The organism is Gordonia sp. AC31, assembly GCF_031844505.1.
GTDB lineage: Bacteria > Actinomycetota > Actinomycetes > Mycobacteriales > Mycobacteriaceae > Gordonia > Gordonia hongkongensis.
The window spans coordinates 56,668-114,338 of sequence record NZ_JAUZVK010000008.1 but is presented as its reverse complement, the minus strand read 5'-3'; the positions used below and the strand labels follow the sequence as shown (position 1 = coordinate 114,338).

Sequence of the window (57,671 nt, the reverse complement as noted above, 5' to 3'; positions counted from 1 at the left end):
CGCTGCCCCGAGCCAGATGCAGACGAAGACCAGCTTCGCGGCGATGATCATGTCGACCCCGCTGAAGAGGAACGCCACGGTGAACGCGCCGTAGACCTCACCGCGCGCCGCGAGGAAGACGGTCTTGTCACGCAGACCGATCGCCGCGAGCACACCCAGGACGGCCCAGATCTGCCAGCTGGGGAGGACGCCGACGGTCGTGTCCAGCTCCGGGATCGCGCCGCTACCCGGACTGAACAGCGCTATGACCAGCAAGGCGAGCAGGGCGCCATAGAGGATGACGTCGACCGGGTTACGGGAATCACCGGCAGTCAACGGGATCCGCGGCCATGGTGGCTGCCGGATCGTCTTCGGACGTAGCCAGTAGAGGATCGAACCCAGCGGCGGGAAGAACCGGTTGTTCAGCGGACCGAACCCGCATCCCAGACCGACGACCTCGAACAGCATCGTGTAGAGCACGACCTTCTGGAAGACGATCGGCTCGTTGTACCAGTCGGTGACGTCGAAGAAGCCGTCGATCCCGGGTGTGCTGATCACGACGACCCAGCCGACAAGGACGTAGAGGAGGATCTTGCCGACGTAGAACAGGTGCAGCGCCACCGGTGTCCCGAACCCGACCTCGGCCCAGTGCCGCGCCATCGGCTTGATCTTCTCCGCGCGCGTGCCCTGACTCCAGGTCGGGAAGTCGATCTCTGGCGTGGTCTGCTTCAGGAATCCCATCGACGAGAAGCTAACAAACCAAGTGCTTGCTTGGCGCCGATTCGGTGACCCTGTGGAGAAACGTGGATGACATCCGATGCGGTGCAGACGTCGGGTCCCGCCGCCGGCAGAATCGCCTAGCCTCGTCGTGTGGCAGCGTTCGATCAGTTATCGCCCGCGGAGTCGGGCCTGCTCGCGCATTTCGACGTCGCGACGATAGGCCGAGGTGCCGAATACGCACAGCAGGGGCGCGTGGCTCTCGAGGACTGGGACCCGTTGTTCATGTCGGCGACCGGGACCTGCGTCGGTTCGAGTGGCGACCTGTACTCACTCGAGATCGGGTTCGGTGACGACGCCCGCGGATACGCGGTCGACGTCGCTGAGTGCGACTGTCCGGTCGGTGCCAACTGCAAGCACGCGGTTGCTCTGGCGCTGGGGGTGATGCGTGCAGGACTCCTCGGTGCGTCGCCTCGAGGCGTGAGGCATGCGTCAGCGCCGTGGCGAACATTGCTGGGCGACCTCGTTGCCGGGGCCACCCCGAAAGAGCCGGGATCGGCTCCCATCGGACTGCTCGTCGAGCTCGACGATCCCGAGTGGATGAGCCTGAAGACGGTGACATTGCGCCTGGTGACCCCCGGTAAGAAGGGCAACTGGGTACGCACGGGGATCACGTGGAGCTCCATCGAGCCGGGACATGTGACCGAGTACTACAGGTCCACCACCGACCATCCGGCTGAGCACTTCGACCCCGTTCACCTGGCACGAGTCCGTGCCGTCCACCTCTGCGCCGGGGACAAACACCAGTACGGGACCTCCCAGGTTCACCGATTGGACCAGGCGTCCGCCGAGATCTGGACCGCTCTACGGGCGGCGGTCGACGATGGTGTCGTACTGGTGGCGCATAAGTCGACGGGCGCGAAAAAGGTCGAGTTGCTTCCACCCGCGTCGGCCGCGTTGACCGTCGATCGCGACGACGAGGGTCTCGTGGTGTCCGGCGGTGTCGACTTCCCGACCGTCGGGCCGTCTGCGGACGACGCTTTGATGCTGTTCGGCTCGGTACCTCACGGAGCGAGCCTGGTACGAGGCGGCACGATGTTCCTGGCGCCGCTCGTCGACGACGGGACGTCGAAAGCCCTCCGGGCACTGCTCGACGCCGGGACGATCGGGATTCCCGACACCGACATCGCGGAGTTCGCCGACGAGGTCCTCCCCGACCTCGCCGGTCGGATGTCGGTGACCGTGGCCGATGGCGCCGTGACCCGACCCGAGATCACCGGTCCCGACGCGGCAGTCACGCTTCGGGTCGCCGACGATGGCGGCGCGCACCTCGAGTGGGGTGTCGTCTACCGCGTGAACGGGAGCAGACGATTCTTCCCGTCCGGGCAGAGCTCTGGGTTCGGTGACGACGTGGCCGAACGTCGCCTGTGGAAGCAACTCCGTGGCCACCTCGAAGCTGCGGCTCGGGTGTGTGATCGATGGCAGATTCAGGTCGCCGGATTTCCGGGCAGCAAGTTCGCAGACGATCCGGAACTCGCCGAGATGAGTCGCGACGAGGCTCTCGCATCGGCATCGGTTGCGCTCCTGACCCGCCGCTACCGTTACTCGCCCGTCGACACTGCGCGGTTCGTCACCGAGGTCGCCCCGGAGCTGCGGGCTGACGGGATCGAGGTGGAGATCGTCGGCGAGCTCCCCGACTACCGTGCCGCCGAGGTCGTCCCCGAGATCGGTTTCGGTGCCGAACGGTCCGATGACAACGACTGGCTCGGCCTGTCGATCACCGTCGAGGTCGACGGCGTCGCAGTGCCGCTGCACCAGGTGCTGACGGCGTTGTCGAACGGAGCGACACACATGCTGTTGCCCGACGGGGCCTATTTCGTGCTCGACACCCCGGAGCTGCAACGCCTGGCCGAACTGGTGGCCGAGGCCCGCGCACTGGGTGAACTCGACCGCGGGCGGGTCCGCCGGGATACGCACAACGCCACTCTGTGGGACGAGCTGCTCGAACTCGGGACGGCCGACGACGATCTCACGAAGTGGCGCGAGCAGTTGCGTCGTCTGGCCGCCGCGACACCGCCGGCGCCTTGTCCGGTGCCGACCGGGCTGCGTGCGGACTTGCGTGACTATCAGAGGGCTGGCCTCGACTGGCTGAACTTCCTGTGGGAGAACAGAATCGGCGGAGTGCTCGCCGACGACATGGGGCTGGGCAAGACCCTCCAGTCCCTCGCGCTGATCGCGAAGGTCATCGAGGAGGAACCGCAGGCTCGCTTTCTCGTGGTCGCACCGACGAGCGTGATCTCGAACTGGGCGGTCGAAGCAGAACGGTTCGTACCAGGTCTGAGGATTGCAACGGTGACCGAGACGAGCGGACGGGCGAAGATCGCGTTCGCCGATCGTATCGCGGGAGCGCAACTGATCGTCACCTCATACGCGCTGATGCGCATCGGGATCGACGAATTCGCATCGGTCAGTTGGACGGCCGTGTTTCTCGACGAGGCACAGTTCGTCAAGAACCACGCCAGCAAAGCTCATCAGTGCGCTCGCCGTCTTGATGCCGAGGTCAAGATCGCGATCACCGGCACGCCGCTGGAGAACAACCTGATGGAGCTGTGGTCGCTGATGGCGTTGACCGTGCCGGGTCTGTTCCCGTCGGCGAAGACCTTCACGTCGTACTTCCGCAAGCCGATCGAAAGTGGCACGGAGCCCGGGCGGTTGGCGTTGCTACGACGACGGATCCGTCCGATCATGCTGCGGCGCACGAAGCATCAGGTTGCCACAGACCTGCCCGCCAAGCAGGAACAGGTACTTTCGATCAGCCTGAACGCGAAGCACGACAAGCTGTATCAGACGCGCCTCACTCGGGAGCGGCAGAGCGTGCTCGGCCTGCTCGACGACTTCGACGGCAACCGGTTCCAGATCTTCCGATCGCTCACCATGCTCCGGCAACTGAGCCTGCACGCCGGGCTCGTCGACGAGAAGCACACCGACATCGACTCCGCCAAGATCGAGTTCCTCGTCGAGCAAATTCCCGAGCTCATCGCCGAAGGGCATTCCGCCCTGATCTTCAGCCAGTTCACCGGGTTTCTGAAACTCTTGGAAAGAGAGCTCGCCGGTGCCGAAATCGATTACAGCTATCTCGACGGATCGATGACCGCAAGCCGGCGCTCCGCGGCGGTCAAACGTTTCACGAGTGGGTCGTCGAAGGTGTTCCTCATCAGCCTCAAGGCCGGCGGTTTCGGCCTCAACCTGACCGAGGCGGACTACTGCTTCGTATGTGATCCGTGGTGGAATCCGGCGGCCGAGGCCCAGGCCGTGGACCGCGCCCATCGCATCGGTCAGACTCGTCCGGTCACGGTCTATCGTCTGGTGTCGGCGAACACGATCGAAGAGAAAGTGGTTGCGCTGCAGGAACGTAAACGCGACCTCTTCAACGCCGTCGTCGATGACGGCGACATGTTCGGTGCGGCCATCGACGCCGACGACATCCGCGAGTTGCTCGGCGGCTCGCCGGCCGGGTCTGACCCGAAGTGACTCACGGGCCTCGGCGACAGATGGACTTCATCTCGACCCATGAACGTCGGTCGGAGTCCATCACCCGAGTGTGAGTCCATTGGTCCGGACCACAGTGATGAAGGACTCCGTTGCGCCTCGCTGAGCTGCGCAGGAACCGACCTCAGTCGTCGTGAACCGTGGTCTACTGGACAGATGATGTACGTCGTGATCGCCGTTTTCGTGGTGGTGATCGCGGCCGCGCTGGTGGTGCTCCTCGGAATGCTGATCGGGGCGTTCTCGGCGATGTTCACCGGCATGCGCGACGACCTCCGGCATCGAAGGTCAGCGGCGCGGTCGACGACGAAAGCGTCGTCGACCGCCGGTTCCGGTACGTCCTCGTCTGCTCCGCTGGCCGACCTCGCCGACACGATCCGACTTGCGCAGGCCAGACGCTGGGCGTCGTGCCAGGCCATCCGGCAGCAGTTGGGTGATGATGCCGGTGCGGCCGTCGACAGCGATGCCGAGGGTGCCGACTTCGTCGCCTCGGCCGCCGACATCTGGCATGGCCGGGCGACCGGAGACGTAGAAGGCGGCGGAACCGGGGTCTCGGCGCTGTCCCGTCGTCGTAGTCGCGACAGGGGCGAACTGGAGCGTTTCTCGTCTGATCCCGTCGGCCAGATCGCGTGGACGACCGCCGCGGTGGCGGACCGCATCAGTGGATTCCCCGCGTGGCAGCTCGACTTCTTCGACCGTCACGCCGTTCGCGTCGACCTCGAGGGGGAGGTCACCGCCATCTCGACCATTGCCGTCGGCCTACGCGACCAACTCGCACTCCTGGGTGCCGCGCCGGCCGGTCATCTGGCCACTGACCCGCAGGTGGTGTCCACGTTCGTCGAGAAGTCGCTCCTGCTGTCCGGCCGACTCGACGAGCTGGTGCGGCGCCTCGAGGCGTTCGCGGGGTACGAGTCGATCGTCGCGCGCATCCAACAGCGCCAGGAGAAGCAGGCGTGGCTCGACCGCGTCAGTGGAATCGACGACTTCGAGCATGCCGTCGCCACCGAATGGGACCGGGCCGAGGGTGATCGGGTGCGGCACCTGGCCGACGAGTCGGACGTGTTGGCATCGATCTATCTCGACGAGATCGCGCCCTTGGCGAAGTCGTTGACGCGGGACTGACTGAGTCCGAGTTCAGCCAGGCGCCCGCAAGATCTGGAACAGGACCTCACGGCGAACGACGAACCCCAGTTGCTCGTACAGCCGGATCGCGCCGACGTTGCGGGCGTCGGCGTGGAGGATCGGAACATCACCGCGACGTCGGATGCGGTGCGCGAGGTCGAGTACGAGCCGGGACGCGAGTCCGTGTCCGCGGTGGTCGGGATCGGTGCAGACGGCGCTGATCTCGGTGTAGCCCGGAAGTCTCAGCCGTTCACCACCCATTGCGATGAGGCGGCCGTTGCGTCGAATTCCGAGGTAGGTGCCCATCTCGATCGTGCGGGGGCGGAAGGGCCCTGGGCGAGTGCGTTCGACCAGGTCGGTTATCTCCGGCACATCTGCGGCGGTCAACGGCGCGGCCTCATCGTCAGGCCGGGTGTCGACGCCGGCGTCGATCATCTGCACACCGGGCAGGTCCATCGTCGTATCCCATTCCGCGGGCGGACGATTCGTGACCACCGGCAAGAACAGGGAACCACCCGGGCCGATGAGTTCGGCAGCGTTCGACCAATCTCCAGTGGTCGGGGAGTCGGGGAGAGCTGCCATGGGGCAGACATCGGGGTGATACCGGAGAGCCGCACCGTGGCGCTGAGCGAAGTGGGCATGTGGCCCGGTGAGGGCCGCGAGAGCCGGGTTGTCGAGTAGCGCGTGACCGGTCATCTCGTGTTCGGCTGGTCGTTCGTCGGTGATGCGGTCGGTCACGGGGCGACCATACGACAGAAGGTCAACTACTCCCGAACAGCAGGGCGCCCAGCAGTGCCGCACCGATCACGGAACTGCCGATCACCGCGCTCCCGACTCCCAGCTCGGAGCTGCCGCTCTCATCGCTGCCTGCCCCGGCTGTTCCGGAGTCGTCTGCGATTCCCCCGTGCCGGGAACACGCACCCTGTCGGTTCTTCGCGTGGCTGTACGTTCCGTCCTTGCAACGAATCCCCGTGGGTGAGTTGTCCGGCCCTGGGACGCAGTTGCCGTCCGAATTCTCGTACCACCCGGATCCGCAGCTGTAGTCGACCTCGTGGATGGCTGGGTCCGCCCCTGCCGGTGCGTCCCCGATGGCCGCGCCGGTCAGCAATGAACCAATCGTCAGCGCCAGCACGGTGGCGAGTCCAGCAAGAAGTCGACGCTCGGTCATCGTTGGCATTCGGTGATCCTTGATGACTTCAACGACTGTTTGGCAATCTCCGACGCTTCTGGCACAGATCTTCGGTTGTTGGCGGGGCGTGTGCTTTGCTTACGACTGCTGTGTCGTCGGTCGGCGTCAGTTCAACACGATCTCCACCGGCACCGCGTTCGCGAGGGTGTGCCCGACCGGTGAGCTGGCCTGGACCTTGGCGTGCAGCTCATCGAGCCTCTCGCGCGGGGCGTCGGAATCGATGGTGACTCTCGCGGTGATCGATCCGAATCCGGCATGTCCCTCCGCCAGTCCGAGGAAGACGTGCAGGTCGACGTCGCCCTTCAGATCGATTCGCAGGTCCTTCAGTTCGATGCCCGCCACTGTGGCGTTCGCGGCGTAACCGACGGCCAGGCAATTACCCAACGCACCGAGGAGCTGTTCGACCGGGTTGGGTGCCGTGTCGCCGCCGCCGAGTGCGGCGGGCTCGTCGGACGGGACCGGCGAGAAGTCGCGTATCCGTGCCGCCGACGCGAACGAACCGTTCCACTGGACATGCGCGGCCCATGTCGTCTGGGCCTTGCCGGCGTCGTCCTGAATCGCTTCGACCAGTTGGCCGACGGCGGCGATGTCCACGTCGTTGAGGCGGGTGGCGGTCTCGGTCATGGTGCTCCTTCGACGGTCCTGTTGCCGACGAAGGTAGCGAGGAGCATCGAGAACGACGACGTTCTGCATCATGGTGAGCGGAACACTTGGATGTTGCGGCGCGGAGGAGCACCCTGCGCGATCGCGTGGTCCGGTTGAACGGTCAGCGTCGTCGCCCTCGACCGCCCGAGCACCGAACGAACACCCCTCCGTTGGTGGCGCGGGTGAGCCGGACGAGCTAGATTGTTCAGCATGCTGAACAAATCCGGGGTTCCGACCGCGCTCCGATGCCGGCCGCAGTCTGAGGGGCGAGGGTGACACCCGCGGAACAGGTCACGGTCCCCCTGGCGCTGTTCGACTTCGTACCGGTCGCGTTCGGCGCGCTCGGTGCACTCCTGGTCGCGCGTCGAACCGACTGGCTACCTGCATATGTCGGCGCTGGTTTGATCTTTGCCGGAGGTTTCGCCAAAGCGTCGTGGAAGTTCCTGGCCGCCACGGACATCGCCGACATCCCGCGGCTCGCCGATTCGCTCTTCCCGCTGATGGGTTGCGGGTTTCCGCTCCTCGCCGCCGCTGCCTGGGGTCTTCGCAGACTCACGCCGGCCCTACTGCTCGCCGGTCTCTCGGTCGTCGGAGTGGCGGTCCCATCTATTGCCGGCTGGTTTCTGATCGCCGTGATCATCGGCGCGACAGCACTTTACGTGGCCCTCGCGCGCGACGCGTGGAGCGTTCGGGATGTGCGCACGGTGGCGTTGCTCGCGGTGTGCCTGGCGGGGACCTACACGCTCGGACCACTGGCCGGTCAGGAACAGACTCTCTCGCTGCAATGGATCGAGCAGTCGATCAACGCCGTCAGTCAAGCAGCCTTCGCTGTGGCCGCTTGGCGATTGATGCGCACCGAGCGGTCGGCCCTACAGACGCCGAACCCAGCCTCGTCATTGGCGTCCACCGATTCTGACGTACCCAGCCGATAAAAGCTGCCTACCAGGTGATCTCGATCTCGAGCTCGGATTCGTCTTCGCCCCGCTCGATCTCGATCTTCAGCTGCACCTTCGCCGGGATGTCGACGCGGACGGTCTTGTTGTTCTCCACGAAGGACACCTCGTTGTGACGCGCGATGGCGTCCGCGAGCTCGTGGATCCTCTTCGCCGCCTCTTCACGGGTCAGTTCGGTCTTGGTCTTGTGCTCGAACAGTTCGTCGCTCATCAGTCCATCTGAGCCGACCGGGCATATCCGGTCAAGCGGCGCGCGTGCCGGATGACACCGAGCTCGGAGACGGACACCTTCTCGTCACCCACATGTCACCAGCCATTGGAAGTGCTGCGCCACCCTGGCGCCCATGACCCGACCTCTTCGAGCAGACCGTCCCACGCCCCGACGCACGATTCTGCGGACTGCCGCCGCGGGCGCGCTCCTCGTCCCGGTCGGGTCCGCGCTGGCGGCCTGCGGGTCGTCGAATCCTGGTTCGGCAACGCCGAGTCTGGTCAGGAACCGGCCGGTCCTCACCCACGGGGTGGCCACCGGCGAGGTGACCAGCGGAGGGGCGCTGGTGTGGGCGCGGTCGGACCGGCCGGCGACCATGATCGTCGAGACCGCATCGAGCGAGTCCTTCGGTGCTGCACGGAAATTTCGCGGACCGCAGGTGACGCCCGCCGGCGACGGGACCGGCCGACTACGGGTGGCCGGCCTGGAGCCCGGCCAGACCGTGCACTATCGCGTCACCTTCGAAGGTGAGGACGGCGCGCTCTCCGAACCGGCGACCGGAATTTTCACGACAGCTCCGGTACGAGACGGCGACATCAGGTTCCAGTGGTCCGGCGACGTGGTCGGGCAGGGGTGGGGCATCAACCCCGATATGGGCGGGATGACCATCTTCGCCACCATGGCCGACCGTGATCCGCAGTTCTTCATCCACTCCGGTGACGCCATCTACGCCGACAACCCGGTCGAGGCGACTCAGGAACAGAACGACGGCAAGACCTATCGGAACATCACCAGTCCGGCGAAGGCGCAGGTGGCGCAGACCGTCGATCAGTTTCGTGGAAACTACGCGTACAACCTGACCGACGACCACTTCCGACGCTTCGTCGGATCAGTCCCGCAGCTGGTGCAGTGGGACGACCACGAGGTCGTCAACAACTGGTTCCCCGGGGAGAGTCTCGAGGGGCAGGGCCGCGAGGGATACACCGAGATGAGCGTCGACGTGTTGGCGCGCAACGGACGTCAGGCGTGGCAGGAATGGCAACCCGTCGAGATCGGTGCCACGGATCGTCTGTACCGCAAGGTGTCATACGGTCCGCTGCTCGACGTCTTCATCCTCGACATGCGCAGCCACAAGGACCCGAACCCCGATGCGTGGTCGAGGGACAACGTCGACGGCACGCTCGGTCCGGAGCAGACCCAGTGGCTCATCGACGGACTGCGGGGTTCGACGGCGACCTGGAAGATCGTCGCCAATGACCTGCCGCTGAGCATCGTCGTGGCGGACAAGAACACGACACCGCCGGACGGTCCGAAGGCAATGGAAGCGGTGGCCCAGGGTGATGCCGGCGATCCGCTTGGTCGTGAGATCGCGTTCTCTCGCTTCTTGTCTCAGACGAAGAACGTCCGGAACGTGGTGTTCCTGACCGCCGATGTCCACTACACCGCCGCGATCTCCTACGAGCCTGACCGCGCCGGCTTCAAGGATTTTGCGCCGTTCTGGGAGTTCGTCGCCGGACCGTTGCACGCCGGTGCGTTCCCGGAGAGCCCGTTGGACAGCACATTCGGTGCCGAGTACCAATTCGTCCATGCACCTACCGAGTCGAATGTGTCACCGGCGGAGGGGTTTCAACACTTCGGCGAGGTGACGATCGACGGCAGGACCAAAGTGTTGAGCGTGGATCTGGTCGACGCGTCGGGCAAGACCCTGTACCGAAAGGACCTCGAGCCGGCGTCGTGACGACCCGTTGACAGAGTGCGGGATTCGTCCCGGAATCCGGTACCTTTCCCGCACTTTGCGGAAGCGCTCACTCGCTCAGCGGCCGCAGGAACTCTCCGGTCACCTCGACAGCGGGTGCGGACGACCAGCCTCCGACGACGAGCGTCGCGAACGCGAGGTCCCCGACGATGCCGGCGAACCAGCCGTGCGGGTTCTTGTTGTCGCCGTACTCCGCCGTGCCGGTCTTTCCGCCGAGACCGGGGATGTCGCGGAGTGCGGTGGCCGTGCCGCGAGTGACCGTGTCGCGCATCATGCTTCGGAGTGCACGAGTGACGTCGCCCGGGATCTGTTGCGGTTCCACGTCTCCCGTCGTGTCCCTTCCGCGAACCAGGCCGGGGGTCACGGTCTCACCGCGCGCGAGGCTCGCCTCGGCCAGGGCGAGACCGAAGGGGCTGACGGTCACCGTACCCTGACCGATGCCGTTCTCGACCCGCAACGCTGGTGAATCGGCGCGGGGCACCGACCCGGTGACGGTCGTCAGGCCCGGAACGGTGTAGTCCGCGCCGATGCCGAACCGTCGTGCCATGGCGGTGAGCGCATCGTCGGGGAGCCTGTTCGCGAGGGCGCCCATCGTCGTGTTGCACGAGCGCGCGAAAGCTGTTGGAAGTGCCACGGTCCCGAGGTCGAAGTCGTCCTCGTTCGGGATCGTCCGACCTTCGATGGTGGTGCGGCCGGGACAGCGGACCTGTGACGTCGGTTGCACGGCTCCGGCGTCCAGTGCTGCTGCGGTCGTGATGGTCTTGAACGTCGAACCCGGAGGGTAGAGCCCGGACAGTGAGACCGATCCCGACCTGGCGGCGGCGTCGTTCTGCGCGACGGCGACGATGCCTCCGGTCGACGGTTCGATGGCCACGACCATGGCAGGGCGTCGTTCGCCGTCGACGGCGAGTTGCGCTCGGGTCTGGACATCGCGATCGAGGGTCGTGCGTACCGGTGGCGTGACACCGGGTTGCGCCGAGTCGACGAGATGAGTGGGTGTGCCGTCGGCGCCGACGATCTGGACGGACCACCCCGCCGTGGCGTCGATGTGCTCGCGCCAGATCTCCTCGAGTCCCGACATCGCCGGCGAATGCAGTGCTTTGGTGGCGCTGAGCAGCGCGCCTTGCTCGCTGAGCGCGACACCCGGAATCGACTCCACCGAGCGCCGGACGCGCCGGAGATCGGACTCGCGGAGCCGGATCACCGTGTGCTGCGGCGCATTGTTGCCTGCGAAGGCCGCGCGGATACCGGCGGCGGTCATACCGGGTTCGACGGGTCGGAGGGCGCGGGCGAGCATCTCCGCCGAATCGAGCTGCGCGCGTTGCAGAGTGACCAGGGTGACGGCCTGCCAGGTCATGAGCGGTCGATCGTTGGTGTCGAGGACCGGCGTTCGATAGGCGCGATCATCGCTGTACGAGAACGATTCTCCGGCACGGAGTTGCCTGTGCAGGACGGAGGGCTGCCACCGGATCTTCCAGTGGGAATCCGCCTCGGCGAGGACGACAGAGGTCTGATACCCGACGCTCCGATCGCGGATCTGCCAGCGATGGTCGAGTGTGCCACTGACCTCCTTGCCGTCGACCAGGTCGGCCGCGACCGAGAGCTTGGGCGTGCGGCCCATGCCGTCGAACATGGCGGTGATCGCCGCGCCTGCCGCGGCCGGATCATCGGTGAGGGCCGCGGCCCTGGTGGCATCGCCCTCCTGCAGCGCGGCCGCGAACGACCGTAGCGCGTCCTCAGGTGAGTCTGAGGGCAGGAAGCAACCCGACACCGTGCCCACGATCACCGCACATGCACTCACCAGTGCCCACCATCGACGCATGACCCGAGCCAACCCATCGGGACGAAGCGATGCCAAGTTTCGGCACGCGATCGGCCGATAGTGGTTCGCTATCGTCGCTGTTCCTGGGCGAGTTTCCGCTCAGTCGTCCGGTCTTCGGAGTTCGGTGACGATCACGCGGGCCACCTCTCCGATGGCGCGGTCGACCTCGGGTAGCGCCATCTCGGATCTCGCGCTCATCGTGAACACCGCGACCGCGATCGGCACTTCGCCGGGGAACTCGATGACGCCGATCTCGTTGCGAACGGCGACGAGCGTGCCCGTCTTTCCCGCGACGCTCACCCGTCGGAACGGAAACCCCGAAGCGAGGCGCGAGGTGAAGACCTGTTTCCTCATCGTCTGGCGAATGAACTCGCACGACGCCGCGGACGCTGCGCGATCGGTCCAGATTGCGTCGAGCAGCGTCGTGCAGTCGCGCGGTGTCGCGGCACTGGAGTAGGCGGCGTCGTAGGCGCTGACCGAGGCGTCGAAGTCGGGATCGGCCAGGGCGGCGAACGCCTCGGCAACGGTGCTCGTGCCGGTCTCCCGCTGCAGACGTGCGTGCGATTCGGCGACACCACCGACGATGCGGGTGTGCGTGAGGCCGAGGTCGACCAGGTCGTCGTGGATCTGCGGCAGTCCGATGTGGGCGAGTATGACGTCGGCGGCGACATTGTCCGAGACGGTCATCATCGACGTGGCCAGGTCACGCCAGGACACGGCCACCGGGTCCGAGAACAGTGCGAGCCCGGTCGGGCCCTGCGCCCACCGGGTGGGATCGATGGTGATCGACGCCGTGAGATCGATGTCGCCGCGATCTGCCATCCGGCACAGGGAGACCAGCACCGCGAGTTTGTACACCGACGCGAGGACGACCGGGGTGTCGGCGTCGTGGCAGTACTCGACCGGCGCCGGACCGATCGTCCGAACATGCACGCACCCCGAACAGCCGGCGTCGGCGAAGGTCTCGTGGACAGCGCGGTCGAGCTCGGTGCGGACCGACTCGGGCAGGGGCGCCGACGAGCTCACGTCGCTTTGCCGATCCGGTAGAGGGCGGCGGTGACGACCTCCGCCACCTCGCTGAGGCCGGGTTCGCGGTAGACGACGCGAAGGCGCAGCGCGGTGGCGTCCGGTCCGACGGACAGACAGCGGACCGCATCGACCGCGGCGAGGACACCGCGATCGACGGTCAGCGCGAAGGCGTGCCCGGCGGCGGCCGCGGCCAGCACTTGGTCGGCGGAGGTCACCGGATTCAGCTGCGGGTCGAGGCCGGACTCTCGGAGCCGGTCGATCAGCTGGTCGTGCGCAGGCGGGTTGAACGCCCGTGGCGTGTGGCAGAAGTGCAGCCCCGCGAGTTGACGCAGGCGCGGCCGGTCGGCATCTGCTGTCGGATGCGAAGCAGGCACCACGACCGAACGCTTGAGGACGACGATCGGGCCGCTGCTCAAAGAGCCGGTGACACAGGGCGCTTCGACGACCGCAAGGTCGAGTGACCCGGCCGACACCTGTTCGACGAGATCGACCGTCGAGGAGCTGACCGTGTCCTGTCCGGACGCGACCCCGGCGATGCGGCGTGCCAGCGTGGCCGTGATCGTCGGGCCGACCAGTGATGGGATACCCCAACGCAATACCTCGGTCCGCTCGTGGAGCCGACGGGCCTCGCCGACGAATCTCGAAGCGTCGTCGACGAGTAGACGTGCGCGCGGAAGCAGTTCGCGTCCGGCATCGGTGAGTTCGGCGCCGCGAGTGGTGCGTCGGATGACTGGAGTCCCAGCTGCTTCTCCAGGCGACGCAGACCCTGCGACACCGGCGGTTGTGTCATCTCCAAGCGCGCAGCGGCCTCGCCGAAGTGGCCCTCCTCGGCCACGGCGACGAAGAACCGTAGGTGCCTGATCAGATCCACGGGTTCCAAGATGGCATGGTTGCACCCGGGCAGGCCTCAGCTGAGAAGTGACCACACACAGCGCCTGACGCGGGGGCAGTCTGCGTCGCATACCGGACCCAAATGCCCCAACTCGACACGTGACCGTGCACGATCCTGCACAACTCCGCAGTGGTCGACGTTTCGTTGACGGATCCGTTCCTGATCATCTGTCAGCGCAAGAACACCGCTGCCGAGTCTGCGAGGTCGAGCAGCGGTTGCGGAAAGATACCGAGGGCCACGGTCACGAGGGTGCACAGGGCGATGCCGGTCGTCGTCAGCACGCTGGGTTTCACCACGTGCGGGGCGCCGGCGGTGGGAACGTCGTCGAAGAACATGGCGACGATGATGCGGACGTAGACGTAGGCGGCGATGGCGCTGCTGATGACGCCGATGACCACCAGGACGCCGCCGCCGGAACCGGCGGCTGCGGCGAAGACGTCGAACTTGGCGATGAAGCCACTGGTCAGCGGGATGCCCGCGAAGGAGAGCAGGTACACCGAGAACATGGCGCCCACCAGCGGGTAACGGCGCCCCAACCCCGACCACTGGGTGAGGTCGGTGGCCTCGCGGCCGGACAGGTGTGGGTTTCGCGGCAGCGGTGCGGTGCCGTGGATGGCGACTGCGCGGGCAGAGGGACCGGCGTCGGTGTCGGGCTCACGGATGACGGCGACGGTGGCGAAGGCGCCGAGAGTGGTGAACGCGTAGGCGGCGAGGTAGAACAGCGTGGCGCCGAGTCCGGCTTCGTCGAAGGCGATCAGGCCGAGCAGGATGAACCCGGCGTGCGCGATGGACGAGTACGCGAGCATCCGCTTGACGTCGTTCTGGGTCACCGCCATGACCGAGGCGATGACCATCGACGCGATGGCCACCGCCCACAACGCGGGTTCCCACTGCTCCCTCAGGCCCGGGAAGCCGACGTAGAAGACCCGGAGCAGCGCGCCGAAAGCGGCGACCTTGGTGGCGGCGGCCATGAATGCGGTGACCGGCGTCGGAGCGCCCTGATAGACATCCGGAATCCACGAATGAAACGGCACCGCACCCACTTTGAAGAGCAGGCCGACGGCGAGCAGCGCCAGCCCGATGAGTGCCAGTGTCGTGTCACCGCCGCTGTCGGCGGTCGCCGAGATCGACGCACCGATCGTCGAGAGGTTCAGCGAACCCGTGGCGCCGTAGACGAAGGCCGCTCCGAACAGGAAGAATGCGGACGAGAACGCGCCCAGCAGAAAGTACTTCAGGGAGGCTTCCTGCGAGATGAGGCGCCGACGCCGGGCCAGTCCGCACAGCAGATACAGCGGGAGCGAGAACACCTCCAGCGCGATGAACATCGTGAGCAGGTCCCCACACGCCGGGAACAGCATCATCCCGCCCACCGCGAGCAGGGCCAGGGGAAAGACCTCGGTCGTCACCGCTCCGGCGCGGGTGGCCTCGAACTCGGCATCGGTGTTGGGTACCGAGGCGCCCGAGGGGGTGAACATGTCGGCGTCCACACCGCCACCGGCCGGGCCGCCACGCGTGATCGCGTCGTCCCCGCCGCCGACCCCGGCGAGCCTTCGCATCGTCACCGGTGCGACCACTCGCTCGAGTCGGCGCTCGGCCATGAACCCGACGGCGATGACCGCGATGATCAGCAGCAGCCCTTGTAGATACAGCGCCGGTCGGTCGATCACGACCGCACCCGACATCGCGAACTCGCCGTTCGCGCCATCGTGTGTCTGCGCGACCGCCACCGCGATCAGGGCACCCAATCCGACGACCAACCCGCCGAGCGCGAGCGAGAGTTGCAGGGGATACCGCAGACGACGCGGCGCGAACGCCTCGACCAGGACCCCGACGACCCCCACGCCGAAGACGATGAGCATCGGTGCGAGAGATGCGTATTCGACGCTGGGGGTGTCGATGGCGGCCAGCGTCATCGGACCGTCGACGAGGGTGGTCGATGTCATCAGTTGCCCTCCGGATCAGACTCGGCGACGGCCGGTTCCGGCGCCTCGACGCCGACAGTGGTGAGGGTTGCCTGTACCGCCGGATCTATCAGGTCGATCATCGGCTTCGGATACACCCCCAGCGCGATGAGCAGAGCCAGCAGCGGAGCGACGACCACGAGTTCGCGACCCGCCAGGTCCCGCATCGACGACAAGCGGTCGCCGGCCGGTTTCGTCGGCCCGCCCATCATGCGCTGATACGTCCACAGGATGTAGATCGCCGACAGGACGAGCGCCGAGCAGGCGATCACCGCGGCCACCGGGTAGCGGGTGAAGGTGCCGATGAGAATCAGGAACTCGCTGATGAACGGGGCCAGCCCCGGGAGCGAGAGGGTGGCGAGCCCGGCGACGAGAAAGGTGCCGGCGAGGACGGGCGCGACCTTCTGCACGCCGCCGTAGTCGGCGATCAGGGTGCTCCCACGACGTGATACGAGGAAGCCGGCGATGAGGAACAGTGCGGCGGTGGAGATCCCGTGGTTGACCATGTAGAGCGTCGACCCGGTCTGGCCCTGGTCGGTCATCGCGAAGATGCCGAGGATGATGAAGCCGAAGTGCGAGATGGAGGTGTAGGCGATGAGCCGCATCACGTCGGTCTGGCCGATTGCCAGGACCGCGCCGTAGACGATGCTGACGACCGCGAGTCCGCAGACGAGCGGCGCGAAGTACTGGGATGCGTCCGGGAACAGCTGCATGCAGAATCGCAGCATCGCGAAGGTCCCGACCTTGTCGATCACGGCCATCATTAGCACCGCCGAGGCGGGCGTGGCGGCGACGGCGGCGTCGGGCAACCACGAATGCAACGGCCACAGCGGTGCTTTCACCGCGAAGGCGAACAGGAAGCCGAGGAACAGGAGTTTGGCCAACCCGGTCGAGTCATCGATCTGTCCGCTCGCGACAGCTGCGGCGATGTCCGGCAGCGCGAACGTCCCGCCACCGTCTGGGCCCACCCCGTCCTGGGCGGTCACCACGTACAGTCCGATGACCGCGGCCAACAGAAGGAGTCCGCCGAAGAGGTTGTACAACAGGAACTTCACCGCGGCTGCCGATCGGTTGGGTCCGGTGCCGAACCCGCCGATCAGGAAGTACATCGGGATGAGCATCGCCTCGAAGAAGATGTAGAACAGCAGCACGTCGAGCGCGACGAAGCTCATCAGCACCATCGCCTCGGTGGCGAGGAACAGCGCCAGGTAGATGTGCGGGCCCTTCTGCGCGCGGCCACCCGAATTGTCCAGCGAGCCCGCCGACTCGGCATCGCGCCAGCCGGCCACGAGCAGCAGGGGCAGGAGCGCCGCGGTCAGCAGCACCAGGACGAGTCCGATGCCGTCGAGCCCCAGCGCATACCGCGTACCCAGCGCCGGTATCCAGCTGACGTCTTCGACGAACTGGTAGCGCTCCCCACCGGGATCGAAACCGGCCGCGAGACCGATCGAGAGGACGAGGACAGCCACGGACACCACGAGCGCGAACCATCTCGCCGCGGTCGCCCGGTGCGCCGGGACCGCGAGGACAAGGGCCGCGCCGACGGCGGGCGCGACCCAGAGGATGGTCAACCAGGGGATGCTCACAGGACGTTCACCGCCATCACCAGGGCCACGATCACGGTGGTACCCGCGAACATCGACAAGGCATACGACCGGACATAACCGTTCTGCCACGCGCGTATCCGACGCGACGCGCCGGTCACCGCATCACCGACACCACTGGTGAGCGCGTCGACGCCGTCGGACTCGACCGCGACGAGGCCGGCGGTGACCCGCTGACCCGGCCGCATCAGCAGCTCCTCGTTGACGGCGTCGCCGTACAGATCGCGGCGAGCGGCGACGGTGAGCACGGATACGTCCTCGGGCGCGGTCACCGGCACCGGTCGAGTCGCGTACTGACGGTAGGCGACAGCCACGCCGACGGCGACCACGAGCAGGATGATCGCCGTCATGGCCCACACCGGGACGAGATGGTGCTCGGTGTGTTCTCCGACAACGGGTTCGAGCCACGTCTCCAGCGATCCGCCGATGGCCAGAAGGCCGCCCGATGCAACGGAGCCGAGCGCGATCAGGATCATCGGGCCGGTCATGACACGCGGCGACTCGTGCGGGTGAGGTGCCGGCGCGTGCGTGCCGTCGTGCCAACGCTTCTCGCCGAAGAAGGTGAGCAACATGACCCGGGTCATGTAGAACGCGGTGATCCCGGCGCCGAGAAGTGCTGCGCCACCGAGGATCAGACCTTTCGCTCCACCGGCGCCGAACGCGGCCTCGATGATGTGGTCCTTCGAGTAGAAGCCCGCGAACGGCGGCACACCGATGATCGCGAGATACCCGACACCGAAGGTGACGAACGTGATCGGCATGAGGGTGCGCAATCCGCCGTAGCGGCGCATGTCGGTCTCGTCGTTCATCCCGTGCATCACCGATCCCGCACCGAGGAACAGCCCCGCCTTGAAGAAGCCGTGGGTGAGCAGGTGCATGATGGCGAACGCGTAACCCGCCGGACCGAGCCCGGCGGCCAGGACCATGTACCCGATCTGGCTCATCGTCGACGCGGCGAGCGCCTTCTTGATGTCGTCCTTCGCGCAACCGATGACGGCGCCGAACAGCAGGGTGACCGCGCCGACGACCACGACCCCGACCTGGGCGGCGGGGGCGAGGTCGAAGATCGGGCCCGAGCGCACGATGAGGTAGACGCCTGCGGTCACCATGGTCGCGGCGTGGATCAGCGCCGACACCGGCGTCGGGCCCTCCATCGCGTCGCCCAGCCACGACTGCAGCGGCACCTGCGCCGACTTGCCGCATGAGGCGAGAAGAAGCACGAAACCCAGTGCGGTGAGTGTCGTCTCGCCCGCCTGGGAGGCACCGTCGAACACCGCGGTGAAGGCCACTGAGCCAAAGGTGGCGAACATGATCATCAGGGCGACAGCGAGTCCGATGTCGCCGACCCGGTTGACGACGAATGCCTTCTTGGCCGCGGTGGCCGCCGACGGCTTGTGCTGCCAGAAACCGATCAGCAGGTACGACGCGAGTCCGACGCCTTCCCAGCCGAGGTAGAGACCCAGGTAGTTGTCGGCCAGGACCAGGACGAGCATGGCCGCGAGAAACAGGTTGAGGTAGGCGAAGAATCGGCGACGATCCGGATCGTGCTGCATGTAGCCGATCGAATAGACGTGGATGAGCGAGCCGACGCCGGTGATCAGCAGGACGAAGCACATCGACAGCTGGTCGAGGAGAAACCCGAAGTCGACCTGGAGCTCGCCCACCGGTACCCAACTGAACAGGACGTCCGACACGACGCGGTCGTCGGCAGATCGGGACACCATGCCGATGAACATGATCAGCGCCACCGCGAACGACGCGATCGCGAGGCCCGTCCCGAGCAAATGCCCCCACCGGTCCGTGGCGCGACCACCGAGAAGGAGGATCGCCGCACCCAGAAGCGGCAGAGCCGGTATCAGCCAGAGCAATGACGCAGTGAGTTCGGCGTTCACCAATCCTCCTCTACCTCTTCAGCAGATCCGCGTCGTCGACCGACGCCGAGCGGCGTGATCGGAAGATGGTCATGATGATCGCCAGCCCGACCACCACTTCCGCCGCGGCGACGACCATGGTGAAGAACGCGATGACCTGGCCGTCGAACGACTGGTTCATCCGGGCGAAGGTGACGAAGGCGAGGTTGGCCGCATTGAGCATGAGCTCGACGCACATGAACACGACGATCGCGTTGCGTCGCAGCAGTACTCCGGCCGCGCCGATGGTGAACAGCAGCGCTGCGAGGTAGAGGTAGTTCTCCGGGTTCACCGGTCGGTCCCCGGGTCGTCGGCCGGGCGGGTGCGGAGTGTCCGCGCGGCCAGGATGGCGTTGACCGACAGGTCCGACGGCGACCCGTCGGGCAGACGGGCCGGCACGTCGACCGCGTTGTGTCGCGCGTAGACCCCGGGTGTCGGCAGCGGGGTCAGGTTGACCCCACTGCGGAACCGCGCCTGCGACAGTTTTTTCTGGGTGAGTCGTGGGCCGAAACGCTCCCGGTGCGCGAGCACCATGGCGCCGAGCGTGGCGGCGATGAGGAGGGCTCCGGTGAGCTCGAACGCCCACAGGTAGCGGACGAAGATCAGCTCGGCGATGGCCTCCACACCGGCGTCGCTCTGCGCGGCCACCACGTCGGGGTTGGTGGCACCGGTGACGACACCGACGGTGGCGCTGCCGATCCCGGCGATCAACAGGATCCCGAAGCCGACACCGAGCAACACCGCGGACAGTCGCTGGCCGCGCAGGGTCTCCCGCAGTGAGTCCGACGAGTCGACGCCGATCAGCATGATGACGAACAGGAACAGCATCATCACCGCACCGGTGTACACGACCACCTGCACCACGCCCAGGAACAGCGCCCCCTGCGCGACGTAGAAGACGGCCAGCACGATCATCGTGGTGGCCAGGAAGATCGCCGAGTAGACGGCCTTGGTGGCGAAGACGACACCCAGCGCACCGGCAACCGCGACGGCCCCGAGAACCCAGAACTGGATCGCCTCACCGGTGGAGGTTCGCACCACCTCGTCGGCGAGCCACAGGGTGCCACCGGAAGTCATGACCGCGGCTCGCGTCTGGTCGGGACAGTCGGATCGGGCAGGGCGACCCGCCCGTCGGACGTCACCTCGCCCCGGTAGTAGTTCTCCTCGGTGGAGCCCGGCGCCATCGCGTGCGGCGGCGCGTCGACGCCGGGCTGCAGCGGGGCCAGCAGACGGTCCTTCTCGTAGATGAGGTCGGCGCGATTGTCATCGGCGAGTTCGTAGTCGTTGGTCATCGTGAGCGCGCGCGTGGGGCACGCCTCGATGCAGAGCCCGCAACCGATGCACCGCAGATAGTTGATCTGGTAGACGCGCCCGTACCGTTCGCCGGGCGAGTAGCGCTCGTCGGGTGTGTTGTCGGCGCCCTCCACATAGATGGCGTCAGCCGGGCACGCCCACGCGCACAGCTCGCACCCGATGCACTTCTCGAGACCGTCGGGGTGCCGATTCAGTTGATGGCGACCGTGATAGCGCGCTGCGGTCGGCCGTTTCTGCTCGGGGTACTGCTCCGTGATTGTGGGTTGGAACATGCCGCCGAAGGTGACGCGCAATCCGCTCACCGGTTTCAGGAAGTCAGGCATCGGTGGTCTCCCTCACGGTGCTGGGCATCGGCGGCACGGGGAATCCGCCGGCCATCGGGTCGAACTCGTCGGGTGCGGCGGACGGGTCTGCGGAGTCCTGCGTCGGGTCCGGGATGTCGGGGACCCGCATCAACCGCCACACCGCGTAGGCGATGAGCCCGGTGACGACGAGTCCGGCGCCGGCGGAGACCAGCGCGCGGGTGAGGTCGGCGTCCTCGCCGGCGAAGGCGGCGCGGATGATCGCGACGACCATCACCCAGGTGAGAGAGATGGGGATCAGGACCTTCCAACCCAGATTCATGAACTGGTCGTACCGCAAGCGCGGCAGACTGGTTCGCAGCCAGATGAACACGAACAGGAACGCCCACACCTTGAGCGTGAACCAGAGAACGGGCCACCAACCGGAATTCGCCCAGTCGAACGTGCTCAGCGGCCACGGCGCCTGCCAACCGCCGAGGAACAGAGTGGTGGCGAGCGCGGAGACGGTGACCATGTTGATGTACTCGGCGAGCATGAACATGGCGAACTTCAACGACGAGTACTCGGTGTGAAACCCGCCGACCAGCTCACCCTCGGCCTCGGGCAGATCGAAAGGCGCCCGGTTGGTCTCGCCGACCATCGAGATGGCGTAGATGACGAACGAGGGCAACAGCAGCAACACGTACCAGTGGTGTTCCTGGGCGGCAACGATTCCCGACGTCGACATGGTCGCGGCGTCGAGGAACACCGCGGCGAAGGTGAGTCCCATCGCAATCTCGTACGAGATGACCTGTGCCGTCGAGCGGAGTCCGCCGAGCAGCGGATAGGTCGAGCCCGACGACCAGCCGGCCAGCACGATCCCGTAGACACCCACCGACGTGACCGCCAGGACATACAGCACCCCGACGGGGAGATCGGTGAGCTGCAACGGAGTCTGGTGACCGAAGACCGACACCATCGGCCCGAACGGGATGACCGCGAAGGCCATCACCGCCGGGACGACCGCGATGATCGGTGCCAGCAGATAGATCACCTTGTCGACGCCGGTGGGGATGATCCCCTCCTTGAGTGCGAGTTTCACGCCGTCGGCAAGGCTCTGCAAGATTCCCTTGGGGCCGACCCGATTCGGCCCGAGGCGGGTCTGCATGCGTGCCATGATCTTTCGCTCGAGCAGGATGGCGATGAGCGGATTGAGCACAAGGAACACGAACACGGCCAGCGCCTTGGCGACGACGAGCCAGATCGGGTCCTGGCCGAAGTCGTCGAGGGTCGGGAAGTCGGTGGCGAGGTTCACGCGGCACCCCCTGCGGCGTCGGTGGCGTCGACCGGGGCCGGCGCGAGGGCCACGAGGTCACCCTCCTGCGCGCGAAGCGTGGCGTGGACGTGCGAGCCGGGAGAGAACAGCGGGAGCCAGACGACCCGATCCGGCATGTCGGTGATCTCCACCGGCAGAACGATGGCGCCGTCGGCGGTGCTGACGCGCAGGAGGTCGCCCGACCCGACACCGGCTTCGGCGGCGGTCGACGGCGCGAGCCGGGCCACCGGCGGGCGGGCGGTGCCGGCGAGGTGCGGTTCCCCGTCTTGCATCCGGCCGTCGTCGAGCAGCGTGTGCCACCCCGCCAGCACCGCCTGGCCGGCAGCCGGGTCGGGCTGGGGCCTGTCAGCGGCGTCGATGGGGGCCCGCCGGCCGGACCATGCGCCGATGCGTCGCAGGTCGATGTGGATGGTCGGGACGTCGGCGCACCGCAGGTCGACACCCATCTGCCGGGCGATCGCGTCAAGGATGCGGTGGTCGGACAGGTGGCCCGAGTCCGTCAGGGCGGTGGTGAAGCTCCGCGGGCGGCCCTCCCAGTCGACGAACGTGCCCTCCTTCTCCGCGACGGCAGCCACCGGGAAGACCACGTTCGCGCAGCGTGTGGCGGCGCTGCGGCGTTGCTCGAGGCTGACGACGAACGGTGCGGCGGTCAGCGCCTCGGTCGCCGCGACGGGGTCGGGGAGGTCGTCGACGTCGACGCCGCCGATCACCAGCGAGAGCCCGTGATAGCGCGCGGCGTCGATGATCCCGGCGGTGTCGCGTCCGGGCCGCGGGGCGAGATCGGTGCCCCAGATCTCCGACACCGCCGTACGGGCGTCCTCGTCGTCGAGTGGCCGGCCGCCGGGTAGCAGGCCCGGCAAGGCGCCCGCTTCGAGCGCGCCTCGTTCGCCGGCGCGGCGCGGAATCCAGGCCAGCCGGGCGCCGGTGCGGTCGGCCAGTGCCGCGACTGCGGCCAACGCGCCGGGCCGGGTGGCCAGCCGTTCACCGACGAGGATGACCGAGCCGGCGGGCCGCAGGTGCGCGGTCACCTCCTCCGATTGCAGCACCTGTGCCTCGCTGCCGGGAACGGACCGGAAGACCGCGGCGTCGAGTTTGGTGGCGCCGCGGCTCGCGAACGGGGCGACCGTCGCGACGCGCTGCCCGGCGGTGCGTACTGCCCGCCGGAGACGGAGGAAGACGATCGGGGACTCTTCCTCGGGTTCGAAACCGGCGAGCAGCACCGCGGGTGCGGCGGACAGGTCGTCGTAGGTGGTCGCGAGTCCGTGACCGGCGATACGCGCGGCGAGGAAGGCGGCCTCCTCGGTGCTGTGGCTTCGGGCGCGGAAGTCGATGTCGTTGGTGTGCAACACGGTTCGCGCGAAGCGGGAGTACGCGTAGGCGTCCTCCACGGTCAACCGGCCACCCGTGAGTACACCGACGTTGCCCGGTGAACGGGTCAATCCCTCGGCCGCCGCGCGCACGGCGTCGGCCCACGACACCTCACGGAGATCGCCGTGCCGGTCCCGGACGAGCGGGGCGGTGATCCGGTCGGGCGACGACGTGTAGGCGAACGCCCATCGCCCCTTGTCGCAGTTCCACTCCGAGTTGACCTCGGGATCGTCACCGGCCAGCCGGCGCAGCACCTTTCCACGGCGGTGATCGGTGCGCTGGGCGCATCCACTCGCACAGTGTTCGCACACGCTCGGCGTCGACACCAGGTCGAACGGCCGGGCGCGGAACCGGTACTGCGCCCCCGTCAGCGCACCGACGGGGCAGATCTGCACGGTGTTGCCGGAGAAGTAGGAGTCGAACGGTTCGTCGGCGTAGATGCTGACCTGTTGTAGCGCACCGCGATCCGCGAGCTCGATGAGCGGATCACCCGCGACCTGTGTGGAGAACCGGGTGCAGCGGGCACACAACACACATCGCTCCCGGTCGAGCAGGACCTCCGACGACAACGGGACCGGCTTGGTGAAGGTCCGCTTGACGCCGTCGAACCGCGACTCGGAACGGCCGGCCGACATCGCCTGGTTCTGCAGCGGGCACTCACCGCCCTTGTCGCATACCGGGCAGTCCAGCGGGTGGTTGATCAGGAGGAGTTCCATCACCCCGCGTTGCGCTCCCGCCGCGATCTCCGAGCTGAGCTGCGTCCGCACCACCATCCCCTCGGTGGCCACCGTCGTGCATGATGCGAGCGGTTTGCGCTGCCCCTCGACCTCGACGAGACACTGCCGGCAGGCACCGACCGGTTCGAGGAGCGGATGGTCGCAGAAGCGCGGGATCATGATGCCGATCTGTTCGGCCGCGCGGATCACCAACGTGCCCTTGGGTACCCGGACGGCGCGACCGTCGATGGTGATGCCGACCAGGTTGTCGGTCGCGGCCGCCGGGTCGCTCCCGTGGGTGAGTGTCATCGGACGCCTCCTGCCCAGACGGTCGAGCGTGAATGGTCGAACGGGCACCCGTGGTCGAGGTGGGCGAGGTACTCGTCGCGGAAGTACTTCAGCGACGACACGATCGGGCTGCCCGCTCCGTCCCCGAGCGCGCAGAACGACTTCCCGACGATGCTGTTGGTGACATCGGCGAGGGTGTCGAGGTCCGCGGCGGTTCCGCCCTCGTGCTCCAGCCGGTGCAGCAGTTGCACCAGCCAGTACGTGCCCTCGCGGCACGGGGTGCATTTACCGCAGGACTCGTGTTCGTAGAACTCCGTCCACCGCAGGACCGCGCCGACGACGCAGGTCGTCTCGTCGAAGATCTGCAGGGCCTTGGTGCCCAGCATCGAACCGGCCGCGCCGACGCCCTCGTAGTCGAGCGGGACGTCGAGGTGCTCCGGCGTCAGCAGTGGTGTCGACGACCCGCCCGGTGTCCAGAACTTCAGCTCGTGCCCGGCGCGCACCCCGCCCGCCCGGTCGAGTAGTTGCCGTAACGAAACCCCGAGTGGTGCTTCGTATTGTCCGGGACGCGTCACGTGCCCCGACAGCGAGTAGAGGGTGAACCCGGGTGACTTCTCGGTGCCCATGGACCGGAACCAGTCGACGCCGTTGCGGATGATCGCCGGGACGCTCGCGATCGACTCCACGTTGTTCACGACCGTCGGACTCGCGTACAGGCCGGCGACCGCCGGGAAGGGCGGGCGCAGACGGGGTTGTCCCCGGCGGCCCTCGAGCGAATCGAGCAGGGCGGTTTCCTCGCCGCAGATGTAGGCGCCCGCGCCGGCGTGGACGATCAGTTCGAGATCGAAGCCGGATCCCAGGATGTCCGTGCCGAGATAGCCTGCGGCGTACGCCTCGTCGACGGCGGTGCGCAGTCGACGGAGAACCGAGGCGACTTCACCGCGCACGTAGATGAACGCGTGGTGCGCGCGGATGGCATACGCCGCGATGATCACGCCTTCGACGAGGGTGTGCGGCGACGCGAGCATCAGCGGCATGTCCTTGCACGTGCCCGGCTCGGATTCGTCGGCGTTGACCACGAGATAGTGCGGGACAGACGGGTCGGTCTGCGTGGAATCCTGCTGGGGAATGAACGACCACTTCATCCCGACCGGGAAGCCCGCGCCGCCTCGGCCACGGAGACCGGAGGCCTTGACCGTCTCGATGATGTCGTCGGGGGGAGTGGTCAGTGCGGTCGACAACGCTCGATAACCGTTGTGGCGCAGATAGTTGTCCAGGGTCCAGGATTGCGGTTCGTCCCAGTGGCGGGAGAGGACCGGGGTCTCGGGGGGTTCGGGTTCGGGGTCGGGTTGTGGTGGTTGCGAGGTGGCTTCGACTCGGCTCCTCGCTTCGCTCGGGGCCGGCTCAACCAGCGGAGAGGGTGGTTGCGAGGTGGCTTCGACTCGGCGCCTCGCTTCGCTCGGGGCCGGCTCAACCAGCGGAGAGGGTGGTTGCGAGGTGGCTTCGACTCGGCGCCTCGCTTCGCTCGGGGCCGGCTCAACCATCGGGGAGGGTGCCGGCTCAACCAGCGGAGGGGAGGGCTCAGCCAGCGGCGGGGTGGGCTGAACCAGCGGAGAAGGTGCCGGCTCGGTCGGCGGAGTCGGGGGCCCGGCGAGGTCGCGTTCGGTCTCGCGGAACGATCGCACGGGGCCGGTACCGCGAGCCGGGGTGACCTCGACACCGGCGCGAAGGTCCTCGATGAGCTCGATGGTCGACTCTGGGGTCTGGTCGTCGAAGAACTCCCAGTTGACCATCACCACCGGCGCGAAGTCGCAGGCCGCATTGCATTCGACGTGTTCGACGGTGATGCGGTGGTCGGCCGTCGTGTCCCCGGGTTCCACGCCCAGGTGCTCGCAGACCGAACGGAGGATCTCGTCGCCGCCGAGGGTCGCGCAGAGGGTGTTCGTGCAGACCCCGACGAGGTACTCGCCGGTGGGTGTGCGCCGGTACATGGAGTAGAAGGTGGCGACCGAGGCCACCTGTGCGGGTGTCAGATCCAGTTGTGCGGCACAGAATTCGACACCGGCACGTGTGAGACGGCCGTCGTGGGATTGCACCAGGTGCAGCAGCGGTAGCAGCGCCGACCGTGACTGTGGATAGCGGGCGATGATCGGAAGTGCCTCTGCCGTCAGCTGTTCGATGACCTCGTCGGGATACCCGGCCGGGCCGTCGAAGGTGATCGGCGGGACCGGGGTGCCGTGTGCCGGCGCCGATCCTTCCGGCGGGGGTGCGGTGCTCAGGTCCACGAACACGGGATCGGTCATCGGTCCACGCCTCCCATCACGGGGTCGATGCTGGCCACCGCCGTGATGACGTCGGCCACCATCCCGCCTTCGCACATCGCCGCGACCGCCTGCAGATTCGTGAACGACGGGTCGCGGAAGTGGACGCGGTACGGCCGGGTGCCGCCGTCGCTGACCATGTGCACGCCGAGCTCGCCGCGCGGTGATTCGACGGCGACGTAGCACTGGCCGGCCGGGACGCGCATCCCCTCGGTGACGAGTTTGAAGTGGTGGATGAGGGCTTCCATGGAGGTGCCCATGATCCGGGCGATGTGCTCGGGCGAGTTGCCCAGTCCGTCCGGTCCGAGGGCGAGGTCGGCCGGCCAGGCGAGCTTGCGGTCGGCGACCATCACCGGCCCCGGCCGGAGCCGTTCCAGACACTGCTCCACGATGCGGATCGACTCGCGCATCTCGCGCACGCGGATCAGGTAGCGGCCGTAGGAGTCGCACGTGTCCTCGGTGATGACGTCGAACTCGTAGTTCTCGTAGCCGCAGTACGGCTCGGCGCGGCGCAGGTCGTGGGGGTAACCGGTGGACCGCAGCACCGGACCGGTGATCCCGAGTGCCATGCAACCGGTCAGGTCGAGATAACCGACGCCCTGGGTCCGCGCCTTCCAGATGTAGTTGTCGTTCAGCAGGTCTCCGAGTTCGTCCAGGCGGCCGGGGAGCTGTCGGATCACCTCGGCGACCCGGTCGATGCCATCCTCCGGCAGGTCCTGCGCGACACCTCCGGGACGGATGTAGGCGTGGTTCATCCGCAGGCCGGTGATGAGTTCGAAGAGGTCGAGAATCATCTCCCGCTCGCGGAAGCCGAGGAACATCGCCGTCACGGCACCGAGTTCCATTCCGCCGGTGGCCAGCGCGACGAGATGGCTGGAGATGCGGTTGAGCTCCATCAGCATCACCCGGATGACGGTGGCGCGTTCCGGGATGTCGTCGGTGATGCCGAGGAGCTTCTCCACGCCGAGGCAGTAGGCGGTCTCGTTGAAGAACGGTGACAAGTAGTCCATCCGGGTGACGAACGTGACGCCCTGCGTCCAGTTGCGGTACTCGAGGTTTTTCTCGATCCCGGTGTGTAGGTAACCGATTCCGCAGCGGGCCTCGGTGACGGTCTCGCCTTCGATCTCGAGGATCAGGCGCAGGACGCCGTGCGTCGACGGGTGTTGCGGACCCATGTTGACGACGATGCGTTCGTCTCCCGGTTGCTGCTCGGCACGGGTGCGGACGTCGGACACGATCGAGTCCCAGTCCTGTCCGGACACGGTGTAGGTGTGGGTGTGGGTGTCGGTCATCAGTTGTACGACCTCCTCCGGTCCGGCGGGTCGACGCGGGTTCCCTTGTATTCCACCGGGACTCCGCCGAGTGGGTAGTCCTTGCGCTGGGGGTGGCCCTCCCAGTCGTCGGGCATCTCGATCCGGGTCAGTGAGCGATGGCCGTCGAAGACGATGCCGAAGAAGTCGTAGGTCTCGCGTTCGTGCCAGTCGTTGGTGGGGTAGATGTCGCAGATGCTCGGGATGTGCGGGTCGGCGTCGGGCGCCGCGACCTCGAGGCGGACGCGACGCCCGTGGGTCAGGGAGGCGAGCGGATAGACGGCATGGAGTTCGCGGCCCGGGTCGCCGGGATAGTGGACCCCGCTCACGCCGAGGCAGAGTTCGAATCGCAACGCGGGCGCGTTGCGCAGAGTCAGTGCGACGGCGGGAAGGTGCTGTCGTACAACGTGGATGGTCATCTCGCCCCGGAAGATCACGACCTTCTCGATCGCGTCGTCGTAGCCGTCACCCATCTCGTCGAGCAAGCGGTCGGCGATCTCGTCGAAATACCCGCCGTAGGGTCGGGACGTACTGGGCGGCAGCGTGACCGGCCGGACCAGGCCGCCGTACCCCGACGTGTCGCCGGTTCCGGGCGGTCCGAACAGGCCGTGCCGGACGCCGATCTGCTCCGCGTCATGCGGAGGGGGTGCCGGGTTCTCGGGGTCCTGATGGCCTGCGGGCGTGGTCATCGGAGCAACCCCTTCAGCTCGATCGTCGGGGTGGCCTGGAGGGCGGCACGTTCGGCCGCCCAGATGGCCTCCTCGCGATTGACACCGAGCGGCATCTCCTGGATCTTCTCGTGCAGCTTCAGGATGGCGTGCAGCAACATTTCCGGGCGTGGCGGACAGCCCGGCAGGTAGATGTCGACAGGGACCACATGATCGACGCCCTGGACGATCGCGTAGTTGTTGAACATCCCGCCCGACGACGCGCAGACCCCCATGGCGAGAACCCATTTGGGTTCCGGCATCTGGTCGTAGATCTGACGGAGGACGGGGGCCATCTTCTGGCTGACGCGGCCGGCGACGATCATGAGATCGGCCTGTCGCGGCGAAGCCCGGAACGCCTCCATGCCGAACCGGGCGAGGTCGTACCGTCCCGAGGTGGTGGCCATCATCTCGATGGCGCAGCAGGCCAGCCCGAAAGTCGCCGGCCAGAGCGAGCCCTTGCGCATGAACCCGGCCAGATCCTCGACGGTACTCAGCAGGAATCCGCTGGGGAGTCGTTCCTCGAGTCCCATGGGTGACCTCCTTGCCGTATCGGATCGGTGAAAAGCGCTCAGTCCCAACTCAGTCCGCCACGACGCCACTCGTAGGCGTACGCGACGGAGACGTTGACGATGAACAGGAGCATGGCCATGAGACCGAACCACCCGAGTGAGTCGAAGGCGACCGCCCACGGGTAGAGGAACACGATCTCGATGTCGAAGATGATGAAGAGCATCGCGGTGAGGTAGTACTTGACCGGTACGCGCTGGATGGAGCCGGTTGCCACCGTGCCGCCGGCGGTGCGTCGCGTCGGGTAGAGCAGGCTCTGTTCGACCGGCTCGATGCCGCACTCGTAGGGCTCGAGTTTGGCGCGGTTGTACCGTTTCGGACCGATCGCGATGCCGATGAAGACGCTGAAAACGGCAAACGCCACGCCGATTGCCCCGAGGACCATGATCGGGACGTAGGCGTTCAAAGCGCGGACCCCTCCTCGCTTGTGGCGACCGGAGTGCATCTGTTCGGTGCGGCCGGCCCGGGTGTTCGTCCTATCCGTGCCGTCGGCCGATCTGGTCCGGCAGTACGAATGTGAGCTGCAACACAAGCCTAGTGTGAGTGTGTGGCGCGAGTCACTGTTTTCTAGAGTTCGGCGTTTCCGATCATGTCGACGAACGCACGCGGAAGAGTGATCGGATCGACGGGCAGGACGGCCACGGCGTCGGCGCGAGACCAGTCCGCGAGCCACCGGTCGTCGGCACGCCCGAGCAGGACGAGCACTGGTGGACAGGGATCGAGTTCGTCTTTCATCTGCTTGGCCAGGCCCATGCCACCGGCCGGGGTGGCTTCCCCGTCGGCGATCACGGCGTCGACGACACCGGCGTCGAGCTGCGCGAACACCATTGGGGCGGTGGCGACCTCGATGTAGCTGACCGGTGGGATGCCCGGGTCGGGCCGGGTTCCGATCGCGCCGATGACCTGCGCGCGGGTCTGCGCGTCGTCGGAATAGACCAGCACCCGCAGGGCCCGCGCAGACTGGGAGTCGGTCACGGTTGGCATGCTACAACCCGGCACCCTCGTGGAGCCCTGGAACATGCGCGCGTCTGCACATCGGCGTCACGAGCGTGCGCCGCGCTCAGTGCTCGGTGGAGAACCCCGTGCGACGGCGGTGCACCTCGAGCGCGAACGTGACGAGCTGATCGATCAGGTCCGGGTAGGGCACGCCGGTCGCCTCCCACAGCTTGGGGTACATCGATCCCGGGGTGAAACCCGGGATGGTGTTGACCTCGTTGAGCAGCCAGCCACGGCCGGACTCCTCGTAGAAGAAGTCGACGCGGGCCATGCCGGTGCAGCGCATCGCGGTGAACGTTCTCGCCGCGAGCTCGCGGACCTCGGCGGCCGCCGCGTCGGACACCGCAGCGGGGATGACCAGCTGGGCGGCGCCGGTGACGTACTTGTCCTCGTAGTCGTAGAACTCGCTCCCGGGTTTGATCTCGCCCGGCACCGAGGTCTCGGGCGCCGTGTCACCGAGAACGGCTACCTCGATCTCGCGCCCGGTGACGGCCTCCTCGATGATGACCACGTTGTCGTATCGGAGCGCGAGATTCACCGCCGTGTCGAGTTCGGCATCGTCGTGCGCCTTGGTGATGCCCACCGACGAGCCGAGGTTCGCCGGCTTGACGAACACCGGGAGCCCCAGCGCGTCGATCGCGCGGGCGGTGATCGTCTCCGGGTCGTCGACACCGTCGCGGAACTCGACCCAGCGGCACTGCGGGATGCCTGCCTGCTCGGCGACGATCTTGGCCATCGCCTTGTCCATGCACACCGCGGACGACAACACACCCGCGCCCACATACGGCAGCTTGAACAACTCGAGCATCCCCTGGATGGTGCCGTCCTCACCGTGTGGTCCATGGAGAAGGGGAAGGACGACCGTGATGGCCTGGTCCGCGTGACCACGCAGTTCGGTCAGCGGGTCGACGGCGGTTCCGGCGACCTCGAGGGTGTCGGGGAGTGGCGTGCCGTCGGCGATGGCGGCGATCGCCTTGTCGTTGCGCAACCACGTCCCGTCCTTGGCGATGCCGATGGGGACCAGGTCGTACTTGGTCCGGTCGGCCGCGGCCAGGACATGAGCCGCTGTGACCCGCGACACATCATGCTCGGCGGAGACGCCACCGTAGAGAACCACCAGACGCAACAGCCGAGAAGACATGCCTGTCACGATACGGCCCCACGCAATCGGGTTCTCGGCGTGTGTTGGGGACTCGGCTCCTCGCTGCGCTCGTCGCCGGCTCAGCCGGCGGGAGAGGGTCGTCGGCTAGCGTGAGACCGTGCATTTCAGAGCGAGCGAGGTCGCGGAGGCCGTGGGCGGGGAGCTGCTGGGCCCCGACGTGCAGATCGACGGGGCGAGCATCGACTCGCGGAGTGTTCGGCCGGGCCAGCTGTTCGTGCCGATCGTCGCCGAGCGCGACGGCCACGATTTCATCAAGTCGGCGCTCGACGCCGGGGCCACCGCCTACCTCACCTCGAGGGTCGACCCGGTCGGCGGGACCGCCATCCGCGTCGCCGACACCGCGCTCGCCCTCGCCGACCTCGGTCGAGGGGTCCGCGCCCGGGTCCCCGATCGCGTGGTGGGCATCACCGGCTCGGTGGGCAAGACCTCGACCAAGGATCTGCTCGCGGGCGTGCTGCGCACCACCTACCGCACCGCGGCGAGCGAGAAGTCGTTCAACAACGAGCTCGGGCTCCCGATCACCCTCGCCGCGGCCGCCGACGACGTGGAGGCGGTGGTCCTCGAGATGGGCGCCCGCGGCATCGGGCACATCGACCTGCTGTGTTCCATCGCGAAACCGACGGTCGGCGTGATCACCCGCGTCGAGGGCGTGCACCTGGAGCTGTTCGGTGACATCGAGTCCGTCGCGCGCGCGAAAGGCGAACTGGTGGAATCGCTCCCGGCCGACGGGATCGCGGTGCTCAATGCCGACCATCGGTACGTCGCGGCGATGGCGGATCGCACCTCGGCACGTGTCCTGCGCTACGGGCTCTCGCCGGACGCCGATGTGTACGCGTCCGACATCGTCCTGGACGACGAGTTGCGCGCGTCGTTCCGGCTGCACACACCGTGGGGTTCGACGGAGGTCCGACTGGGCGCCCGCGGTGAGCACCAGGTCCCCAACGCGCTGGCGGCGGCGGCCGCCGCCGGCGGGCTCGGGGTGCCGGTCGAGTCGATGGCGGACGGGTTCCTCGCCGCCGAATTGTCCGGTCTACGAATGGAACTCGCCACCTCGTCGCGAGGCGTCACGGTCCTCAACGATGCCTACAACGCCAACCCGACGTCGATGTCGGCTGCGCTGCGGTCGCTGGCGACCCTCCCCGCGTCGCGTCGGGTGGCGGTCCTCGGCACCATGGCCGAACTCGGCGCCGACTCGCCGGACCAGCACCGTGCGATCGCACTGGAGGCCAGGGACCTGGGCATCGAGGTCATCGCGGTCGCCGAGGCCGACTACGGTGACACCGCCCGGCACGTTTCCGACGTCGACGGCGTGTCGGCCGAACTCGGCGACCTCGACGACGGGACCGCAGTGCTGGTCAAGGGGAGTCGGGTCGCCGCGCTCGAGCGCGTGGCGCAGGCGCTGCTGGACTGACTCAGTGGTGGAAGTGTGACCCGTCGCCCTCGCGTGGCATCGGGCTCTCCAGGCGATTGAGGAAGTCGACCTCGGTCCGGATGTCGGCGATGAGTGCACGGGCGAGGTCGTGACTCAGCCCGGCGCGCACGACGATTCGCTGCACGGTCAGGTCGGCGAGGTCGTCGGCCATCGGGTATGCGGGAACCAGCCAGCCCTTCATGCGCAGGCGGTCGGACAGGTCGTAGAGGTTCCAGTTCTCGCTGTGCCCGGCCTTCAGTTTCCAGGCGAAGACCGGGATCGTGTCGCCCTTGCTGACCAATTCGAGGCCGTCGATCTGGGCGATCTGTCCGGAAAGCCATTGCGCCACATCGAGAGAACCCTGCTGGACCTGGGTGAAGCCGGCGCGGCCGAGCCGCAGGAACACGTAGTACTGCAGCAGGACCTGTGCGCCGGGGCGGGAGAAGTTGAGTGCCAGGGTCGGCATGTCGCCGCCGAGGTAGGAGCAGTGGAACACCATGCTCTCGGGCAGTGCGTCGGTGTCGCGCCACACGATCCAGCCGACACCTGGATAGACCAGTCCGTACTTGTGGCCCGAGGTGTTGATCGAGACGACACGGTCGACACGGAAGTCCCATTCGAGGTCCGGCTGACAGAAGGGGGCGATCATCGCACCCGACGCGCCGTCGATGTGGATCTTGACGTCGAGCCCGGTGTCGGCCTGGATCTCGTCGAGCTTGGCCGCGATCGCGGTCACCGGCTCGTACATCCCGGTGTAGGTCTGTCCCATGATGGCGACGACCCCGATCGTGTTCTCGTCCACGTACTTCTCGAGCTCGTGACCGTCGAGGACGAGGTGGTCGGGGCTGATCGGTACCCATTTGGGCTCGACCTCGAAGTAGTTGCAGAACTTCTCCCAGCACACCTGGACCGCCGTCGACAGCACGATGTTGGGATTCTCGGTCGACTTGCCCTCGGCGCGGCGCCGGGTCTGCCAGTGCCGTTTGAGCGCGAGCCCACCGAGCATGCAGGCCTCCGACGAGCCGATCGTCGAGGTACCGATCGCGTTGTCGACGTCCGGGTTGTGCCACAGGTCGGCGAGGATGCGCCAGCACCGGTCCTCGATCGCGGCCGTCTGCGGGTACTCGTCCTTGTCGATCATGTTCTTGTCGAAGGTCTCCGAGTACAACTTCTTCGCCTCGTCGTCCATCCACGTCGACACGAAGGTCGCGAGGTTCAGGCGGGCGTTCCCGTCGAGCATCGCCTCGTCGTGGACGATCTGATAAGCCGTGTCGGGCAACAACATCGAGTCGCCCAGCGCGAACTTGGGGAGGTCGGTGGCCTCGCCGTCGCGGTTGAAGACGGTGCGCAGGTTCATCGCATCGCCGATGTTGGTGGTGGCGCGGGCGCCACCGCTCTTGTTGTGGACGCCCGGGTCGGTGGTCATGGACACCGAACCTATCCGACCCGGACGACCGGCGGGTGGCGATCTTTCACCCTCGTCCCGCGTTTGCGTGGATCACCTCCCGCAGGTAGACGGCCAGGCCGGGGGCCTGCTCGTCGTAGTGTGCGGTGAACCGCGGATCCGCGACGTACATGTCGGCGAGGCAGACCTGCATGTGGTGATCACAGTCGTAGAAACGCCCGATCTGTGCGCGGTGCTCTTCGGCGAGCGAGTTCGCCTCGGCGGTGCCAGGAGTCACCCCGCGACGCATCGCGTCCGCGAGCCGCCGTTCCAGGTCGTCGGTCTCCTCCTTGATGAGCTGCCAGTCCTCCTTGGAGAACTGCCCGGTCCGCTTCTGGCTCTGCTTCCACGCGTCGGTGTTCCCCCAGCGTTCCTCGGCCTCGGCGGCGTACTCCTCGCCTGGCCATCGGTCGCCGAAGATCTCGGCCTGCTCGGCCGCCGACAGGGCGATGCCTTCCTTCTTTGCGTTCATCATCTCCTCCAGTGAGGCGACCATCCGGAGCAGGCGATCGATCCGTTCGGTCAGCAGCTCGCGCTGCGTCTCGAGGTGACCCATGGGGTCCACGTCCGGATCGTCGAGCAGGGTCGCTATCTGCTCAAGGGAAAAGCCCAGCTCACGGTAGGTGAGTACCTGGTGGAGACGTTCGACGTCGGTGTCGTCGTAGACGCGGTACCCGGCTGGTGTCCGACCGGATGGCACCACCAGGCCGATCTGGTCGTAGTGATGCAGCGTGCGGATGCTGACGCCGACCATGCCGGCGACGACACCGACGGTCAGCTCCCGGGTGTCCACCTTCGAAGTGTGCTTTTCCTCGCTCACATCGACAACCCTGCTGCCTGACGTCGCGTGAGGGTCAAGCGAGCGGAGCGATCGGTGGACGGCTCATGCCGTCGGCGTCATAGAAACTTGACATGTGTATCAGATTGGAAACTAGGGTACGGGTGCACCGAGCTCGGGCCGTCAGCCCGATAGTGTTGATATCACCTGCAACATCAGTAACACGCGTACCACGATCTGGAGTCACCGCATGTCCGTGCCGTATGGCCGCAGCCCCCGCCGAGGCCTCGGCATCCGAGCCCTGTTGACCGCGGCGGCCACCGTAGTCGCTCTCCTCGTCGGACTCGTCACGGCCGGCGGGGCCCAGGCAGCGGACGGATACGCATACGTGAATCTCGGTGACAGCTACAGCGCAGGCGCATCGGTGTTCCCCCAGGCGACGAGCGCGGCGACCTTCTGCTCGAACTCGGCGATCAACTACTCCAGCCTCGTTGCCAAACGACGCGGGACCGAGGTCGTCGATGTCAGTTGCGCGGGCGCGACGACCGAAGACCTGACCAAGTCGCAGTATCGGTGGCAAGGACCCCAGATCAGCGCGATCGGACCGGCCACCCGCTTGATCACCCTCACGATCGGCGCGAACAACAACGGACTGTTCAGCAACTCGACCTCGGCCTGCCAGCGGGCGTGGATGGCCGCGCCGCTGTCGGCGACCCCATGTCGCGACGAGTTCGGTACCTCGTTGGTCGACAAGATCAAATCCTCGACCTACCCCGACCTCGTGAACGCCCTGCGCCTCGTCGGCCGCGAAGCGCCGCGCGCACGCGTCGTCCTCGTCGGATATCCGCAGATCTTCCCGGCCACGGGTTCGGCGCTCTGCTCGGCGTCGTTGCTCACGACGCCCGGGGACACCGCGTACCTGCATCGTGTCTTCAAAGCCCTCAACGACGCCATGCGCCGCGCCGCCGCAGCCACCCGCGTGACCTTCGTCGACATGACCAAGGTCTCCGCGGGCCACGACGCCTGCGCGGGCGAACGGCGATGGGTCGAGCCGACGCTCGGTGCGGTCAGCTTCCCCGCGATGCACGCCAACGCGCGCGGCCAGAAGGCGATGGCCGACCAGGTCGTGGCCGCGCTGCGGTGAGGGACCGCTGTGCGGGCTGCTCGCCGTGTAGAGGCACTGCTCACTGGTCGGTAGGGGGGTACTCATGGGACTCATTCGGTCGTACACCAGGCTCAGCGACGATGAACTGCGCGAAATCAACATGATGGGTTCGGCCCGGGACATCGCCGACTTCGTCAGCAGCCTCCGTGAAGCCGACCCGACCATCTCCACCGACATCGACAAGGCGTATCAGGCACTCGAGCTGATGTTCGACCGATCGGCGATGCCTGTGAACCCGGTCCGAGGGCAAGGAATGGCGCCCGGCAACATCGACTTCGGCGAAGGTATCCCGAACTACATGAGTCCCGAGTACGTGGTGGCCACCCGGGACATCCTCGCGCACATCACCTTCGACACGTTGCTCGATGACACCACCGCGACAGAACTCGCTCGCCAGGAGGTGTGGCCGATGATGCGCCATTGGGACGATGGGGCTGTCGAACATCTGGGCCCCATAGAAGAACTACGGCGCGAAACCGATGACCGCGGTGCCCTTCTGGCAGGCCGCGAGGACGCCTTCGAGCTGAGACGGTGCGCAGGTCCAACCGGCCACCGACTGCTGCTGGCCGGTGGTGATCTTCGGTCCGTACTGGGTGGCGATGGTCCGCGCCGAATCACAGGACACGTCGCCGGCGAGGATCATGACTCGCAACGCGCCGTCGGGGCCCGGGATGGTGCCGCAAGTGGTGTCTGAATCGTCGGACGCGGTCGCACTCGACGTCGTCGTCGACACCGGCTTGCGACCGGGGACCACCGGCGGCGAGGTGGCGGGTTGTTCGGCGGACGGTGATCCCGACTCCGCGGCAACGGCCTGAGAGGTCGACGACGCGGTGGTCACGTCCTGTTCCGCGCCGCAGGCCACGAGCATCGACATCGCCGCCGCGAGTCCGAGGGTCGCCGCCGCGACCCTGATCGGTCGGCGAGAGCGGCTCGTGGAGGGACCGGTGGGACGAGATCTGCGCGACATGGTTCACCACGGTAGCGAATGCGGTCTCGTCGACCGCACCGGTGGCCGGTGTCGGTCGGCGGTTTGGGATGGGCGCGCCCGACCTGCGAAGATGCTGGACGTGAGCAGTACCGGAACCGAAGTCGCCGACCCCACCTACGCCGTCGGCACCACCCTCGCCGGCACCCGTGGGCGCACGGGGACGATCACCACACCGCATGGTCAGATCCACACCCCCGCGTTCATCCCCGTCGGTACCAAGGCGACCGTGAAGACGGTCCTCCCGGAATCGGTCTCCGCCCTCGGCGCCCAGGCCGTGCTCGCCAACGCCTACCACCTGTATCTGCAGCCGGGGCCGGAGATCATCGACGCGGCCGGCGGGCTCGGCGCGTTCATGAACTGGCGGGGGCCCACGTACACCGACAGCGGCGGCTTCCAGGTGATGTCGCTGGGCGCGGGGTTCAAGAAGGTCATCTCGATGGAGGCCACCGGCACGCCCGACGACGACCTCACCGCCAACGGCAAAGAACGGCTCTCGCGGGTCGACGACGACGGGGTGACCTTCAAGTCGCACCTCGACGGTTCGGCGCATCGCTTCACGCCGGAGGTGTCGATGCAGATCCAACACCAGCTGGGCGCCGACATCATCTTTGCCTTCGACGAGCTGACCACCCTGATGAACACTCGCGAGTACCAGGTGAATTCGCTCGAGCGCACCCGGTTGTGGGCGATTCGCTGTCTCGCCGAACACAATCGGCTGAGCGTCGAACGCGCACACCGGCCGCAGCAGTCGCTCTGGGGTGTCATCCAGGGCGCCCAGTACGAGGATCTGCGGCGCAAGGCCGCTCGCGACCTCGTCGCCTTGAGCGAGGCGGACCGCGCGGCCGGCGGAAAGGGCTTCGGCGGCTACGGCATCGGCGGAGCACTCGAGAAGGACAACCTCGGCACCATCGTCGGCTGGGTCAACGACGAACTCCCGGAGGACTCCCCGAAACACCTCTTGGGGATCAGTGAACCCGACGACATCTTCACCGCCATCGAGAACGGCGTCGACACCTTCGACTGCGTATCGCCGACCCGGGTCGCCCGCAACGGTGCGATCTACTCACTCGACGGCCGGTACAACGTCACGAATGCCAAGTATCGCAGTGACTTCCGGCCGCTCGACCCCGAGGTCGAGAACTACACCTCGCAGTACAGCCGGGCCTACCTGCATCATCTGTTCAAGGCGAAGGAAGGCCTCGGCCCCACGCTGGCGACGCTGCACAACGTGTCCTTCATCGTCACGCTCGTCGACCGGGCCCGCCAGGCCATCGAGAACGGCACATACACCGAGTACCGCGACGAGTTCCTCCGGCGTTACTACGGAGGTCCCCGGTAGGCGTGACCATTGCTCAGAACGGTGGCGGGTTGGCGTCGTTCCAGCGCTTCTCGGCGCGTTGGTGGCGTCGGAAGTCGTTGTCGCGCTGGGTGTTGAGTCTGTCTCGGGCGGGGTGATCGGGTGACCGTCTGGGGAAGAGCTTGTTGAACAGGTCGCGTCCGCTGAAGGCGTTGCCGACGAACATGTGCCCGGTGGGTGTGGTGAACCAGGCGGTCTGGAGTTCGTCTTGGTGGTCCTGCCAGCTGGTGAAGGTCTTGATGCGGTGATGGAACCGGCACAGCGGTTTGAGGTTGCGCGCATCGGTCGGGCCACCGCGACGCGGGTCGGCGTGGTCGAAGGGTTCGGTGTGGTCGAGATCGATCTGCCAGACCGGGGCGTTGCAGCCGGGGAAGGTGCAGCACAGTTCGCCGGCGCGCACCAGCGCCTGCAGCTTCTTCGAGGGGGTGTATCGCGTTGTCGAACTGTCCGCGTCGGGAGGCGGTGAACCGTCGGGTGCGTCGGGTGCGGGATGGATGTAGGTGCGGCGGGCTTCGGCGAGGAGTGTTCGGGCGGTGTCGGCGTCGATGATGCCGTGGCGGTCGAGGAATGCGGGGTCGTCGTCGAGACCGAACAGGGTCGACAGGTTCACCACGATGTGAAAGGTCGCGCGAGGAGCCGGCGATGACGACGGCGACGCGTCCGGACCCGGAGGGTCGGCGACAACCGTGTCGCAGTCCGGGGTGTCGGTGTCATCGCTCCCGAAGTGGCGCGCGGGTGCCTCAGTCGTGTGGTCGGCGGTGTCCACTGTCGCTGCGTCGACGTCCCCGGTGGTGTCGGCTTCACTGTCCATTGCGGCAGGTCGGCAGTCGTCGCATTCGCACGCGATAGAAGCTTCGCCCCGCGCGAGCGCTTTCATAGCATCGACCCTGCGGTTGGCCAACTTTCGAGGGTCGCCGGCGTGGACCGCGGTGGCCATCGCCGTCAGGCGGGCGTCGAACTCGGCGGCATCAGCATGGGGCAGCGTGCCGGAGATCCGGGACTGCCCGGGTGTGAAGCGATCGGGGGTGATGGTCACCTTGCGGTCACCCTTGACGCGTTCCTTGCGTCGGCGGATCGCGTCGGGCGCCCACTTGGCGACGATGGAATCGACCATGGCGGTGAACCGGGCCGTCGACATCGGTGCGCGGGCGAAGATCGCTTCGGCCAGATGGGCATCGACGGTCTGCATCTCTTCGTCGTCGGTGATGAGATCGGTGCGCTTGAGAGCGATGAGGAATCGGCGCTTGTCGATTCGCCCGCACGCGAGTGCGTGTCCGGTGAAGGAGAGTCGGTAGCGCAGTGCGTCGCCGGCCTCGATGAGGTCTTTCGCCTCGGCCGGTGTCACGGTGAGGGTGGCACCGACTTCGGCGATGGCCTGCTCGAGACCGTTGGGCCCGAACTGCTCGTAGGGGTTCTCGCCGGCGGCCACTCGCGCGGACAGGTGCTCGAAGGCTTCGATGGAGTCGAGTTCGCCGCTGTGCGTCTCGGCGCGCCGCTGGGCGTAATCCATTTCGCGTTCATCGTGAATGAGGCTGGCAACGACCATCATTCGATGCGCGGACGCCGCCGCCAGGCCGGCGCAGTGATTCAAGACCTCGATGAGTTCAGAAGCGGAGAGTTCATGGTCGGGACGAAAGCGCGGCTCGACCGACTCCTGTGATGGGTCCACCGCTGTGAATCCGGCCCCCGCCCCCGATGACATGACACCAGCCTACTCGAACAGGAGTTCGAGTCAAGTGTTGATTCTTAACTTTCTCAGATGTGATGTATCTGGACATCGGTGAAGGTTCTGCATCAGGACATTGGTGACTATTGATGTGTCAGGACTTCGGTGACGGTTTGGTCTTGGTGGGGCGTGGGCCTCGGGATTTCCGGTTGCCGACGTAGCTTGTTCCGGGGGCGGGTCGGGGGTGTTCGACGAGGACTTCGCCGTCGGTGTTTGCGATCACGATCGTGTTGTCGTCGGTAGTGACGAGGACCTTGTCGAGGGCGTGGTCCACGTCGATCATGTAGGTGACTGAGTCCACGCTGATGGTGCCGGAGGTAGTGACAGTTCGGACCAGGGCACCGTCGGGCAGATCGGTGGGCGGCCGGGGCGCAGGCCGCGGGCGCGGCGTGGGCCGATCGAACAGCGGCCCACCGGCTATCGGGTGCGGCGCATCGGCTTTCGGTGTGGCTTGCCAGGCGGTCAGCGGTGTGACTCTCCCCGGCAGGCCTTGATGAGGTCGTTGGGTGTTGTAGATGTGGTCGAACGCGTCGACGTGGGCTTGCAGCTCGGCCAGGGTATCGGCCAACGGTTGCTTGTCTAGATACCGGAACAGTGTTTGGTGGAATCGCTCGTTCTTTCCCTGGGTGGTGGGCTTGTACGGCTTGCCGGTGATCGTCTCCACGCCGAGCGCGCGGACGTGTGCGACGAGTTGACCGAGGCGGCCGCGGCGCGAGGGGTTGAGCGCGAGGTCGTTGTCGGTGAGCAGCCGTTGGGGCACTCCGTGGGCTGCGACTGCTTTGTCGAACACGGCGATTGCGGCCTCAGCGGTTTCTCCGGCGGCCACGTGCGAGCCCACGGCGTAGCGTGAGTGATCGTCGATGAGCTGCAGGATGACGCATCTGCGGCCACCGGTGAGGACGTACTCGGTGCCATCGAGTTGCCAGCACGCATTCGGCGCGGGGTAGACGAACCGCCGCCAGGTCGAGCGCGGCTTCTTCTTCGGCTCACGGCGAGCGACACCGGCTTCGCGGAAGATCCGGGCCAGTGAGGCCGTCGAGGGGACCAGCTCGAGGCCCATCGACTGCATCTTGTCGTGCACGCTGATCGGCCCATGGTCCAGGCCGGATGCTTCCAGCGCGGCGCGCACTGCTACCGCCTGCGCTTTGACCTCGTCGCTCAGTGCTGATGGGCTCGATTTCGGGCGGCGGGTACGGGGTTCCAGGACCGCCGATGGTCCCTCTTCTCTGGCTCGTTTACGTAACTCGTAGAACGACTTCCGGGAGATCCCGTGTTCAGTACAAAAGGTCGAGACCGCTCCGCGGGGCGCATCATCAGGCCACTGCGAGATCGCCAGCCGCACGACAGGGTCGATGGGTTCGTTAACAGGCACAACCCAAGCGTTGTACAGGCATATCTGAATACAGGAATGCGTGTATCGTTGGCTTCGTGGAGACTGTTGCTGTGAGTCAGCGCGATGCGCTGACGAGGTTTGGTTACGCGTTGTCGGACTCGACGCGCACGCAGGTGCTGTTGCGACTGCGGGGCAGCGGTGCGTATCCGGCGGATCTGGCCGAGGCTATCGGGGTGTCGCGGCAGGTGTTGTCGAACCATCTTGCGTGCCTGCGGGGGTGTGGTCTTGTTGTCGCGGTGCCCGAGGGTCGCCGCACTCGGTACGAGCTGACCGATGGCCGGATCGCCCACGCCTTGGATGACCTCCTCGGATTGGTCCTCGCGGTCGACCCGGCCTGTTGTCCGACCTCCAACGAGCAGGGGTGCTGCTGATGGCCGCCGAGCTGGGCTTACCGTCGGTGGGTCGACCCGCCCTCGACGTCGCGCGTCGGGAGTTGTTGCAGCGCCGCATCCGTTGGTTCGTCACCGCGACCATCACCTACAACGTCATCGAGGCCGTCATCGCGATCAGCGAGGGTGCGCGTGTGTCCTCAGGGGCTCTGATCGGCTTCGGCCTGGACTCGGTCATCGAGGTGTCCTCGGCCGCTGCGGTTGCCTGGCAGTTCGCCGGTTCGGATCCGGAACGGCGTGAGAAGGTCGCGTTGCGGATCATCGCGTTCTCGTTCTTCGCCCTGGCGGCCTATGTCAGCGTTGACTCGCTACGGTCCCTGTTTGGTCTTGGTGACGAGGCGCGCCACTCCTCGATCGGGATCGCCCTGGCGGCAATCAGTTTGCTGATCATGCCGCTGCTGTCGTGGGCAGAACGTCGCGCCGGCCGTGAGCTCGGCTCGTTGAGCGCGGTGGCCGACTCCAAACAGACGTTGCTATGCACGTACCTCTCGGCGGTGCTGTTGATCGGCTTGCTTCTCAACAGCCTGCTCGGATGGTCGTGGGCCGACCCAATCGCCGCCCTCGTTATTGCTGCGATCGCAGTCCGCGAGGGCATCAACGCCTGGAAGGGCGACGCCTGCTGCACCCCGGGCATCGGCCAGCGCGCCGGCGAGCCTGACGGGTGTGACTGCTGCGGCACGGCGAGCGACGGTCATAGCGCACATCAGTGACGCTGCAAAAGGCTCTACCGCCACCGCATGACGGGTATCGGTCAGCGGTTGTCGGGCACCAGGGTGGGCACTGCGCGGATGTAGATGACCATGCCGAGGACCTCGATGAGGGTTTGGGTGACGACGACGGCGGCGGCGAGTTCGTAGCCGGCGGGTAGGGCCAGCGCGAGAGGCAGGACAACGAGGGAGTTGCGGGTGGCGCCGGAGAAGACGATGGCGCGGCTGGCGGAGACGTCGAGTCGAAACGCATGGGCGAGGTACTTCCCGGCGAACGCCATGACGGCCAGGAACGCGACGTAGAACGGGATCACCGCGGCGACATCGGTCAGGTTGTCGTCGAGTTTCGGGATCTGTGAGGCGACCACGATGGCGAGTACGGCGACCATCAGCGGCACCATCAGCGTGCCCGCGCCGCTGGCTAGTGCGCGGCCGGCGGCCGCGCGGGCGGCCCAGGCTTGGGTGAGCCAGGCGAGTGTGAGGGGGATGACGATCAGGATGAGGAAGGCGTGCAGGAATGGTCCGAGTTCGACGATGTCAGCGAGGTCCGAACCCATGAAGAGAACGAGAAACACTGGCAGCAACACCATTTGCAGGATCAACAGCAGCGGAGTCGAGGCCAGCAGGCGTTCACTGTTGCCGCCGGCGATCCCGGAGAACACGATGACATAGTCCACACACGGGGTCAGCAACACGAGCAAGACGCCGACGCGCACTGCTTGATCGGCGGGTAGGAACCCGAACATGGCGGCAACGACGATCGGCACCACCACAAAGTTGACCACCAGCGCTGCGCCGAGGAACCGGCCATCGCGCAGGGACCGCACGAGGTCTGCGGCCGGCACCTGGAGGAACGTCACGTACAACAGCGCAGCGAGGACCGGGTTGATGGCGTGCTCGAGAACGCTGCCGCTGCTGGGAGCGGTGAACCCGACGATCCCGCCGAGCACCATGGCGGCCAGGTAGATCGGGACCTGGAAGTGTTCCATCCGTTCGACCAGTCCGTGGGGGCGGGTCACGATCGAGGGGGCTCCTTACAGATCGGGCAGCATGCGGTGGTCGCGGGCATGGGCATGTCAGCGGACGGTCAACCAAGTGACGTCGGGATCGCCCCGAACAGGTCCTCGAGCAGCGGCTGCGCGTCGCGGGGGGCTCGAACCTCAAGGCTCGTCTCCGAGGCCGCCGTGTGCAGAGTAAAGGTGTAGAACGGGCAGCATTGCTGTTCCAGGGCAACCAGTTCGGCTAGCGCAGACACTACTTCCGGACCGCCGGGAAACGTGTATCGCACCCCCACGGTGAGGGCGTCAGCATCAGCGACTTGTCGTTGGGTGGCCGTGTCGAGCAGATCGTGCCACTGGCGGGCCCGGTCGCCCAACTCGTCGGGACCCAGAGAGCACGCGATTACCGCCGACGCCGAACCGCTGACAGCGATCAGGCCAAGATCGTGTGTTCCCGGCGGGGCGGCGGCAGCCGGCTCGTCAGCGATCGCGCAGCCACAACCCGGTCCGCATGCGCCCTCCGGCGCGGGCCCAGCGAGGCCGGATCGGACCGTCTGGAGCCGGTGCACAAACGCAGTAAGCTCAGCCATCCGCTGTTCGGTCTCGGCGAGACGTTGATCGACCATTGGAGACAGCTGCGTACGCACCTCCGCGCACGCGCCGGTCTGCCAGGTCCTCAGCAGATCCCGAATCTCGTCGAGACTCATCCCCATGGCTTTGGCCGAGGCGATGAACCCCAGCCGGTCGACCGCCGAGTCGTCGTATACGCGGTAGCCCGAAGGGGTGCGCTCCGGCGTCAGCAGGCCAGCGTCCTCGTAATACCGCAACGTCGACGCCGGCACACCAGTGCGTTCAGCCAACTCGGAGATGCGATAGGTGCCCACCCCGCAACGGTAAACCTTCGACCCGACTCGAAAGTCAAGCTGTGGCCCCCCTGAGTGCCGTCAGACCAAGAACTGTCACCACCACGACCACCCACACTGTCACCGAAGTCCTGATGCAGAACTGTCACCGATGTCCTGCGAGATGACACTGGATTTCTCGGGGTGGTCTGGCAATCGAATCACGCCGCACCGACAAGAGTGACGCGTCGCCTCGGTGGCCTCGACGGGCGTTGCGTCCTCGCTTCGCTCGGTCGAGCTGCTCGACCAGCGGGACACCGCGGCGGTGCTCGACCAGCAGAGGGCGGCGCACCACAACGAGCGACGGCGGACGGGTGTCAGCGGGAGTCCTCGGCAACCATCCGTTCGCGGATATCGCCGGCGACCCCGGTGCTGTTCGGGTTGGGGTCGTGGATCGCACCCGCGTGCGGCTCGACCGGCGTCCCCTTCTCGGTCTCGGACTTCGCCGTCGCCGCCGAGAACCGCTCGGTGATCCCGGGCATGAGGTGATGAGAAGCGTTGGCGGCCTTGGCCTTGTAGCCGACCGGCTGCTCCAGCTTCGGGTCGGTGCAGGCTGCCACGATCGCGTCGACCACGATTTGCGGATCGTCCATCGCGGACATCCGCGGTTCGTGTCCGGTGTAGTTGGCGGCGTGGACCCACCACGGGGTGTCCACGGCCCACGGCATGATGGTGCCGACCTTGATGGCGTCGTCGCCGGCCATGCGCAGCTCCTCGCTGATCGAGTGTCCGAGGCTCCGAACCGCCGCTTTCGTTGCGGCGTAGGTGTTCTGGAGTGCGATGGGTACCTCGCTGTCGACCGAGCCCACGTTGACGAGTGTGCCGCGACCCTGCGACCGGAAGACGCGCAGCGCCGCATGCGCGCCGTAGATCAGGCCCTTCAGGTTCACGTCGACGAGGCGAGCGTGGTCCTCGATCGGGATGTCCCAGAAGTACCCGACCGCGCCGACGCCGACGTTGTTCACCCACACGTCGATCGACCCGAACCGTTCGAGCGCGGCGGACGCGAGATGGGCGACGGCACGCGGATCGCTGACATCGGTGGGCACCGCCAGCGCCGATCCGCCCTTGCCGGTGATCTCTGCGACGACCTCGTCGAGCACCGCGGTTCGACGCGCCGCGACCACCACGTTCGCGCCCAGTTCTCCGAGTCGCACCGCGGCTCCGCGTCCGAATCCGCTCGACGCGCCGGCGATGACGACGGTGGAGCCGTTGATTTCCTTGTTGTCTGTCATGGTGATCGCCTACCCGAGGGGGAGTTCACCAAACCGAGAGGAGGCGCGCTCAGCCCGCGGCGCGGGACTGCCGGAAGGACTCGATCGCGGCGAGATCGTACGAGTTCGCCGCGGTCCCGATGCCCTGGGCGACGTGCGCGGCCACCGCGCAACCGAGTTCGGCGGAGTCGGCGAGACCGAGCCCGCGCAGCCGGCCGGTCAAGAACCCGGCGGAGAACGAGTCGCCGCAACCGGTGGTGTCGACGACGTCCACCTCGAACGCCGGCACCGTGACCACATCGTCGCCGGTCACGACCAGCGCGCCATCGGCGCCGCGGGTGAGCGCCACGCAACCGACACCGCGGTCCAGGAGCGCCCGTGCGCCGTCGGTCAGGTCGTCGGTTCCGGTCAGTCCCCGGGTCTGCTCGTCGTTGGGCAGCAGGTAGTCGAGGTGGGGAAGTGCGTCGGCGATCCACTCGAGAAGGCCGGGGTCGCCACCCGACAGCAGATCGGCCGACGTCGTGATCCCGCTGTCGCGCGCCCGGCCGAGGAGCTCTGCGGCGACCGCGCCGCCGAGGAACTCCGGGCCGCCGAGGTGCAGGTGGTCGAGCCCGGTCAGCACGTCTGCACCCAGGTCGTCGAGCGTGAACTGCGCATTCGCCCCGATGCAGTGCCATGCGGGACGGTCCCCGTTGGGTCGGACGGGTATGACCGATGACGACGACTGGATCCCGGGCTTCGCAACCAGGCCGCCGGTGTCGACGCCTTCGGCGTCCAGCAGTGCGGTCAGCGAACGCCCGATCGAGTCGTCGCCGATCGCTCCGTGGGTCCGGACCGTGGCGCCCAGCCGACTGAGGACGAGCGCGGTTCCGCCCGCGGTGCCGGCGGCGGAGAAACCGATGGACTGGACGAGCGCGCCGTCGGACCCCGCCGGGATGGACTCGATCCCGACGACGTGGATGTCCAGCACATGGACGCCCACGGTTGCGATCGTCGGCGGTTCGAGCAGCGGTGAGGGTGTCACGTCCGGTTCTCCTTGGGTGTCCCGTAGTCCAGCCGGATCGCCTGGGCGACAGTGGACTGCTGTTGGTCCTCGGTGAGTTCGCGAGGCCGGCCCATGCTGCTGGTCCGGTGATAGAGGGTCGCGAGCCACTCCAGCAGCAGGGCGTTCTCCACCGCGTGGGCCAGGCTGGAGCCGCGTGCCACCGAACCGTGGTTCGCCATCAGCGCGACCTGGGTGTCGACCAGCGCGTCGGCGACGATCCCGGCGAGCTCCGGGCTCCCGAACGTGGCGTACGGCGCGACCGGGATGGCACCGCCGAGGCCGAGTTGTTGGTAGTGCAGCACCGGTAACGAGGTCAGTCCGCTGACGCAGGCGACCGCGGTCCCGAAGGGTGCGTGGGTGTGGACGATCGCCTGTGTGCCGGTTTCCTCGTAGACGCGGAGGTGCAGGTCCAGCTCGGACGACGGCGCGATCGGCCCGTCGACGACGTCGCCGGCAAGGGACACCACCGTCACGTCGGTCGCGGCACAGTTCGCGAGCACGACCCCGGTTCCGGTGATCGCGACGTGATCGCCCGCACGCGCCGACACGTTGCCGGAGGTGCCGATCAGCAGACCTTCGGCCGCCAGCCGTCGAGCGGCTGCGGCGACCTCGTCGCGTATCGACGGGTCGCTCATCGGCCGAATGCGTCGGTCCGCACTCCGCGGAGAAGGATTGCCGGGCATGTCGCGGAACTCGGAGCGCATTCGGTACGTTGGGACCACATACCGGACATTTACGCACATGCCTTTGCTCCCGGCACCCGGTATGAAACACCCGAGCACCAGCGAGAGAGACGATGAGACGCGGAAAGCGCCGAAAACGCCGACGACACCAGTCGGCCCCCTGTTGTGAATTGAATGACCCGGGTGTTCCGCCCGGCCCCGACACCGGGACGGTCTCATGCTGACCCTCCTCGGAATCGGACTCGGAATCCTGGTGGTCTTCCTGATCACCGCCCTCACCGGTTACTTCGTGGCCCAGGAATTCGGCTACATGGCGGTCGACCGGTCCCGCCTCAAAGCCCGTGCCGAAACCGGTGACGCCGCCGCGAAACGCGCGCTCGCGGTCACCCGCCGCACGTCCTTCATGCTTTCCGGCGCCCAGCTGGGCATCACTGTCACCGGCCTTCTCGTCGGCTACGTGGCCGAACCCCTGATCGGTTCCGGCGTCGGCGAGCTGCTCGGCGGCGTGGGTATCCCGGTGGGCGTGGGTGTCGCGATCGGCACGATCATCGCGATCATCTTCTCCACCGTCGTGCAGATGGTCTTCGGTGAGCTGTTCCCCAAGAACCTCGCCATCGCCCGGCCCGAGCCGGTCGCACGGTGGCTCGCCCGTTCGACGACGATCTACCTGGCCGTATTCGGTTGGCTCATCGCATTGTTCGACAAGTCGTCGAACCTGCTGCTGCGAGCGCTGCGCATCGAGCCCGTGCACGACGTCGAGCATTCGGCGTCGGTGCGCGACCTCGAGCACATCGTCGCCGAGTCCCGCGACGCGGGTGACCTGCCCGACGAGCTGTCCGTCCTGCTCGACCGTGTGCTCGAATTCCCCACGCGCACCGCAGAACACGCGATGATCCCGCGACCGAACACCGATCATGTCGACGCCGATCTGGCGGCGGGTGAGGTGCTGACACTGATGAGCACCGGCCACACGCGGTACCCCGTGCTGGCCGGCGGTGACGACGAGGTACGCGGGGTAATCCACCTCCAGGACCTCCTGGAGTGGAGCTACGCGCTGAAAAAGCAACCGCCGCAGGCTGATTCGTCGGCCACCGCGGTCGACCTGTGTCGTCCCGCGGTGGTGGTGCCCTCGACGCTCCCGCTGCCCGAGGTGTTGGAGACCCTCGCGGACGCGCATGACGAGATGGCGGTGGTCATCGACGAATACGGCGGTTTCGCCGGGGTCGTGACCGCCGAGGACATCGCCGAGGAACTGGTCGGGGAGATCGACGACGAACACGACTCCGAGGCGACCGTCGCGATCGAGGAGAGCCCCGAGGGATGGCGCGTGCGGGGTGACGCACACGTCGACGAGGTCTCCCGGACCGTCGGCTGGGACCTCCCCGAAGGCGACTACGAGACGATGGCCGGACTGGTGATCGCCGAATTCGTCGGACTCCCGGAGGTCGGGGACACGGTGACGATCGAGATCGATCCCGATCCGTCGACCCTGCTCGAAGACGACGAGGCGCCACCCCGCACCGTGCGGGCCACGGTGCTGGAAGTCGACAAGCGCGTCCCCGCTCTGCTGTCGATGAGCGTGGCACACAACGACAACAACCCGGGCGAGAAGAGCCCGGACGACAGGAACCGGGGCGAGAAGAAGAACCCGGCCGAGAACGGTGAGGAGAGCGACAATGGATAACCCGTGGGTCGTCGCGGCCGTCACCGTGGGCCTGATCGCGTCCAGCGCCTTCTTCGTCGCGGTCGAGTTCGCCCTCATCGCCGCGCGTCGGCACCGGCTCGAAGACGCGGCTGCGACCAGCGGCAGCGCCCGCGCAGCTCTGCGCAGCGCATCAGAACTGTCGGTGCTGCTCGCCGGGTCGCAGCTCGGCATCACGGTGTGCACGCTCGCACTGGGTTCGGTCACGAAACCCGCTGTGCACCACTGGCTCACGCCGCTGTTCGCCGGGTGGGGTCTGCCGTACTGGTCGGCCGACGTGATCGGCTTCGTCCTCGCCCTCGTCATCGTGACGTTCCTGCACCTCGTCGTCGGTGAGATGGCGCCGAAGTCGTGGGCCATCGCCCACCCCGAGAAGTCGGCGATCATGCTCGCGATCCCGATGCGCGCCTTCATGTGGGTGACCCGTCCGTTCATCGTCCAGCTCAACCACCTCGCCAACTGGTGCCTCAAGCGTGTCGGCGTCGAACCGGTGGACCAGGTCGCGACCGGGCAGGACAGCGACGCCCTCCGACACCTGGTGGAGCACTCGGCCACCGTGGGCACACTCGACGAGCGGTACCACGCCCACCTGACGAGTGCCCTGGAACTGGAGTCGTTGACCGTCGGCGACGTCGTGACCCCCAACGACCATCTGGCCGTGGTCGGTCCGGCCGCGGACGCCGATGAGATCCAGACGGCCGGCCGGACCTCGGGCCACCTGCGGCTGCTGGTGCGCGACGATGCGTCCGGGGCGCCGGTCCGCGGTGTCGTGCACGTGCGCGACAGCCTGACCGCGTCGCCCGGCACCACGGCGGCCGATCTCATGCGCCCGGTCCTGAGCGTCGAGTCGGCGCAGCCGGTGTACGAGACGCTCACCGCCATGCGGGAACAGCGCGCCCACCTCGCGCTCGTCACCGATGGGGGCCGCGCGGTCGGACTCATCACCATCAACGACGTGCTCCAGCGGTTGCTGGCGACCACGGCGTAGGAGGGTTGACGAGCGCGCGTCGCTTACCCTTCGTGGCTCGTCGCTTGCGCTCCTCGCACCTCAGGGAGCAGGGATTATGCGTTCTGGGGACGTGGGCCGCTAGGTCCACTCGTCGGCCGTCAGGAACCACGGTTCGGCCGGCAGCGCGGCGGGGTCGAACCGGTTCGCCAGTTGCTCTGCGCGCACGGGCTCGTCCCGGCCGCCGAGCCCCAGTGAATGGGCGATGCGAGACAACACGGTCGACGTCGCCACCCCTGCGGCGGCGAGGTCGGCCAGGGTCACCGCCCCGTCCCGCTTGCTGAGCCGGATTCCGTTGGCGTTGAGCACCATCGGGACGTGCGCGTACGTCGGTGGGGCCTTCCCGAGCAGCGCCGCCAGGTAGGCCTGCCGGGGCGCCGACGACAACAGATCGTCCCCGCGGACGACCTGGTCGACGCCCTGCGCGGCATCGTCGACGACGACGGCCAGGTTGTAGGCCGGGGTGCCGTCGTTGCGCAGCAGCACGAAGTCGTCGACCGCGCCCATGTAGGGACCGTGCAGCAGGTCATCGACGCCGTACTCCCGGACGTCGGCCCGCAGCCGGATCGCGGGTGGCCGGGTGGCACGGCGTTCGTCGCGTTCGGCGGCGGTGAGGTCGCGGCACGTGCCCGGGTAGGCGCCCTGCGGCGCATGGGGTGCGGACGGCGCGTCGAGGATCTCTCGGCGGGTGCAGAAACACTCGAAGGTGCGGCCGGCGTCGCGCAGGTCGTCGAGGACGGCACGGTATGCCTCGAGCCGGTCGGTCTGGTGGACGACGGGCGGGTCCCAGTCGAGGCCCAGGGCCGCGAGATCGGACAACTGCCGGGAATCCGCGCCCTCGACGGCTCGGTCGAGATCCTCCATCCGGATCAGGAATTGCCGGCCGGTGGTCCGCGCGAAGAGCCAGGCGAGCACGGCGGTCCGCAGATTGCCGACGTGGAGGTCCCCGGAGGGGGAGGGCGCGTACCGGCCCGCTCGCTGCGTCGACACCGCGTCGAGATTACCGGTCGGCGATGAGAATCCGCGCCGCGGCCGGTCTGCCTGTAACGGCCCGGACGACGACACGCCGGGTATGCGGCGGCGTGTAGGCGTTGCGGTCCCGTCGACGAGTGAGGAACGATGAGTTTCATGGATCTCCCGGTCATGCCGCCTGTTGCGCCGATGCTGGCCAAGGCGGTGACCAGCGTGCCGCCGCAGCCCGACGGTTCGGTGGCGTGGTCGTATGAACCCAAGTGGGATGGTTTTCGCGCGTTGGTCTTCCGCGACGGCGACGAGGTGACGATCGGATCGCGAGGCGGCAAGGACCTGGCCCGGTACTTCCCCGAGATCGTCGCGGCGGTGAAGGACGAACTGCCCGACAAGGTGGTCCTCGACGGTGAGATCGGGGTGCCGGCGCTGATCGGCGACACGCATCGGCTCGACTGGGATTCGCTCGCGCAGCGCATCCATCCGGCGGAATCGCGCGTCACCATGCTCGCGGAGAAGACACCGGCGATCTTCATCGGATTCGACGCGCTGGCGCTGGAGTCGACGAGCGTGATGGGCGAACCCTTCGAGGTGCGCCGGGAAGCGCTGCTGCGGGCCGTCGGTCCGGGCGGGCGGGACCGTCGCGTGCATGTCAGCCGGGTGACGAGCGACCCCGCGGTCGCCGAGGACTGGTTCTCCGCCTTCGAAGGTGCCGGGCTAGACGGTGTCGTCGCCAAGCGACTCGACGGCGTGTACGTCGAGAACAAGCGGGAGATGCTGAAGATCAAACACAAACGGACCGCGGACTGTGTGATCTTCGGGTATCGAATCCACAAGTCGGGCACCGGGATCGGGTCGATGCTGCTCGGACTGTACGGCGACGACGGCGAATTGCGGATGGTCGGTGGGGCGGGTGCCTTCTCCGACGCCAAGCGGATCGAGTTGCAGCAGATGTTCGAGCCGATGCGGCTGGACCCGGAGAGGGCGTCGCCGGGCGAGCCCACGCGGTGGCGTTCGGAGAAATCGGGGGAGTGGATCCCGATCCGTCCGGAGCTGGTCGCGGAGTTCGCCTATGACCAGATGGAAAACCATCGCTTCCGGCACACGGTGAAATTCCTTCGCTGGCGGCCCGATCGAGAACCGGAGAGCTGCGGCTACGACCAGCTCGACGTCCCGCTGACCTACGATCTCCACGACGTCCTCGAAGGAGAATGACCATGGCATCTCGTTCGCCCGCGGAGGAACTCGACGTCGACGGGGTCGCCGTCCGGATGAGCAACCCGGACAAGATCTACTTCCCCGAACTCGGCGAGAACGGCGGCCGCAAGCGCGATCTCGTCGGGTACTACCGCACCGTAGCACTCGGCGACACGCGTGGCAGGGCCGACGACAGCGGCGACGGACCGCTGATGCGCGCCACCCGCGACCGCCCGACCTTTCTGCAGCGCTTCCCCGACGGCGTCGAGGGCGAGGAGATCTACCAGAAGCACATCGCGAAGAAGCGGCCGGAGCATGTGCGGTCCACCCCGATCGTGTTCCCCTCCAAGCGAACCGGCGATGCGATCCGACCCACGGTGCCCGCGGATCTCGTGTGGGGCGCGAACCTGGGCACCGTCACCTTCCACACCTGGCCGACCCTGCATCCCGACAACGACCATCCCGATCAGCTTCGCATCGACCTCGATCCGCAACCCGGCACGACCTTCGAGGATGTGCGGCGGGTCGCGCTCGAAGGACTGAAGCCGCTGCTCGACGAACTCGGGTTCACCGGTTTCGTGAAGACCTCGGGCGGTCGGGGAGTACACGTGTACGTGCCCATCGAGCCGCTCTGGGACTTCATCGCGACCCGACGCTGCGTCATCGCGATCGCCCGCGAGCTCGAACGCCGCGACCCGGACGCGGTCACCACATCGTGGTGGAAAGAAGAACGCGGAGAACGGATCTTCATCGACTACAACCAGAACGCCCGCGACCGCACGATGGCATCCCCGTACTCCGTTCGACGCAGCGCCCGCGCCCGGGTGTCGACGCCGGTGACGTGGGATGAACTCGCCGACGTCGATCCGGACGACTGCACCATCGCGACCGTCCCGAAGCTCCTGGAAGATCGCGGCGACCCATGGGCCGACATCGCCGACCACCGGCGCGGCGTCGAGAAACTGCTGGAGATGGTCCAGGCCGACGACGCAAACGGCCTGGGCGACATGCCTTATCCGCCCAGCTATCCCAAGATGCCGGGCGAGCCGCCGCGCGTACAGCCGAGCAAGAAGGTCGCCGAGCACTGGGATGAGCAGGGCAACCGACGCTCCGACGGCTGATGCCTGGGTTCCGTATGGGTCAGCGGCGCAGCGCCTCGGCCGCCCAGGTCGCGAAACTCTGCCAGCCCACATCAGGGAACCGGCGGTGCAGCGTCGGGATGTCGACCTCGTACCCGCGGTCGCCGAGGAACGTGAACATCGCCCGCATGTCCTCGGACTCGATACGTTCGGGATCGTAGGACTCCGCCGTGACGGTGGTGCCGAGAACGTCGCCGATGATGCGCGCCATCTCCTCGGGCGTCGGCTGATCGGACGCGAGGTCGATGCGCTGGCCGACGTGGACGTCGGGCGCGGCGAACAGGGTGGCGACGAGTCGGCCGAGGTCGCGCCGCGAGAGTTGTTGCAGCGGCTTGTCCGCGGGCATCGCGATCGGCATCACGCCCGCCGCGAGCGCGTCGGCTCCGCCGAGCAGGTTGTCGAAGAAGTAGGCCGGGCCGACGATCGTGTGCGGGATCTCGGTGGCCGCCAGCATCTGCTCGACCTCGAACTTGGAATCGAAATGCGGCACGCCGGTCTGACGATCGGCCGAGGCCACCGAGGAGAACACGAGGTAGGGGATCGACGCGGACGTGGCGGCTTCGATCAGCGCACGACCCTGACCGATCTCGGCCTCGACGCCGGATTCGAACGGGGTGGTGAGCGCGAACACACCCGCGGACCCGGTGAACGCCTCGGTGAGGCCCGACCCGCTCACGATGTCGCCGACGGCGAGTTCGACGCCTCGGTCGGCCAGGCGTGCCGACTTGCTCGACACCGCGTCGCGCACGACGGCGCGGACCGGGAAACCGGCCTCGAGCAGCGCGTCGAGCACGGCGCCGCCCTGCCCTCCGGTGGCTCCGACGACAACGACAGGGGAGGAATCGGCCATGTCGTCGACCCTAGCGGTCACACTCGACGGCCGGACGGTTTGGGTGAGTGCGCCGTCGGCGGCTATCATCTCGACGTTGGAGGATTCGCCTAGTGGCCTATGGCGCTCGCCTGGAACGCGGGTTGGGTTAACAGCCCTCAGGGGTTCGAATCCCCTATCCTCCGCCACCGAAGGTCCGCTGTGACACCCGTCTTTCCGGGTGACACCGCGGACCTTCGTCGTATCCCCTAGCGTGCGGGCCGAGTGCGATCGAGCCGCGCGGACCGGTTCGAGGACCCCGGCTCCGGCCGCCGGAACCCCTCGCTACACTGGACGACGGATCCCGCGCGGCGTGCATCCTGTGAACTCCCCCAGGGCCGGAAGGCAGCAAGGGTCAACGGGCTCTCTCGGGTGCGCGGGGTCCCCTATTTTCCCGATACGAAGTTTCAGGTCAGGGGCGTCGGCCACCCGCACCGGCGTCGAGCCGCGAGAGGGCCAACGTTGAATTTTCACTCGATGAGTGCCGACCAACTCCGGAACACCCAGACGGAACTGACCAAGCAATACGAGGCGCTGCGCGCGCTGGGTCTCAAGCTCGACCTCACCCGCGGCAAGCCGGCCCCCGAGCAGCTCGATCTCTCGAACGGTCTCCTGTCGTTGCCCGGTGACGAGTTCCGAGACGGCGCGGGCACCGACACCCGCAACTACGGCGGACTCAACGGACTGCCCGAGTTGCGCGGCATTTTCGGGGAACTCCTCGCCGTCGACCCCGACAACCTGCTCGCGCTTGGCAACTCGAGCCTCGAGATCATGCACGACCTCACGGTCTTCGGGCTGTTGCACGGCACCGCCGACTCCGACGAGCCGTGGGGACGTCAGACGATCAAGTTCCTGTGCCCGTCGCCCGGTTATGACCGCCACTTCGCGATCACCGAGAGCTTCGGCATCGAGATGATCCCGGTGCCGATGCTGCCCGACGGTCCCGACGTGCGGGTGTGCGCCGAACTCGTCGCCGCCGACCCGAGCATCAAGGGCATGTGGGCGGTGCCCACCTACTCGAACCCGACCGGCGTCACCTTCTCCGAGGAGGTCACCCGCGGGTTGCTCGAGATGTCCGCGGCGCCGGACTTCCGGATCTACTGGGACAACGCCTACGTCGTCCACACGCTGGTGGAGACCCCGCCGACGCCGCTGCCGATCCTGGAGATGGCGGCGCAGGCCGGGCACCCGAACCGCGTGTACGTCCTCGGCTCGACGTCGAAGATCACCTTCGCCGGCGCCGGCGTCTCGTTCTTCGGGTCGTCGCCGGAGAATCTGGCCTGGTTCAGCAAGTACCTGTCGCTGAAGACCATCGGACCCGACAAGGTCAATCAGCTGCGTCACCTCAAGTTCTTCGGCGACGCCGACGGCGTGCGGGCGCACATGGCCCGCCACCGGGAGATCCTCGCCCCGAAGTTCAAGCTCGTGCTCGACATCCTCGAGGACCGGCTCACGGAGTCGAAGGTGGCGTCGTGGTCGGAGCCGGAAGGCGGCTACTTCATCAGCCTCGACGTCGTCGACGGCGCGGCCCGACGCACCATCGAGCTGGCCAAAGAAGCCGGTATCGCGCTCACCGCCGCCGGATCGGCGTTCCCGTACAAGACCGATCCGCACGATCAGAACATCCGACTCGCACCGACGTTCCCGAACACCGACGACCTGCGGGCCGCGATGGACGGGGTGTCCACGTGCGTGCTGCTGGCCGCGGCGGAGACCCTGCTCGCCCGCTCCAGCTGACCCGACACGCCGATCCCGGCGTTAGATTGCTCTCATTCTCCGGCGAGTGCGCTGGCGTGCGCGCCACTTTGTGACAGGCTTTCAAATCGTGAATCTGCCCAGGCCGGTTCTTCTCGCAACCGGTTTCGCCGTCGTGGGGGTCATCGCACTGGCACTCCAGGATGTCGTCGTACCCCTGGGCGCCCAATTCTGGGGTTTGTTGCACAACCAGATCGATCTCTCGGTGTATCAGGCGGGTGCCCGGGCGGTCGCCAACGGCGTCAGCCTCTACGACGTCAAGATGATCGGCGACCTGGACTACACCTACTCGCCGTTCTCCGCCTTGCTGTTCAGTCCGCTGGCCTGGATGTCCTTCGACGTCGCCCGCATGTTGTGGTCGGCGGGCATCGTCGTGGCGCTCTATCTGGTGATCATGCTGAGCTTCCGCAGCCTCGGCCGGCCGGTGACCTGGCCGTTGCGCGTGATCGCGGCGTCGCTGGTGGCGGTGGCGATGTTGTTCGAGCCGGTTCGTACGACGATCTGGTACGGGCAGATCAATGTGTTCCTGATGCTCGTGATCGTGGCCGATCTGGCGCGCCCGGACGGTGGACGCCTCAAGGGGTTCTGGACCGGAGTCGCCGCGGGGATCAAGCTGACGCCCCTCATCTTCGCCGGTTACTTCCTCGTGCAACGGAACTGGCGCGCCCTCGCCGGGGTGGTGGGCGGCTTCGCCACCACCATGCTCATCGGGTTCGCCGCCTTGCCCGGGGACTCGTGGTCGTACTGGACGGGCAAACTGTTCGAGTCCGACCGGGTCGGTTCCGCTCAGTTGCGCGGTAACCAGTCCCTGCGCGGCATGCTGGCCAACCACCTCGACACCGACAATCCGCCGACGCTGCTCTGGCTCGCCCTGGTGCTGGCAGTGCTGGCGGTCGGCTTCGCGGTGGCGACGTACGCCCATCGCAAAGGTCAGGAACTCCTTGCCGTCAGCATCGTCGGGATGACCGCCTGCGTGGTGTCGCCGATGTCGTGGGGCCACCACTGGGTGTGGTTCATCCCGATCCTGGTCATCGGAATCCACCTCGTTCTCGACGCCCGGCAGCCGCGGGCACCGCGGGTGTGGGCCGGCGTGGGCGTGGCGGCACTGGTGCTACTCGCGTTCTCGTGGCCGACGC

Annotated in this window: 49 protein-coding genes, 1 tRNA gene, 1 other RNA gene and 2 pseudogenes (2 of these 53 only partly in view); 18 read left to right on the top strand and 35 right to left on the bottom strand. The window is 67.1% G+C overall.

Translation table 11 applies throughout. The annotated features are described in order from the left end of the window. Window positions 1–720: the 5' portion of a DUF3556 domain-containing protein gene (locus Q9R39_RS11955; RefSeq protein WP_058251000.1), read on the bottom strand. 1,065 nt of this gene lie to the left of the window's left edge; 720 of the gene's 1,785 nt are visible here — the first part of the coding sequence; its start codon is at window positions 718–720; its stop codon lies beyond the left edge, outside the window. A 129-nt stretch (window positions 721–849) separates the two neighbouring features. Between Q9R39_RS11955 and Q9R39_RS11950 the strand changes: the two genes are divergently transcribed. Both Q9R39_RS11950 and Q9R39_RS11945 read left to right on the top strand, forming a co-directional pair. Beyond that, window positions 850–4,227 (top strand): DEAD/DEAH box helicase, encoded by a 3,378-nt coding sequence (locus tag Q9R39_RS11950; protein ID WP_058251001.1) that lies wholly within the window; start codon window positions 850–852, stop codon window positions 4,225–4,227. 177 nt (window positions 4,228–4,404) lie between these two features. Next, entirely contained in the window at window positions 4,405–5,364 is a 960-nt protein-coding gene (locus Q9R39_RS11945) for a hypothetical protein (protein ID WP_396275667.1), read from the top strand. Between the two features lie 12 nt (window positions 5,365–5,376). Here Q9R39_RS11945 and Q9R39_RS11940 read toward each other — a convergent pair whose 3' ends face one another. The 3 genes from Q9R39_RS11940 to Q9R39_RS11930 form a co-directional block, all read right to left on the bottom strand. Continuing rightward, window positions 5,377–6,102 carry a GNAT family N-acetyltransferase gene (locus Q9R39_RS11940; protein WP_311277545.1) on the bottom strand — a complete coding sequence of 242 codons (726 nt, stop codon included), beginning with the start codon at window positions 6,100–6,102 and terminating at the stop codon, window positions 5,377–5,379. Between the two features lie 22 nt (window positions 6,103–6,124). Then, window positions 6,125–6,541 carry a DUF3761 domain-containing protein gene (locus Q9R39_RS11935; RefSeq protein WP_091344293.1) on the bottom strand — a complete coding sequence of 139 codons (417 nt, stop codon included), beginning with the start codon at window positions 6,539–6,541 and terminating at the stop codon, window positions 6,125–6,127. A 117-nt stretch (window positions 6,542–6,658) separates the two neighbouring features. After that, complete coding sequence (locus Q9R39_RS11930; protein ID WP_058251005.1) at window positions 6,659–7,177, bottom strand: OsmC family protein; 519 nt, start codon at window positions 7,175–7,177, stop codon at window positions 6,659–6,661. A gap of 293 nt (window positions 7,178–7,470) precedes the next feature. On the opposite strand from Q9R39_RS11930, the gene Q9R39_RS11925 reads away from it, so the two are divergent. Continuing rightward, on the top strand, window positions 7,471–8,130 hold the full coding sequence (locus tag Q9R39_RS11925) for a hypothetical protein (protein WP_058251006.1): 660 nt from the start codon (window positions 7,471–7,473) through the stop codon (window positions 8,128–8,130). Window positions 8,131–8,137: 7 nt separating this feature from the next. On the opposite strand, the gene Q9R39_RS11920 is transcribed toward Q9R39_RS11925, so the two are convergent. Beyond that, entirely contained in the window at window positions 8,138–8,362 is a 225-nt protein-coding gene (locus Q9R39_RS11920) for an amphi-Trp domain-containing protein (RefSeq protein WP_058251007.1), read from the bottom strand. Between the two features lie 133 nt (window positions 8,363–8,495). Between Q9R39_RS11920 and Q9R39_RS11915 the strand changes: the two genes are divergently transcribed. Then, window positions 8,496–10,097 (top strand): alkaline phosphatase D family protein, encoded by a 1,602-nt coding sequence (locus Q9R39_RS11915; protein WP_311277544.1) that lies wholly within the window; start codon window positions 8,496–8,498, stop codon window positions 10,095–10,097. A gap of 67 nt (window positions 10,098–10,164) precedes the next feature. Here the strand turns inward: Q9R39_RS11915 and Q9R39_RS11910 are convergent, their stop codons facing one another. The 18 genes and pseudogenes from Q9R39_RS11910 to Q9R39_RS11825 form a co-directional block, all read right to left on the bottom strand. After that, window positions 10,165–11,937: a penicillin-binding transpeptidase domain-containing protein gene (locus Q9R39_RS11910; RefSeq protein ID WP_396275664.1), complete on the bottom strand. Its 1,773-nt coding sequence runs from the start codon at window positions 11,935–11,937 to the stop codon at window positions 10,165–10,167. Between the two features lie 99 nt (window positions 11,938–12,036). After that, window positions 12,037–12,963: a serine hydrolase gene (locus Q9R39_RS11905; protein WP_078111828.1), complete on the bottom strand. Its 927-nt coding sequence runs from the start codon at window positions 12,961–12,963 to the stop codon at window positions 12,037–12,039. Then, window positions 12,960–13,837 (bottom strand): annotated as a pseudogene (locus Q9R39_RS11900) (LysR family transcriptional regulator). The gene Q9R39_RS11905 and the pseudogene Q9R39_RS11900 overlap by 4 nt, the downstream one beginning before the upstream one ends. Window positions 13,838–14,028: 191 nt before the next feature. After that, window positions 14,029–15,801: an NADH-quinone oxidoreductase subunit NuoN gene (gene nuoN, locus Q9R39_RS11895; RefSeq protein WP_058251014.1), complete on the bottom strand. Its 1,773-nt coding sequence runs from the start codon at window positions 15,799–15,801 to the stop codon at window positions 14,029–14,031. Further along, window positions 15,801–17,405 carry an NADH-quinone oxidoreductase subunit M gene (locus tag Q9R39_RS11890; protein ID WP_311277542.1) on the bottom strand — a complete coding sequence of 535 codons (1,605 nt, stop codon included), beginning with the start codon at window positions 17,403–17,405 and terminating at the stop codon, window positions 15,801–15,803. Before Q9R39_RS11890 ends, nuoN begins: the two co-directional genes overlap by 1 nt. Next, window positions 17,402–19,315 carry an NADH-quinone oxidoreductase subunit L gene (gene nuoL / locus Q9R39_RS11885; protein ID WP_311277541.1) on the bottom strand — a complete coding sequence of 638 codons (1,914 nt, stop codon included), beginning with the start codon at window positions 19,313–19,315 and terminating at the stop codon, window positions 17,402–17,404. The genes Q9R39_RS11890 and nuoL overlap by 4 nt, the downstream gene beginning before the upstream one ends. A 10-nt stretch (window positions 19,316–19,325) precedes the next feature. After that, complete coding sequence (gene nuoK / locus Q9R39_RS11880) at window positions 19,326–19,625, bottom strand: NADH-quinone oxidoreductase subunit NuoK (RefSeq protein ID WP_058251017.1); 300 nt, start codon at window positions 19,623–19,625, stop codon at window positions 19,326–19,328. Next, entirely contained in the window at window positions 19,622–20,410 is a 789-nt protein-coding gene (locus Q9R39_RS11875; RefSeq protein WP_311277540.1) for an NADH-quinone oxidoreductase subunit J, read from the bottom strand. Before Q9R39_RS11875 ends, nuoK begins: the two co-directional genes overlap by 4 nt. Continuing rightward, the gene (gene nuoI / locus Q9R39_RS11870; protein ID WP_137810096.1) at window positions 20,407–20,970 is read right to left on the bottom strand and encodes an NADH-quinone oxidoreductase subunit NuoI; all 564 of its coding nucleotides are present in this window, start codon (window positions 20,968–20,970) and stop codon (window positions 20,407–20,409) included. The genes Q9R39_RS11875 and nuoI overlap by 4 nt, the downstream gene beginning before the upstream one ends. Then, window positions 20,963–22,243: an NADH-quinone oxidoreductase subunit NuoH gene (gene nuoH / locus Q9R39_RS11865; RefSeq protein ID WP_068972607.1), complete on the bottom strand. Its 1,281-nt coding sequence runs from the start codon at window positions 22,241–22,243 to the stop codon at window positions 20,963–20,965. The genes nuoI and nuoH overlap by 8 nt, the downstream gene beginning before the upstream one ends. Then, window positions 22,240–24,657, bottom strand: a complete 2,418-nt coding sequence (locus Q9R39_RS11860) for an NADH-quinone oxidoreductase subunit G (protein WP_065631170.1) — start codon at window positions 24,655–24,657, stop codon at window positions 22,240–22,242. The genes nuoH and Q9R39_RS11860 overlap by 4 nt, the downstream gene beginning before the upstream one ends. Next, the gene (nuoF, locus tag Q9R39_RS11855) at window positions 24,654–26,939 is read right to left on the bottom strand and encodes an NADH-quinone oxidoreductase subunit NuoF (protein WP_311277539.1); all 2,286 of its coding nucleotides are present in this window, start codon (window positions 26,937–26,939) and stop codon (window positions 24,654–24,656) included. The genes Q9R39_RS11860 and nuoF overlap by 4 nt, the downstream gene beginning before the upstream one ends. Continuing rightward, window positions 26,936–28,249, bottom strand: a complete 1,314-nt coding sequence (gene nuoD, locus Q9R39_RS11850) for an NADH dehydrogenase (quinone) subunit D (RefSeq protein ID WP_065631169.1) — start codon at window positions 28,247–28,249, stop codon at window positions 26,936–26,938. The genes nuoF and nuoD overlap by 4 nt, the downstream gene beginning before the upstream one ends. Continuing rightward, entirely contained in the window at window positions 28,249–28,956 is a 708-nt protein-coding gene (locus Q9R39_RS11845) for an NADH-quinone oxidoreductase subunit C (RefSeq protein WP_078111820.1), read from the bottom strand. The genes nuoD and Q9R39_RS11845 overlap by 1 nt, the downstream gene beginning before the upstream one ends. After that, on the bottom strand, window positions 28,953–29,507 hold the full coding sequence (locus Q9R39_RS11840) for an NADH-quinone oxidoreductase subunit B family protein (protein ID WP_004021558.1): 555 nt from the start codon (window positions 29,505–29,507) through the stop codon (window positions 28,953–28,955). Before Q9R39_RS11840 ends, Q9R39_RS11845 begins: the two co-directional genes overlap by 4 nt. Window positions 29,508–29,545: 38 nt before the next feature. Then, window positions 29,546–29,950, bottom strand: a complete 405-nt coding sequence (locus tag Q9R39_RS11835; RefSeq protein ID WP_004021559.1) for an NADH-quinone oxidoreductase subunit A — start codon at window positions 29,948–29,950, stop codon at window positions 29,546–29,548. A gap of 161 nt (window positions 29,951–30,111) precedes the next feature. After that, window positions 30,112–30,528, bottom strand: coding sequence for a hypothetical protein (locus tag Q9R39_RS11830; protein ID WP_374611607.1), 417 nt, complete (start codon window positions 30,526–30,528; stop codon window positions 30,112–30,114). A 76-nt stretch (window positions 30,529–30,604) separates the two neighbouring features. Next, window positions 30,605–31,681, bottom strand: coding sequence for a D-alanine--D-alanine ligase family protein (locus Q9R39_RS11825; RefSeq protein ID WP_078111819.1), 1,077 nt, complete (start codon window positions 31,679–31,681; stop codon window positions 30,605–30,607). Between the two features lie 118 nt (window positions 31,682–31,799). Between Q9R39_RS11825 and murF the strand changes: the two genes are divergently transcribed. Further along, the gene (murF, locus tag Q9R39_RS11820) at window positions 31,800–33,113 is read left to right on the top strand and encodes a UDP-N-acetylmuramoyl-tripeptide--D-alanyl-D-alanine ligase (RefSeq protein ID WP_176455866.1); all 1,314 of its coding nucleotides are present in this window, start codon (window positions 31,800–31,802) and stop codon (window positions 33,111–33,113) included. A gap of 1 nt (window position 33,114) precedes the next feature. Here the strand turns inward: murF and Q9R39_RS11815 are convergent, their stop codons facing one another. Both Q9R39_RS11815 and Q9R39_RS11810 read right to left on the bottom strand, forming a co-directional pair. Then, on the bottom strand, window positions 33,115–34,539 hold the full coding sequence (locus Q9R39_RS11815; protein WP_078111817.1) for a glutamate decarboxylase: 1,425 nt from the start codon (window positions 34,537–34,539) through the stop codon (window positions 33,115–33,117). A gap of 46 nt (window positions 34,540–34,585) precedes the next feature. Next, on the bottom strand, window positions 34,586–35,350 hold the full coding sequence (locus tag Q9R39_RS11810; RefSeq protein WP_078111816.1) for a MerR family transcriptional regulator: 765 nt from the start codon (window positions 35,348–35,350) through the stop codon (window positions 34,586–34,588). Window positions 35,351–35,585: 235 nt separating this feature from the next. Here Q9R39_RS11810 and Q9R39_RS11805 point away from each other — a divergent pair, with 235 nt between their 5' ends. After that, complete coding sequence (locus tag Q9R39_RS11805; protein ID WP_078111815.1) at window positions 35,586–36,479, top strand: SGNH/GDSL hydrolase family protein; 894 nt, start codon at window positions 35,586–35,588, stop codon at window positions 36,477–36,479. A 64-nt stretch (window positions 36,480–36,543) separates the two neighbouring features. Continuing rightward, window positions 36,544–36,936: pseudogene (locus tag Q9R39_RS24745) on the top strand (DUF1877 family protein); the annotation flags it as partial. A gap of 27 nt (window positions 36,937–36,963) precedes the next feature. Here the strand turns inward: Q9R39_RS24745 and Q9R39_RS11800 are convergent. After that, window positions 36,964–37,467: a hypothetical protein gene (locus tag Q9R39_RS11800; protein WP_078111813.1), complete on the bottom strand. Its 504-nt coding sequence runs from the start codon at window positions 37,465–37,467 to the stop codon at window positions 36,964–36,966. Window positions 37,468–37,558: 91 nt separating this feature from the next. Between Q9R39_RS11800 and tgt the strand changes: the two genes are divergently transcribed. Beyond that, a complete protein-coding gene (gene tgt, locus Q9R39_RS11795; protein ID WP_058251139.1) occupies window positions 37,559–38,827 on the top strand; it encodes a tRNA guanosine(34) transglycosylase Tgt in 1,269 nt (422 codons plus the stop codon). A 13-nt stretch (window positions 38,828–38,840) separates the two neighbouring features. Here the strand turns inward: tgt and Q9R39_RS11790 are convergent, their stop codons facing one another. Beyond that, window positions 38,841–40,547: a DUF222 domain-containing protein gene (locus tag Q9R39_RS11790; RefSeq protein ID WP_396275663.1), complete on the bottom strand. Its 1,707-nt coding sequence runs from the start codon at window positions 40,545–40,547 to the stop codon at window positions 38,841–38,843. Between the two features lie 118 nt (window positions 40,548–40,665). Further along, entirely contained in the window at window positions 40,666–41,901 is a 1,236-nt protein-coding gene (locus Q9R39_RS11785) for an integrase core domain-containing protein (RefSeq protein WP_396275666.1), read from the bottom strand. A gap of 98 nt (window positions 41,902–41,999) precedes the next feature. On the opposite strand from Q9R39_RS11785, the gene Q9R39_RS11780 reads away from it, so the two are divergent. Together Q9R39_RS11780 and Q9R39_RS11775 are read left to right on the top strand one after the other, a co-directional pair. Further along, on the top strand, window positions 42,000–42,335 hold the full coding sequence (locus Q9R39_RS11780) for a winged helix-turn-helix domain-containing protein (RefSeq protein ID WP_311277537.1): 336 nt from the start codon (window positions 42,000–42,002) through the stop codon (window positions 42,333–42,335). Beyond that, complete coding sequence (locus Q9R39_RS11775) at window positions 42,335–43,063, top strand: cation transporter (protein ID WP_311277536.1); 729 nt, start codon at window positions 42,335–42,337, stop codon at window positions 43,061–43,063. Before Q9R39_RS11780 ends, Q9R39_RS11775 begins: the two co-directional genes overlap by 1 nt. A 41-nt stretch (window positions 43,064–43,104) precedes the next feature. Here Q9R39_RS11775 and Q9R39_RS11770 read toward each other — a convergent pair whose 3' ends face one another. The 5 genes from Q9R39_RS11770 to Q9R39_RS11750 form a co-directional block, all read right to left on the bottom strand. Next, window positions 43,105–44,049: a bile acid:sodium symporter gene (locus tag Q9R39_RS11770; protein ID WP_311277572.1), complete on the bottom strand. Its 945-nt coding sequence runs from the start codon at window positions 44,047–44,049 to the stop codon at window positions 43,105–43,107. Window positions 44,050–44,147: 98 nt separating this feature from the next. Beyond that, a complete protein-coding gene (locus tag Q9R39_RS11765; protein ID WP_311277535.1) occupies window positions 44,148–44,942 on the bottom strand; it encodes a heavy metal-responsive transcriptional regulator in 795 nt (264 codons plus the stop codon). 335 nt (window positions 44,943–45,277) lie between these two features. After that, window positions 45,278–46,195, bottom strand: a complete 918-nt coding sequence (locus Q9R39_RS11760; RefSeq protein WP_311277534.1) for an SDR family NAD(P)-dependent oxidoreductase — start codon at window positions 46,193–46,195, stop codon at window positions 45,278–45,280. Window positions 46,196–46,244: 49 nt separating this feature from the next. Then, window positions 46,245–47,198: a carbohydrate kinase family protein gene (locus tag Q9R39_RS11755; protein ID WP_311277533.1), complete on the bottom strand. Its 954-nt coding sequence runs from the start codon at window positions 47,196–47,198 to the stop codon at window positions 46,245–46,247. Next, a complete protein-coding gene (locus tag Q9R39_RS11750) occupies window positions 47,195–47,854 on the bottom strand; it encodes a class II aldolase/adducin family protein (RefSeq protein WP_068972267.1) in 660 nt (219 codons plus the stop codon). Before Q9R39_RS11750 ends, Q9R39_RS11755 begins: the two co-directional genes overlap by 4 nt. Before the next feature lie 265 nt (window positions 47,855–48,119). Between Q9R39_RS11750 and Q9R39_RS11745 the strand changes: the two genes are divergently transcribed. Then, a complete protein-coding gene (locus tag Q9R39_RS11745; RefSeq protein ID WP_137808681.1) occupies window positions 48,120–49,586 on the top strand; it encodes a hemolysin family protein in 1,467 nt (488 codons plus the stop codon). Then, window positions 49,579–50,592 (top strand): hemolysin family protein, encoded by a 1,014-nt coding sequence (locus Q9R39_RS11740; RefSeq protein WP_311277532.1) that lies wholly within the window; start codon window positions 49,579–49,581, stop codon window positions 50,590–50,592. Before Q9R39_RS11745 ends, Q9R39_RS11740 begins: the two co-directional genes overlap by 8 nt. 99 nt (window positions 50,593–50,691) lie before the next feature. Here the strand turns inward: Q9R39_RS11740 and gluQRS are convergent, their stop codons facing one another. Then, window positions 50,692–51,600, bottom strand: coding sequence for a tRNA glutamyl-Q(34) synthetase GluQRS (gene gluQRS / locus Q9R39_RS11735; protein ID WP_058251035.1), 909 nt, complete (start codon window positions 51,598–51,600; stop codon window positions 50,692–50,694). A gap of 138 nt (window positions 51,601–51,738) precedes the next feature. On the opposite strand from gluQRS, the gene Q9R39_RS11730 reads away from it, so the two are divergent. Both Q9R39_RS11730 and Q9R39_RS11725 read left to right on the top strand, forming a co-directional pair. Then, window positions 51,739–52,791, top strand: coding sequence for an ATP-dependent DNA ligase (locus Q9R39_RS11730; RefSeq protein ID WP_311277571.1), 1,053 nt, complete (start codon window positions 51,739–51,741; stop codon window positions 52,789–52,791). Between the two features lie 2 nt (window positions 52,792–52,793). Next, complete coding sequence (locus Q9R39_RS11725; protein ID WP_159369896.1) at window positions 52,794–53,894, top strand: DNA polymerase domain-containing protein; 1,101 nt, start codon at window positions 52,794–52,796, stop codon at window positions 53,892–53,894. A 19-nt stretch (window positions 53,895–53,913) separates the two neighbouring features. Here the strand turns inward: Q9R39_RS11725 and Q9R39_RS11720 are convergent, their stop codons facing one another. Then, on the bottom strand, window positions 53,914–54,762 hold the full coding sequence (locus Q9R39_RS11720; RefSeq protein WP_311277531.1) for an NmrA/HSCARG family protein: 849 nt from the start codon (window positions 54,760–54,762) through the stop codon (window positions 53,914–53,916). A 78-nt stretch (window positions 54,763–54,840) separates the two neighbouring features. Here Q9R39_RS11720 and Q9R39_RS11715 point away from each other — a divergent pair. From Q9R39_RS11715 to Q9R39_RS11700, 4 genes are all read left to right on the top strand, one after another. After that, a tRNA-Ser gene (locus Q9R39_RS11715) sits at window positions 54,841–54,929 on the top strand. A gap of 147 nt (window positions 54,930–55,076) precedes the next feature. Then, an RNA gene (gene ffs / locus Q9R39_RS11710) (signal recognition particle sRNA small type) lies at window positions 55,077–55,171 on the top strand. Window positions 55,172–55,242: 71 nt separating this feature from the next. Continuing rightward, entirely contained in the window at window positions 55,243–56,517 is a 1,275-nt protein-coding gene (locus Q9R39_RS11705; RefSeq protein ID WP_058251038.1) for an aminotransferase class I/II-fold pyridoxal phosphate-dependent enzyme, read from the top strand. 88 nt (window positions 56,518–56,605) lie between these two features. Continuing rightward, window positions 56,606–57,671: the 5' portion of a glycosyltransferase 87 family protein gene (locus Q9R39_RS11700; RefSeq protein ID WP_058251039.1), read on the top strand. Its footprint extends 443 nt past the window's final position; 1,066 of the gene's 1,509 nt are visible here — the first part of the coding sequence; it begins with the start codon at window positions 56,606–56,608; its stop codon lies beyond the right edge, outside the window.

What these genes read in the sequence shown, in the direction of transcription:
- Q9R39_RS11945 (WP_396275667.1), top strand. Translation starts at nt 4,405, where the DNA reads ATGTACGTCGTGATCGCCGTTTTCGTGGTGGTGATCGCGGCCGCGCTG.
- Q9R39_RS11935 (WP_091344293.1), bottom strand. Translation starts at nt 6,541, where the DNA reads ATGCCAACGATGACCGAGCGTCGACTTCTTGCTGGACTCGCCACCGTG.
- Q9R39_RS11930 (WP_058251005.1), bottom strand. Translation starts at nt 7,177, where the DNA reads ATGACCGAGACCGCCACCCGCCTCAACGACGTGGACATCGCCGCCGTC.
- Q9R39_RS11920 (WP_058251007.1), bottom strand. Translation starts at nt 8,362, where the DNA reads ATGAGCGACGAACTGTTCGAGCACAAGACCAAGACCGAACTGACCCGT.
- Q9R39_RS11915 (WP_311277544.1), top strand. Translation starts at nt 8,496, where the DNA reads ATGACCCGACCTCTTCGAGCAGACCGTCCCACGCCCCGACGCACGATT.
- Q9R39_RS11910 (WP_396275664.1), bottom strand. Translation starts at nt 11,937, where the DNA reads ATGCGTCGATGGTGGGCACTGGTGAGTGCATGTGCGGTGATCGTGGGC.
- nuoN (WP_058251014.1), bottom strand. Translation starts at nt 15,801, where the DNA reads ATGACATCGACCACCCTCGTCGACGGTCCGATGACGCTGGCCGCCATC.
- Q9R39_RS11875 (WP_311277540.1), bottom strand. Translation starts at nt 20,410, where the DNA reads ATGACTTCCGGTGGCACCCTGTGGCTCGCCGACGAGGTGGTGCGAACC.
- nuoI (WP_137810096.1), bottom strand. Translation starts at nt 20,970, where the DNA reads ATGCCTGACTTCCTGAAACCGGTGAGCGGATTGCGCGTCACCTTCGGC.
- Q9R39_RS11860 (WP_065631170.1), bottom strand. Translation starts at nt 24,657, where the DNA reads ATGACACTCACCCACGGGAGCGACCCGGCGGCCGCGACCGACAACCTG.
- nuoF (WP_311277539.1), bottom strand. Translation starts at nt 26,939, where the DNA reads ATGACCGATCCCGTGTTCGTGGACCTGAGCACCGCACCCCCGCCGGAA.
- nuoD (WP_065631169.1), bottom strand. Translation starts at nt 28,249, where the DNA reads ATGACCGACACCCACACCCACACCTACACCGTGTCCGGACAGGACTGG.
- Q9R39_RS11845 (WP_078111820.1), bottom strand. Translation starts at nt 28,956, where the DNA reads ATGACCACGCCCGCAGGCCATCAGGACCCCGAGAACCCGGCACCCCCT.
- Q9R39_RS11840 (WP_004021558.1), bottom strand. Translation starts at nt 29,507, where the DNA reads ATGGGACTCGAGGAACGACTCCCCAGCGGATTCCTGCTGAGTACCGTC.
- Q9R39_RS11830 (WP_374611607.1), bottom strand. Translation starts at nt 30,528, where the DNA reads ATGCCAACCGTGACCGACTCCCAGTCTGCGCGGGCCCTGCGGGTGCTG.
- Q9R39_RS11825 (WP_078111819.1), bottom strand. Translation starts at nt 31,681, where the DNA reads ATGTCTTCTCGGCTGTTGCGTCTGGTGGTTCTCTACGGTGGCGTCTCC.
- Q9R39_RS11815 (WP_078111817.1), bottom strand. Translation starts at nt 34,539, where the DNA reads ATGACCACCGACCCGGGCGTCCACAACAAGAGCGGTGGCGCCCGCGCC.
- Q9R39_RS11805 (WP_078111815.1), top strand. Translation starts at nt 35,586, where the DNA reads ATGTCCGTGCCGTATGGCCGCAGCCCCCGCCGAGGCCTCGGCATCCGA.
- Q9R39_RS11800 (WP_078111813.1), bottom strand. Translation starts at nt 37,467, where the DNA reads ATGTCGCGCAGATCTCGTCCCACCGGTCCCTCCACGAGCCGCTCTCGC.
- tgt (WP_058251139.1), top strand. Translation starts at nt 37,559, where the DNA reads ATGCTGGACGTGAGCAGTACCGGAACCGAAGTCGCCGACCCCACCTAC.
- Q9R39_RS11790 (WP_396275663.1), bottom strand. Translation starts at nt 40,547, where the DNA reads ATGTCATCGGGGGCGGGGGCCGGATTCACAGCGGTGGACCCATCACAG.
- Q9R39_RS11775 (WP_311277536.1), top strand. Translation starts at nt 42,335, where the DNA reads ATGGCCGCCGAGCTGGGCTTACCGTCGGTGGGTCGACCCGCCCTCGAC.
- Q9R39_RS11770 (WP_311277572.1), bottom strand. Translation starts at nt 44,049, where the DNA reads ATGGAACACTTCCAGGTCCCGATCTACCTGGCCGCCATGGTGCTCGGC.
- Q9R39_RS11760 (WP_311277534.1), bottom strand. Translation starts at nt 46,195, where the DNA reads ATGACAGACAACAAGGAAATCAACGGCTCCACCGTCGTCATCGCCGGC.
- Q9R39_RS11750 (WP_068972267.1), bottom strand. Translation starts at nt 47,854, where the DNA reads ATGAGCGACCCGTCGATACGCGACGAGGTCGCCGCAGCCGCTCGACGG.
- Q9R39_RS11745 (WP_137808681.1), top strand. Translation starts at nt 48,120, where the DNA reads ATGCTGACCCTCCTCGGAATCGGACTCGGAATCCTGGTGGTCTTCCTG.
- Q9R39_RS11740 (WP_311277532.1), top strand. Translation starts at nt 49,579, where the DNA reads ATGGATAACCCGTGGGTCGTCGCGGCCGTCACCGTGGGCCTGATCGCG.
- Q9R39_RS11730 (WP_311277571.1), top strand. Translation starts at nt 51,739, where the DNA reads ATGGATCTCCCGGTCATGCCGCCTGTTGCGCCGATGCTGGCCAAGGCG.
- Q9R39_RS11725 (WP_159369896.1), top strand. Translation starts at nt 52,794, where the DNA reads ATGGCATCTCGTTCGCCCGCGGAGGAACTCGACGTCGACGGGGTCGCC.
- Q9R39_RS11720 (WP_311277531.1), bottom strand. Translation starts at nt 54,762, where the DNA reads ATGGCCGATTCCTCCCCTGTCGTTGTCGTCGGAGCCACCGGAGGGCAG.